Genomic DNA, 54,901 nt, shown 5'->3' on the forward strand with positions numbered 1-54,901 from the left:
CTGGCGCGCGGCACGATGGACGAGGCCAAGCTCGACGCCATCATCGCCAAGCAGACCCCCGACGCGGAAAAGCGCAAGCGTGCTGATTTCGTGGTGGATACGTCGCATGGACTCGAGCCGGTGCGCGCCCAAATCGCGCACATCCTGGCCGAGGTCGTTAAGATGCCGCAGCGGCGCGCCTGATTCGCCGCCTGACACGGCTTCTTGGATCATGCGCGAAATCGTTCTCGACACCGAAACCACCGGCCTCGATCCGCTGCGGGGAGACCGCCTGGTCGAAATCGGCTGCGTCGAGATGCTCAATCGCATGCCGACGGGACAGAGTTTCCACGTCTACATCAATCCCGAAAGGGACATGCCGGCGGAAGCCTTTGCGGTGCACGGGCTGTCGGCCGAGTTTCTGGCGACGAAGCAGCTGTTTCACGAGGTCGTCGACGATTTTCTGGAGTTCATCGGCGACGCGCCGCTGGTGATCCACAATGCCTCGTTCGATATCAGCTTCATCAATGCCGAGCTCGACCGGATCAAGCGCCCGGGAATCCCGCGTGAGCGGCTGGTCGATACGCTGCTGCTGGCACGGCGCAAGCATCCCGGCGTCTCGAACCGGCTCGACGATCTCTGCTCGCGCTATGCGATCGACAATTCACGCCGCACCAAGCACGGCGCATTGCTCGACGCCGAGTTGCTTGCGGAAGTCTATGTGGATCTGGTCGGGGCGCGGCAATCGCAGCTGCTGCTGGCTTCGGAATCCGAGGAAACTCGTGCCAATGGAGCTGCCGATGCGCCGCGGCGGCAGCGGCCGGCGCCGCTCACGCCGCGGATTTCAGACGCCGAGCGCGAGGCCCACCGGGCCTTCATCGCAACGCTCGGCGACAAGGCGATCTGGAACGAGTTCTTGCCCGCTCCAGCCGCCCCTTCGGCTGGTTAAGCCTGGCCGCTCGGCTGAGCGGCCATTTGCCGCTCCATGTTCTGACGATAGAGCCCGACGAAGTCGACCGGGTCGAGCATCAAAGGCGGGAACCCGCCGTCGCGCACGGCAGTGGCGATGATCTCACGGGCGAACGGGAACAGCAGGCGCGGGCATTCGATCATGACCAGCGGATGCAAATTGTCCTTCGGCACGTTGGAGATGCGGAACACGCCGGCATAAGCGAGCTCGAACGAGAACATGATCTTGCCGGCGGTCTCGGCTTTGCCCTCGACCGACAGCGTTACCTCGAACTCCTGTTCGCTGAGGTTGTTGGCGCTGACATTGATCTGGATGTTGATCTGGGGCGGCTGGCTCTGCTGCTGGAGCGAGCTGGGCGCATTCGGATTTTCGAACGAGAGGTCCTTGGTATATTGCGCCAGGACGTTGAGCTGGGGAGCCTGGGCCGCCTCGGGAGGGGTGCCGTTACCGTTGGTCATAGAGTGTCTCCTTACCCGATTGGGGCTGAATTTCGCGGCGGTTGGCTAACATAGGGCTACCTCGTTCCACAAGGACGAACGGTCCCGGATGGGGAATTCCGGTCATGACCACAACTGTGGCGTTCACCCCGCCGATCCAGCGCAACTGCGTCTTAAACGATTGAAGATGCGCGATTTCCGGGCAGGATCGGGTTTCCCCTTAAGCATAAAACGCGCTACACTCGGTGCTGTGCCAAAAGGCGCCATTGGCCGGGCAAGATTTCGTGCCTACATCCCACGGACCTGACGCGCGGACCCAAAATGGTGATGTAGACTTGCCGTTCCGGTATGGAACGGTCTACTGGCCGGATCGATTTTCCCGGCACGACCCCTTCGAGACGGCCCCTTCTACAGACGACCAGAAAGCGAATACGACGTGGACATCTACACCATCATCTTCCTGGCGCTGGCGGTCTTCATTTTTCTGAGGCTGCGCAGCGTGCTGGGGCAGCGCACCGGTAATGAGCGACCGCCGTTCGACCGCAACGCGCTCCAGGGTGCCCAGGACAAGAACGTCGTCACCATGCCGGGCAAGGTTATCGACCAGGCCCCCTTGGCGCCGACGGCCGAGCCGGCCCCGCCCTCCGACCGCTGGAAGGGCCTGACCGAGCCGGGCACCGTGCTCGCCCAGGGTCTCGACGCCATCGTCGAAAAGGATTCCACCTTCGATCCGCGCCATTTCATCTCCGGCGCCCGCGGCGCCTATGAGATGATTGTGCTGGCATTTGCTAATGGCGACCGCCGCGCGCTGCGCGACCTGCTGTCGTCGGAGGTCTATGAAAGCTTCGACGCCGCGATCAAGGAGCGCGAGAAGCACGAGCAGAAGACCGAGACGCGCTTTGTCTCGATCGACAAGGCCGAGCTCGTCGGCGCCGAGCTGCGCGACCGCACCGCCCAGCTCACGATCCGCTTCGTCTCGCAGATGATCTCGGCCACGCGAGACAAGGCCGGCAACATCGTCGATGGCAGCGCCGACACGGTCGCCGACATCACCGACATCTGGACTTTCGCCCGCGACATCACCTCTCGCGATCCGAACTGGAAGCTGGTTGGCACCGGAAGCGCGAATTAAGGCTTTCCTGAAGACCAGCGCGACGGCGCTTTGCGCAGGTGCCGTCGCGCTGTCGTCGTTTTCACTCGGCGCCGAGGCGGCCCGGCGCCACTATCGCAGCCATCACCATCATCTCCCGGAATTGCCGGCCGCGCCGCCGCGCGCCTTGCCATATCCGCAGCTTCCTCTGCCGTTTGAGATTCCCGGCGCGCAATATCTGCCGCTGGCCTGGGCCGATGTGAAGGGCTGGGGCGACGACAATCATCTCGCGGCCTACAAGACCTTTCGCGCAAGCTGCCGTCCGATCAGCGCGCAGACCGGTGCTCCTGAACCCAAGGCTTTAGGCGCCTCGCTGGGCGAACCCTGCCGGGTCGCCAAGTCGCTCGAGCTTACCGACGACGCCAGGGCCAAAACTTTCTTCGAGGAAAATTTTGCGCCGCTGCGGATCTCTCGCCTTGGCGAGCCCGACGGTTTCGTGACCGGCTATTACGAGCCGGTGCTGGAGGGATCGCGCACGCAGACCGAGGTCTACAACGTCCCGGTCTACCGCCGCCCCTCCAACCTGTTCGTGCGCGGCTACAAGCAGGATTCAATCAGCCTGCCCAACAAGGGCCCGGTCTATCGCAAGATCGGCCGCCGCAAGCTCGTGCCCTATTACGACCGCGCCGAGATCGAGGACGGCAAGATCGCCGGCCGCGGGCTCGAGATTGCCTGGCTGAAGGACCCGACCGATCTGCTGTTCGCCCAGATCCAGGGCTCGGCGCGGATCAAGTTCGACGATGGCGGCTCGGTCCGGCTCAACTACGACGCCTATAACGGTTATCCCTATACGGCGGTCGGTCGCATCCTGATCGAGCGCGGCATCATTCCGAAGGAAGAGATGTCGATGCAGAAGATCAGGGAGTGGATGGCGCAGACCCCGGACGGCGCCAAGGAGCTGCGGCGCCAGAACCGCTCCTACATCTTCTTCCGCGAGGTCAATCTGTCCGACAAGGAGGAGGCGGTCGGTGCGCAGGGCATTCCGCTGACGGCCGGCCGCTCGATCGCGGTCGATAAATCGCTTCACGTCTACGGCACGCCGTTTTTCATCGAAGGCGAGCTGCCGATCGATTCCGAACGCGCGAAGACGCCGTTCCATCGCTTGATGATCGCGCAGGATACCGGCTCGGCCATCATCGGGCCCGCGCGCGCCGATCTCTATTTCGGCGCGGGTCAGGAGGCCGGCCGCGTCTCCGGGCGGCTGCGCCATGCCATGCATTTCGTGATGTTGGTGCCGAAGGGCCTCGATCCCACGGCGCGTGCCGCGCGGCTGCCGGTGCCAGACCCGCGGCCTTCGGAGAGAATTGCAAAACTGTTTCCGCAAACCGATCCTGCGAAGGACAAGCCGGCGGCAGCCGTGGCGCAAAGCAAGAGCGAGACGGTCGCTGTCGCCAACCCGATCCCGCTGCCGGCGCCGCGACCGGTGCTAGAGCCCGTTCGCGAGCCGCGGCGGCCGGTGAAAAATCGTTCCCATCGGCAGCAATGAAGCGATCGTCCCGTCCGCCCGTGCTGGAGCCTCGTCCCTCGCCGCGCCGTCGCGCGCTGAGCGAAGAAGAGCGCGCGCTGTGGGATACGATCGCAAAGCAGGTCAAGCCGCTGAGGAAGCATCGTGTCGCCAAGGCACAGGCCGCGCCGCGCACCGAGCCTTCTCCTGCAGCGCCCGCCACGCGGCTTGCGCCGTCGCCACGTCCGATTGCCGCTGCGCCGCCACCGCGTGCGTCGAAGCCGGCGGTGCCACCCCTGGCGCCGCTCGGCAAACGTGAGCGCACAAAGCTGTCGCGCGGGCGCAGCGAGATCGAGGCGCGGCTCGATCTGCACGGCATGACCCAGATGCGCGCCCATCGCGCACTGACCGGATTCCTGCACCGCGCCCATCATGACGGCCTGACCTTCGTGCTCGTCATCACCGGCAAGGGCCGAAGCGGCGGCGAAAGCGGCGTGCTGCGTCGTCAAGTGCCGGAATGGCTGAGCCTGCCGGAATTCCGCGCCTTTGTCGTGGGGTTCGAGGAGGCCGGTATCGGCAATGGCGGCGAGGGCGCGCTTTACGTGCGGATCAGGCGGGCGAGATATTAACCGCGGGCTCGCTGCAACCTCTCCCGCAAGTGGGAGAGGGAGCCAATCTTCTAAAACGGCCGCACGATTCCGACGCGCGGGATCAAGGCGACGATCAGGCCAAAGATATTTGTCTTCTGATCTTCCGCCGGAATCAGCGGCGTCTCGCGAGCGGCGGGCAGCATCTTCACCGCGTGCAGGATCAGGAACATGCAGACCGCCCAGTTCGAGATCCAGCGCGAATAGTCGAATACCATCGCGAACATCACGAGACAGGCGATGCTGATGCCGGCAAGCGCCGCGACCACGAGACGGCGATGCGTGTCGTTGGCGAGCGCGCCGATCAAATTGGCAAAATAGCGCCACAGCGGTGTGTGCAGCCAGATCAGCAGGGCGAACACGGGCACGCCGAGGATGTTGTGCGGCAGGCGGCCCCAGGTGTCGGAGATCTCCTTTGCCAGCGGCTGATACCAGATGTAGGCGAACTGCAGCAGGTCGGTTCGCGACGGATCGGCCATCCGGCTCTTCAGATAGGCAACGAAATCCGCCTCCGGGATCGGCATCGTTCCCCAAAATTGCGCGGCGAAGAACAGGGTGGAGACGGCCAGCAAGGCGATGATGCCGAACGCGACATTGGTGCGCTCGCAGCCGTGCGTCAGATAGTGCCTGATCACGACGATGGTGATGATGGTCGGCACATACATCAGGAGATGGATGTGGTGGATCAGGACGAGAGCGATCGAGAACAGCGCAGCCAGCGCCACGAACAGCAGCGATCCCGCCGGCACCAGCAGCAGGATGATCGCCAGCGCGCAGCCATAGATGTCGAAATGGCCGAGCGTGTGCATGAAATTCTTGAGGAAGAACGGCGAGCCCGCGATGAAGACGAACAGCGGCAATGTCTTCGTCGTGAAGCCGAACGTCGTCTGGAAGAGTCTTGCGTATAGCCCCAGCGTCACCAGCCATGTCGCGCCGCCGAGCGCGAACACCAGCCATACCGGCACCTTGTCGGTGAACAGCGCGACGATCGCTCCGATCAGCGCGCGCTTGATGAAGCCGAAATGATAGTCGACGAGGAGGTGGATGTAGGGGACGTAAGGCGGCAGCTGGATCTTGTGGACGAAGACGCCGACGATGACTGCCGCGTTGACCGCGAGCAGGAGACGCCAGGGGTTTTGCAGGATGCGTGCGGTCACGCCGCATCCATAGCGCGGCCGCCCGGATTTACAAAATGAACCGGCTCAGATCCGCGTTCTTGGCGAGGTCGCCGACGTGCTTCTGCACGAAATCGGCATCGACCCTGACGGTCTCGCCGCTGCGGTCGGGGGCCGTGAAGGAGATCTCGTCCAGCACCCGCTCCATCACGGTCTGCAGCCGCCGCGCGCCGATGTTCTCGACGGTGGAATTCACGGCCACCGCGACGTCGGCGAGCGCGTCGATGGCGTTGTCGGTGATGTCGAGCGTGACGCCCTCGGTCTGCATCAACGCGACATATTGCTTGATCAGCGAGGCCTCGGGCTCGGTCAGGATGCGGCGCATGTCATCGCGGGTCAGCGCCTGCAGCTCGACGCGGATCGGCAGGCGGCCCTGCAGTTCCGGCAAAAGGTCGGACGGTTTTGCGACGTGGAAGGCGCCTGAGGCAATGAACAGGATGTGGTCGGTCTTCACCGCGCCGTGCTTGGTCGAGACGGTGGTGCCCTCGATCAGCGGCAGCAGGTCGCGCTGCACGCCCTCGCGCGAGACGTCGCCGCCGGCGCGGCCTTCGCGGGCGCAGATCTTGTCGATCTCGTCCAGGAAGACGATGCCGTTGTTCTCGACCGCGCTGATCGCCTCCAGCGTCAACTGATCGCTGTCGAGCAGCTTGTCGGATTCCTCGTTGATGAGGATCTCGTGCGAGCTCTCCACCGTCAGTCGCCGCGTCTTGCTGCGGCCGCCGAGCTTGCCGAAGATGTCGCCGATCGAAACCGCGCCCATCTGCGCGCCGGGCATGCCCGGGATCTCGAACATCGGAAAGCCGCTGCCGCCGCCTTGCGTCTCGATCTCGATTTCCTTGTCGTTGAGCTCGCCCGCGCGCAGCTTCTTGCGGAACGAATCCCGCGTCGCCGCGCTGGAATTGGCACCGACCAGGGCGTCGAGCACGCGCTCCTCGGCGGCGAGCTGCGCACGTGCCTGCACGTCCTTGCGCTTGCGCTCGCGGACCTGGGCGATCGCGACCTCGACGAGATCGCGCACGATCTGCTCGACGTCGCGGCCGACATAGCCGACCTCGGTGAATTTCGTCGCCTCGACCTTCAGGAACGGCGCGTTGGCAAGCTTGGCGAGCCGCCGCGCGATCTCGGTCTTGCCGACGCCGGTCGGGCCGATCATCAGGATGTTCTTCGGCAGCACTTCTTCGCGCAAGGAGCCTTCGAGCTGCTGCCGCCGCCAGCGGTTGCGCAGCGCGATCGAGACGGCGCGCTTGGCATCGGCCTGGCCGACGATGAAACGGTCGAGTTCGGAAACGATTTCGCGGGGAGAAAAGTCTGTCATGGGACCTTAGCTAGGATCAGATGCGGGGCGGGACAAGCCGCTTTTTTGCCGTCAGATGATCGGCGGACCCGATTGCCATTGTTTCACGGCCTCGACCGGATGGATCAGCATCAGGATATTGAGCGTCAGATTGTCGCGAATATGGAGCGCCAGCATGATTTCGAAGGCGAGCCCGAGCAGGACTGTCACTGGAACAGGCAGAAGGCGCGCGGCGAGGAAGCCCAGCATCATGGACAGATTGTCAGAGACCGAATTGACGATGCTGTCGCCGAAGTAATCCAGTGAGATCGTGCCTGCGCGGTAGCGTTCGATGATGAAAGGCGAGTTCTCGACGATCTCCCAGGCACCTTCGATCAGCATGGCGATGATCAGCCGCGCGGGCCAGGACAGAGACACGAATGGCAGCCGCGCGAACAGCAGCCAGGTCAGTCCATAGAACAGGAAGCCGTGCAGGATGTGCGAGAAGGTGTACCAGTCGGCGATGTGCTGTGAATTCTCCGAGCTGTTCACCACGCCATGCCATAGCTTGACATAGCCGCAGGTGCAGATCGGCACCCGGCCCATCGCCAGCAGGATCGAGGCCTGCATCGCCAGCAGCAGCAGCGCGATGCCGACCCAGGCGAGCGGTGGAAACGCGGCCCTGCTCCCGCGCACACTTGTCAGCGTCATGCCTCGCGCACCATCAGCAGCGCCGCTCCGTCGGGTGTCTCGACCATGCGTTCCCGGACAAAGCCGGCCTTCTCATAGGCGCGCACGGCGCGCGCGTTGAGCGGATCGGGATCAGTGACGATGCGCGGCAGGCCCTGCCGCAACTGCGCGTCGGCGAATTGGCGGATGAATACCGAACCGTGCCCGCGCCCGATCATGTCGCTTTCGCCGATGAATTGATCGATGCCACGCGTGCCCTCCGGTTGCGGCCCAAGACCCGTATTCCAGGCGGTCAGGCGGTAGCATTGAAGATAGCCGAACGGCTTGTCGTCGGCCAACACGATGAACTGGTCCATTGCCGGCTCACCAAGATCGCCGCTCACGAGCGCGAACTGCTCGTCCGGATCGCCCCACCATTCCCGCACATGTGCTTCGCCCAGCCACCGCCGGATCAGCGGCAGGTCGGCCGCGGTCATCGGGCGGAAGGTGTAGGCGGGGGCCATCTAGCGGCCAAGGCGGTGGTGCACTCCCTCTCCCGCCTGCGGGAGAGGGTTGGGGAGAGGGTGCGTCCGCAATGGGACAACCCCCAAGAGGACAGAACCCTCACCCGCGCCTTCGGCGCGACCTCTCCCGCAAGCGGGAGAGGTTACAGCCAGTCCGGAGGTCCGCTGTCCAGCCACAAGCCCTACCCGGCCGCCAGCGCTTCGACGGTGACATTGCGGTTGGTGTAGACGCAGATGTCGGCGGCGATGTCGAGGGAGCGGCGGACGATGGTCTCGGCGTCCTTGTCGGTGTCGAGCAGGGCGCGGGCGGCCGCCAGCGCGTAATTCCCGCCGGAGCCGATCGCCATGACGCCGGCTTCGGGCTCCAGCACGTCGCCTGTGCCTGTCAGCACCAGGGAGACGTCCTTGTCGGCGACGATCATCATGGCCTCCAGCCGTCGCAAATAACGGTCGGTGCGCCAGTCCTTGGCGAGCTCGACGGCGGCCCGGGTCAATTGCCCCGGATATTGCTCGAGCTTGGCTTCCAAACGCTCGAACAGCGTGAAGGCGTCGGCCGTGGCGCCGGCAAAGCCGCCGATGACGTCGCCCTTGCCGAGTTTCCGGACCTTCCTGGCGTTGTGCTTGATCACGGTCTGACCGATCGAGACCTGGCCGTCGCCGCCGACCACCACCGTGCCGCCCTTCCGGACCGTCAAAATCGTGGTGCCGTGCCAGACCGGCGAGCTGTTTGGGGAGTCCTGCATGAATGATCCTCGTTGTCCGGGCTGATTTAGGCGGTCGGGAGCGGGGGCACAACGGGCCGCTCCGGGACCAATTTCGCTCACCATAGGCAGAAGTAGAGGCCCGGCCAGCCGTTCCCGCAGTAGCGAAGGCGTCATTTGGCTGTTAAAAGACCGGCGTTTTCGGCCCCGAACGAGGATGAAAGCCAGTTTTGATGCGCACCGCGACGATCAAGCGCAAGACCAAGGAAACCGACATCGAGGTCACCGTGAACCTCGATGGCTCCGGCGTGTCCAATATCGCGACCGGCATCGGCTTTTTCGACCATATGCTCGATCTCCTCGCCCGCCATTCCCGCATCGACCTCACGGTCAAGGCGGTTGGCGATTTGCACATTGATCATCACCATACCACCGAAGACACCGGCATCGCGCTCGGCCAGGCCGTCAAGCAGGCGCTCGGCAACATGGCGGGCATCACCCGCTATGCCGGCGTGCACATGCCCATGGACGAGACGCTGTCGCGCGTGGTCATCGACATCTCGGGCCGCCCGGTCCTGGTGTTCAAGGTCGACTTCCCACGCGACAAGATCGGCGAGTTCGACACCGAGCTGGTGCGCGAGTGGTTCCAGGCCTTTGCCATGAACGCCGGCGTGACTCTTCACGTCGAGACCCTATATGGCGATAACAGCCACCATATCGCCGAGTCCTGCTTCAAGGGTCTGGCGCGGGCGCTGCGCACCGCGGTCGCGATCGATCCCAAGGCTGTGGGCGAAATCCCGTCCACCAAGGGCTCGCTCGGCAGCTGACGTCTCGGGCCGGCGGCGCGCGCCGCGGTATCACTGAATTCCTAGGAACGGGGCATCGTCATGTCCGTCTACACAGTTCATGCTCCCTCCCCTGCCGGAGCCGATCTGCGCGCGACCGACAAGTTCGTCTTCGTGCGCGACGGCTTCCATTTCTGGGCGATGATCTTCGGCCCGCTCTGGCTGCTGTGGAACCGGCTATGGCTGGCGCTGATCGGCTGGGTGATCTTCGTTGCCGCGTTCAACGTCGGGCTGTCCAGCCTCGGACTCGGCCGTTCGTCGATCTTCTTCGCCGACGTCATCGTCGCGCTGCTGATGGGATTCGAGGCCTCCAGCCTGCGCCGTTGGACGCTTTCGCGCGGTAAATGGCGGCAGCTCGACGTGGTGATTTCCGACGACGAGGACACCGCCGAGCGCCGCTTCTTCGAGCGCTGGAGCCAGAAACAGCGCGGCATCGTCAACGATCAATGGGCCGTCGATCGCGGCGGCCCGCCGCCGACCCGCAACGTGCCGGGCCAGCAATTCTCCAACCCGCCGCCGATGCCGGCGGGCGGCATCATTGGTTTGTTTCCAGAACCGGGAGGGTCAAGATGAGCGTCGCCATCATCGATTACGGTTCCGGCAATCTGCATTCGGCCGCCAAGGCGTTCGAGCGCGCCGCGCGCAGCATGGATAACCCGCAAAAGGTGTTCGTCACCAGCGATCCGGACCAAGCCTACAGCGCCGATCGTCTGGTGCTGCCGGGCGTCGGCGCCTTCGCCGATTGCCGGCGTGGGCTCGATGCCGTCAACGGCATGGTCGAGGCGATCACCGAAGCGGTGCGCGTCAAGGCGCGGCCGATGTTCGGCATCTGCGTCGGCATGCAGCTGTTCGCCACCCGCGGCAAGGAGCATGTCATCACGCAAGGCCTGAACTGGATCGGCGGCGACGTCGAGAAGATCACGCCGCGCGACGAGAGCCTGAAGATCCCGCACATGGGCTGGAATACGCTCGATGTGCTGCGCGAGCATCCGGTGCTGGACAGGCTGCCGCTCGGCCCCAAGGGCCAGCACGCCTATTTCGTGCACTCCTACCACCTCAACGCCGCCAACGAGGCGGACGTGCTAGCGCGCGCCGACTACGGCGGGCCTGTCACCGCGATCGTCGGCAAGGACACCGCCATCGGGACGCAGTTTCACCCCGAGAAGAGCCAGCGCTTTGGTCTGGCCCTGATCTCGAACTTTTTGCGATGGAAACCGTGATGATTCCCACGGTTTTCACCTCGTCATTGCTCGCAATGACGGAGTGCCTGGCTGACAGCCCCGTTCCCATGAGGGGAACGGGAGAAGGTGCGACATGATTCTCTTTCCCGCGATCGACCTCAAGAACGGCCAATGCGTGCGCCTCGAACAGGGCGACATGGCACGCGCGACCGTTTTCAATCTCAATCCCGCCGCGCAGGCGGCGAGCTTCGTCGCGCAGGGCTTCGAGTATCTCCACGTCGTCGATCTCGACGGCGCGTTTGCCGGCAAGCCGGTGAACGCGCAGGCCGTCGAGGCGATGCTGAAGACGATCACGATTCCGGTGCAGCTCGGTGGCGGCATTCGCGATCTTGCGACTGTCGAAGCCTGGCTCGACAAGGGCATCACCCGTGTCATCATCGGCACCGCCGCGGTGCGTGACCCCGAATTGGTGAAGGCTGCCGCCAAAAACTTCCCCGGTCGCGTCGCGGTCGGGCTCGACGCGCGCGACGGCAAGGTCGCGGTCGAAGGCTGGGCCGAGACCTCGCAGGTGACGGTGCTGGAGATCGCACGGCGTTTCGAGGATGCCGGGGTCGCCGCCATCATCTTCACCGACATTGCGCGCGACGGCCTGCTCAAGGGCCTGAATCTCGATGCGACCATTGCGCTGGCCGACGCCATATCCATCCCCGTCATCGCCTCCGGCGGCCTCGCCTCGATCGAGGACGTCAAGGCGATGCTGACGCCGCGCGCGAAAAAGCTCGCTGGCGCGATCGCCGGCCGCGCGCTTTACGATGGCCGGCTCGATCCCGCAGCCGCCCTCACCCTGATCCGCGCCGCGGCCTAGGAGACATCCGATGTTCAAGGTGCGCGTGATCCCCTGCCTCGACGTCAAGGACGGCCGCGTCGTCAAGGGCGTCAACTTCGTCGATTTGCGCGATGCCGGCGATCCCGTCGAAGCGGCGATCGCCTATGACGCCGCCGGTGCCGACGAGCTCACCTTCCTCGACATCACCGCGACCCATGAGAACCGCGGCATCATGCTGGATGTGGTCCGGCGCACGGCGGAAGCCTGCTTCATGCCCGTGACCGTCGGCGGCGGCGTGCGTGAGGTCAACGACATCAAGACGCTGCTGCGCGCCGGCGCCGACAAGGTCTCGATCAACAGCGCAGCGGTGTCGCGGCGTGAGTTCGTCAAGGAAGCCGCCGAGAAATTCGGCGGGCAGTGCGTGGTGGTCGCGATCGACGCCAAGCGGGTCAAGCGCGCCGGTGGCGGAGAGCGCTGGGAGATCTTCACCCATGGCGGTCGCAACTCGACCGGCATCGACGCCATCGAATATGCCCAGGAGGTGGTCTCGCTCGGCGCCGGTGAAATCCTGCTCACCTCGATGGACCGCGACGGCACGAGGCAGGGTTTCGACATCCCGCTGACCCGGGCGATCGCCGACAGCATTCCCGTTCCCGTGATCGCCTCGGGCGGCGTCGGCAATCTCGACCACCTCGTCGACGGTATTCGCGACGGCCACGCCACCGCCGTACTGGCGGCCTCGATCTTCCATTTCGGGGAATTCACCATCCGCGAAGCCAAGGAGCACATGTCCCGGCGCGGGCTGCCCATGCGCCTCGATGCCTGACGACTCCCGTTCCTAAAAATGCTACATGATCGGCGGGGTCCGTCTTATCCCGCCAGATAACCGGCCAATCCGAGTGTTTTGTATGCCGCGTTTCACGATCCACGATCTGGCTGAGACCATCGACGCCCGCGCTGCAGCGGGTGGCGAGGCGTCCTATACCCGCAAGCTCCTCGACAAGGGCGCCGAACATTGCGCCAAGAAGTTCGGTGAGGAGGCAGTCGAAACCGTAATCGCAGCAGTCGAAAACGATCGCGCGCATCTGATCGCCGAGGGCGCCGACCTGCTCTATCATTTCCTTGTGCTGCTCAAGGCCCGCGGCGTAAAGCTGGAAGAGGTCGAGGCCGCATTGGACAAGCGGACCAATATGTCAGGGTTGGAAGAAAAGGCGTCGCGCAAGGGCGGCAGCTAGCCGAGGTGGAGAGTCGCGTCATGGATATCCGCGCACCCGAGCAGCAATATAATCCGTACCGCGTCTATACGCGCGAGGAGTGGTCGCGACTCCGCGACGACACGCCGATGACGCTGGAGCCGGGCGAATTCGACCGGCTGCGCTCGCTGCACGACCGCCTCGATTTGCAGGAGGTCGAGGACATCTACCTGCCGCTGTCGCGGTTGCTGTCGATCTATGTCGATGCGATGCAGCGGCTTTATTATGCGGAGCGCCAGTTCCTCAACATCCGCGACCGCAAGATGCCCTACATCATCGGCGTCGCCGGTTCGGTCGCGGTTGGAAAATCCACCACGGCCCGCGTGCTTCAGGCGCTGTTGGCGCGCTGGTCGCCGCGTCCCAAGGTCGAGCTGATCACCACCGACGGATTTCTGTATCCCAACGCCGTGCTGGAACGGCAGGGCATCATGCAGAAGAAGGGCTTTCCGGAGAGCTACGACCTACCGCTGCTGCTCAGCTTCCTCTCCGACATCAAGGCCGGCCGCCGCCATGTGCGCGCGCCGGTCTATTCGCATTTGACCTATGACATCGTGCCGAACCAGTGGGCCGAGATCGACCAGCCCGACATCCTGATCGTCGAGGGCGTCAACGTGCTGCAGACCGGCAAGCTGCCGCGCGACGGCAAGGCCGTGCCCGTGGTCTCCGACTTCTTCGATTTCTCGGTCTATATCGACGCCGACGAAGCCGCGCTGCGGCAGTGGTACATCCGGCGTTTCCTCTCGCTGCGCGACACGGCGTTCACCAATCCCAAATCCTACTTCAACCGCTACGCGCTGTTGTCGGACGAGGAGGCCACCGCCACCGCGATCGCGATCTGGGAACGCACCAACCTCGCCAATCTCGAGGACAACATCCTGCCGACCCGCCCCCGCGCGACCCTGATCCTGAAGAAGGGCGCCGACCACACGGTGGCAAGCGTGGCGCTCAGGCGGCTGTAACAGCCTTGATGAACGCAGCCCTTGTTAAATTTCGGGCTGAGTATCTTTTGTTGCAGACCGGCGAGGGGCATTTGGCTATGGCTTTCGGAAACGCACACGGGCACCATGGTTGATCGTCTCAGAAGCGCTGCCGAGCATCTCGAAGCACCGATATGCCCGGACTGCCTTATCGAGATGAAGTGGTTCCGTTCCGAGCTGCTGGCGGACGAGCCGACCCCGATCATCGCGCATCTTTTCGTGTGTCCGCATTGCAAGCGCGCGGCCCAGGCGGATTCCATTTTCAAGGGCAAGCAAGTGCTGCCGGACAAGCTCTCCGCACCGCGTTTTCTGGCTTATGCCGCCTACCGCTCGGCGTCGGCCGGATTCGGCGCTCGGCTGACCGCCGGGTCGTGACTCGACAGGGCGGTCATTTCCGGACCTCCTGTCGCGCTTTTGAACCGATGAAGATGTGCCACGCCGTGAGAAACATCGCGGCTATGAGCGGGCCGATGACGAATCCGTTCGCTCCGAAAGCCGCAAGGCCGCCCAAGGTGGCGAGCAGCACGACATAGCTCGGCATTTGGATCGACTGGCCGACCAGGATCGGGCGGAGAAAATTGTCCGCAAGACCGATCACGAAGGTCCCGAAAGCGAGCAGGATTATCCCTTTCGTGACCGAGCCTGCCACCAGCAAATAGAGTGCGACCGGAACCCAAACCAGGGCGGAGCCGAGCACGGGCAGGAGCGAGAGCAGCGCCATCAGGGCGCCCGCCAGCAGCGGCGCAGTCAAGCCGAGCAGCCAGAAAATCAACCCGCCAAGCGCACCCTGAATCAAGGCAACGAGAACGATCCCCTTGATCGTCCCACGAACCGCGAGGGTGAACGCATTTAGAATCTCGGTGGTGTGGCTCGGCCGCAGCGGGAGCGCGTCGCGGATCCGTGCGCTGAGCTCGTCACCATCGCGGAGCAGGAAGAACAGCAGGTACAACATCACAAGCAAGCTTGCGACGAACTCCAGCGTCAACTGACCGATGTTGATGGCGTGCCCCGCCAGTTGTTGGCCGGCAGGGACGACCAGACTCGACAGACGTTCCTTCAGGGCCGAAAAATCGATACCGGCCAAGCGATCCGACAGGGAAGCGGCCCAGGCGGGCAGCGCGGATTTCAGCTGCTGCAGGGGATGGGCGAAACTGATCTCCCCGCTCTGAGCGCGCTGGTACAGCTCCCCACCCTGGTCGACGAGCGAGGCGATGACGACCGCCACGGGAATGAGGACCATGACGATCACGACGACGACTGTGAACGATGCGGCAAGGTTGCGCTTTCCCGGAAGGGCCTCCAGGGCGCGTCGATAGAGTGGTGCGAAGATGATCGCCAGAAGCGTGGCCCACAACAACGCGCCGGAGAATGGCCAAAGCACCCACCCGAACGCAAGCGAGATCGCGGCAAGCAAGATGAGGAATGAGCGGTCTTCCGATGTTCTCACGTGTTCGCCAACCCTTCTGTTGCCAGAGCATGATCCGGACCTGAAGTCCGGGCCGTCACTTGTCTGCTTTCGCGGTCCAGTCGGCGAGCTTGATGCGTCCTGCAAAGGTTGCGGGACCCGAGCTGCCGGCCTTGTAGACGAAAGCTTCGCCTTCCTGAACGTCCCCGGCATCCTTCCCGAAGGCATCGGCGATGTTGGTCTTGTGGGTGACCAGGAAGGTGTTGGTGCCGGCCTTGGGCGGCGCATCGACGAGCTGCCGCACGGCCTGGCCCGCCTTTGCATTGGCACCCGTCGGATTTGCCATGCCCGACGCGCTCGCGTTGCTGCTGTCCGTCAATGCATCGACCGGCTTGACCTCGCGGCCGGAGATGAGCTTGCCCGCCTCGATCGCGCGGTTCAGCCTGCTGGTGTAGACGTCGCCGATCGGGATCGCGAGCCCCTTGATGGCCGTCCCGATCTGGCCCGCCATGTCGCGGCCCTTTTCACTGAGCTGACGCTGGGCGCTCATGTCGTCGAACTTGAAAGGGTAGACATCCTTTTGGCTGTCGTCGGTGGCGGTGTGGCGAAACACCAGCACATAACCGCCTTGCTTGAGCGAGGCGATCAGTTGCGAGCTATCGGCCGCGGTGGCCTGAATGGAACCGCAGAGAAGGATCACGAAGGCGAGGCGGTAAAGCACGTTCATGCGAAATCCTCTGCTTAAATGCCCCAGAGGATGGTGACGCGCGACGCGGTCGATTTCAATTGTCGATCGCCGGCCGAGATCGGGTTCCTATGAAATCCGGATCAAACCGCCAGCTGCCGCGCCGCCGCCAGTCCGGCCAGCGCCTCTTGCAGCTTCTCGCGATCGAGCGGCTTGATCAGAAACCCGTTCATGCCCGCTTCAAAGCAGGCGTAGCGATCTTCCACCAGCGTATTGGCGGTGAGCGCGAGGATCGGCGTGTGGTGGCCGGCTCTAGCTGCCTCATGCGCACGGATTCGTTTGGTCGTTTCGATGCCGTCGAGCTGCGGCATCTGGATGTCCATCAGCACAAGATCATAGGGCGTGCCGGCCGATGCCGCGCCGAGCCAGGATTCCAGCGCGGCCTCGCCATGGACAGCGATGACGACGCGGTGGCCGAGTTTCGTCAGCAGCGAGCGCATCAACAGCGCGTTGATCTCGTTGTCCTCGGCGACGAGAATTGACAGGCCTTTCGCCGGTACCGCGGCGGTGGATGGAGCCGATGGCTCCGGCGCAAGATCGGGTGAGGCGACCTCCGGGGGCAGCGAGAGGCGCGCGGCGAGTGAGGCCGCGCGCAACGGCTTCACCAGGAAGCCGGTGAAGGCCGGCGAGAGTTTCTCGTGGCGCGAGCCGGACGTCAGCAGCACGAGGCGTTGCGTTGCATGGCTGCGTGCGGCTTCGCCGAGGCGGTCGGCGATGGCAGCGCCGAGCGCGCGATCGATCAGCACCGAATGCCATGAGCGTTCCGGCAGCAGCGCTTCCGCCACCGCCGCGTCCGTCACCATGCAGGTTTGGCCACCCCAGCGCTCCAGCCGCCGCGCGATCAGCGAGGCCTCGATGCCGTCGGCAATCAGCAGGATCGACTTGCCGGTGAGATCGGGACTCGGGAATGCCGTCTGTTCCGCATCGACGGCGGATGACGCCAACGGGATCGCGACCTCGAAGGTCGAACCCTTGCCCGGCTCGCTCGCGAGCGTGATGCGGCCGCCCATGCGCTTGACGATGCGCTCGCTGATGGCGAGACCGAGGCCGGTGCCGCCATAGCTGCGGGCGACGCGCTCGTCGGCCTGCTCGAATTCGCGGAAAATGCGCTGTTGCGCGTCGGCTGCGATGCCGATGCCGGTGTCGCGCACCAGAAAACTGATCTCGTTCGGCCAGATGCCGGGCTCGACGATCAGCGCGACGCCGCCGCTCGCAGTGAATTTGATGGCGTTGCCGGCGAGGTTGAGCAGCACCTGGCGCAGCCGCGCGGCATCGCCGACCACTTCGAGCGGCAGCCGCTCGTCGACATAGGCGGCGATCTCGAGCTGCTTCGCCTGCGCGCGGGGCGCGAGCAGCTCGGTGATGTCCTCGATCAGGCCTGAGAGGGCGAAGGGACGCTGCTCGAGATCGAGCTTGCCGGCTTCGATCTTGGAATAGTCGAGCAACTCCTCGATCAGCGCCATCAGCGCTTCGCCGGAGGTCTTCACGGCCTTGGCGTAGGTCGACTGTTCCGGCGTCAGCGTGGTGTCGAGCAGCAGCCCGCCCATGCCGATGATGCCGTTGAGCGGCGTGCGGATCTCGTGCGAGGCCATCGCCAGGAAGCGCGATTTGGCCCGGTTGGCGGCGTCGGCCTGATCGCGGGCGTCGGACAGCGCACGCTCGGTCTCGGTGCGGTCGGTGACGTCGCGTCCAACGCTCTGCAATTCGGCGGGTTGGCCGGCATCGAGGCGGACATAGCCTTCGCGCCAGGCGATCCAGCGCGCGCCGAGCGGGGTTGCGATCCTCTGGTCGTGAATGCGCGTGCCGTTGCTCTCGCGGGCGCTGTCGCCCTGCTCCAGCACGTCGAAATCAAAGGGCGTACCGACCAGCGCGCCGCGCGCCTGTCCGGCAAGCGCGCAATAGGCGTCGTTGGCGAAGGTGATGCGGCCGCTTGTGTCGCGCAGCACGATCAGATCGCCCTGCTGTTCGAACAGGCTGCGAGCGCGCTCCTCGGCCTCCTTCAGCTCCCAATTGCGGTCGATCAGCGTTTCGTTGTGGGCGGCCAGCGCACGCATCCGCTTGTTGACGAAGCGCAGGCGCATGCTGAGCGTGGCGAGGCCAAGGCAGGCGAGCGCGAACAGGAAGCTGACGCCGATCGCAAACGCATTGGGATCGTAGCCGGACGTCTCGGACCGGCTGCCGGAGACAAATCCATAGGCGCCGCCGAAGGTCGCCGAGAAGATCATGATGGAGCGGATCGCAAAGGCGATTCGGGGGTACTGTCGCCTGAAGCGGCGCATGCGCACCTTGATCCGGAACGTCCGATCCATCGCCACCGACCCGACTCTTTATCTTAAATCGCTGTGCTCGCTGGAACGACGATGTGCCGCCGACCTTGCGAACAGTTTGAGGTGTCGCGACCGCTTCCAAACAGGGTTGACGAGGTGTTAACGGCGCAAAGCGAGGCGACTCAAAGAGAGGCTGCTTGGAGATGACGGTGGCCGCCGCGGGCGCCGACGATCAGTGCCGCCGCCTCGCGCTGCGAGAAGGTCTTCGAGCGCACATAGACGCGGTAGTCCGCCGGCCCCTCGCTGGAGAGATAGATCACCTGACCGCCGTCGACGGGCTGCGCGGCAATCGAGATCAGGCGAGTCGAGGGGTTGGCCTGGCAGGATTCCGATTCCGAACCGGGGCCGTCGTCGACGACGGGGAAGTCGGCAGCGTCCGCATCCTCGGTGATCTGAACCCGCACCGTGGCGCGCGCGGGATCATCGGTGAAGGCGACATGCACGCCGGCGGTCCAGAACAGCGACGTCAGCTCGACCGAGGTGTCGCCGAGGGCGATGCAGGGATGCGAAACCGATCCGATCTCGCTGCGCGCGAACACCGCGGCCGCCAACAGGGGAATAACCGAGGCCAGGATCTTGAAACGCAACATGACACGCTACTCGCCGGGCCCTGGGGAAACTCGTGGCGCGAACTGATGGGCCTTATGGTTTGCAGAGCGTAAAGGAAACTCGTTACCGCCGGGTTGATGCGCTGGATGATCAGGCGATCTGCCGCACATCCTCCGCGAGTGCGCGATAGGACAGCGCCTCGGCGAGATGCAGCCGGCCGATCCTGTCGGCGTGGTCGAGATCGGCCAGCGTGCGCGCCACCCGCAGCACGCGGTGATAGCCGCGCGCCGACAGCCGCATGGTCTCGGCGGCGTCGCGCAGCAGCTTCTGGCCTTGGGCGTCGGGCTTCGCGATCTCCTCCAGCACCGAGGCCGGTGCTTCGGCATTGGTGCGAACCTTCGGCAGGCCGATATCCGCGTAACGCGCGAGCTGGATGTCGCGCGCAGCGGCCACGCGAGCGGCGACTTCAGCCGAGCCCTCTGCCGGCGGCGGCAGGATCAAATCGGCCGCGGTCACCGCGGGAACTTCGATGCGCAAATCGATGCGGTCCATCAGCGGCCCCGAGATGCGGGCCTGGTAGTCGCCGGTGCAGCGATCGATGCGGCCGCGCTTGCAGGCATAGCCGGGCTCGAACGCATTGCCGCAGCGGCAGGGATTCATCGCCGCGATCAGCATGAACCGTGCTGGATAGGTGACGCGGTGATTGGCGCGGGACACCGAGACCTCGCCGTTCTCCAGCGGCTGGCGCAGCGAATCCAGCACGCGCGGATCGAATTCCGGGAGCTCGTCGAGGAACAGCACGCCCTGATGCGCGAGCGAGATCTCGCCGGGCCGTGCGCGCATGCCGCCGCCGGTGAGCGCGGCCATGCTGGCGGAATGATGCGGGGAGCGAAACGGCCGCCGCGCCGTCAGCGCCCCGCCCTCGATCTCGCCGGCGACAGAGGCGATCATCGAGACCTCGAGCAACTCGCCCGGCGACAGCGGTGGCAGGATCGAGGGCAGGCGTGCCGCCAGCATCGATTTGCCGGCGCCGGGCGCGCCGATCATCAGCAGGTGATGACCGCCGGCGGCCGCGATCTCCAGCGCCCGCTTGGCGCTCTCCTGTCCCTTGATGTCGCGCAGGTCGAGCGGCGAGGCCGCGGCCTCGTGCACCTTCGGCACGGGCCGCGACAGCACCTGCGTTCCCTTGAAATGGTTGGCGATCTGGATCAGCGAACTTGCGGCGATGATCTGGATGTCCGGACTCGCCCACGCCGCTTCCGAGCCGCAAGCCGCCGGACAGATCAGCCCCTCCTCGCGCACATTGGCGCCGATCGCGGCGGGCAGAACACCGGCCACCGGCGCGATCGATCCGTCGAGGCCAAGCTCGCCCAGGACGGTGAAGCCGGTCAGCGCATCCGGGGGGATCGCGCCGATCGCCCCCATCAGCCCAAGCGCGATCGGCAGGTCATAATGGCTGCCCTCCTTGGGCAGATCGGCGGGCGCAAGATTGACGGTGATCCGCCGCGCCGGCAGCGCCAACCCTGAGGCGATCAGCGCCGAGCGGACCCGCTCGCGCGCCTCCGACACCGCCTTGTCCGGGAGACCGACGATCGCGAAGGCCGGCAGACCCGGCGCGACCTGCACCTGCACGTCGACCGCGCGGGCCTCGATCCCCTCAAAGGCGACGGTAGAAACCCGCTGAACCATGCCCGAACCAGCCTGCCCTCTTGCACAATTAGGGGTAGCAGAGCGGGCCAGTTCTGGCAAGAACAATACGGGAACGTGTCGAGGGGGCTAGCCTGGCCCTAACCGATCGTAAACACGACGAAGACACTACGCTTCGAATGCAAGCTGCTCCGCTCAGCACATCCCAACGAATGTCCGCTACTCCTAGGGCTGCGGGATGGGCCGTGGTCTAACGGGTGAACAATTCAAATGCTTGCAAATCGCCGGAGAAGCGAACGACGGATGTGCACGCGGCTCGCCAAGATTCATTTTGGCGCGGGTTCGCTGCCGCGGGACTGCACGATCACGGATATTTCGGATGGCGGCGTGAAAGTCGTGGCGGAATTTCTGGAAGTGCCGCCGCAATTCACCATCATCTTCGCGCCCGACTATTCCCGCCAGTGCCGGCTGCGCTGGCGCATCGGCTGCGAGTTCGGCGCCGAATTCACCGACTAAGCTTTCGGAAGCGCCCCGCCTTAACCGGACTTTAGCGTTAATCGGTAAGCATCTCTGATCAGTCGCCGAGTGATCAGAGTATGTCCAAGCGTTTGTCCGTCGCCTCTCTTCCGGCGAGATATCTGTTTTCCGCGCTTCTGATCCTGGCCCTCGGCGGCTGTCAGACCACCGGCATCGAGGACATCACCGGCGCGCTCGGCGGAAAGTCGGACACGGCTGGCAGGGCCGACGCCAAGCCGGACGTGAAGCCGGACATGGACGCGCTGCGCGAGCGCTATCGCGCCAAGCCTGGCGATCCCAACATCGCGCTCGAATACGGCAAGGCGTTGCGCCAGACCGGCCAGCGCGCGCAGGCGCTCGCGGTGCTGGAGCAGGCCGTGCTCGCCCATTCCAACAACAAGGCGCTGCTCGCCGGCTATGGCCGCGCGCTCGCCGACAGCGGCAGTTTCCAGCAGGCGTTCGACGTCCTCGGTCGCGCGCATTCGCCCGAGGATCCCGACTGGCATATCCTGTCGGCGCAGGGCGCCGCGCTCGATCAGCTCGGCCGCAACGAGGAAGCGCAGCAATACTACGCCGCCGCGCTGAAGATCGTGCCGGACGAGCCGTCGGTGCTGTCCAATCTCGGACTGTCCTACATGCTGCAGAACAATCTGCCGCGAGCAGAGGAAACGATGCGCCGGGCGCACGAGCGCAATCCCGCCGATTTTCGCGTACGCGCCAATCTCGCGCTCGTGCTGGGACTGGAAGGAAAGCAGGCCGAGGCCGAAACCATCGTGAAGGCGGATCTGCCGCCGGATCAGGCGGCGGCAAAGGTCACGGCGCTGCGGCAATTGCTGGTGAAGAAGCAGCAGCGGGCGGAGAAGTAACCCGCCGCCCGCGCGGTCAGGACGCCTTGGTCAGGATACCTTGCGATGTGGGGCTGAGCCGCGCCCCGATCGGCCCTTCAGCCTCTTCAGCAGCGGCCCGAGCAGCGAGTGCTTCGGCTTCTTCACCTCGCCACGCCCGGCGAGGCGATTCGCCATGTTCTGGAACAGCTCGGTGGTGCGGTGGCTCTTGGAGACCTCCGCGATCATCTGGCCGTTGTTGGCCGCGGTCGAGAACAGCTTCGAATCGAACGGGATCACCGCGATCGGCTGGCTCTCCATGGTCTTGGCGAATGCCTTGACCTCGATCTCCGCCCGCTTGGGCATGCCGACCTGGTTGATGCAGTAGAGCGGTGGACGGTCGTTCGGCCGCGCCGCCTTCAACACGTTCAGCATGTTCTTGGTGTTGCGCAGGTTCGCAAGATCAGGCTCGGCCACGATCACGATGTCGTCCGCGTTGACCAGCGCGCGCCGCGTCCAGCCCGACCATTGATGGGGAACGTCGAGCACGATGCAGGGCGTGGTCATGCGCAGGGTGTCGAACACCGCATCGAAGGCCTCCGCGCCGAAATCGTAGACGCGGTCAAGGGTGGCAGGCGCAGCAAGCAGGCTGAGACGCTCGGTGCATTTGGAGAGCAGACGCTCCATCAGGGCCGTGTCCGGCCGATCCTGCGACAGCACCGCGTTGGCGATGCCCTGCACCGGGTCCTGGTTGTAGTCCAGACCCGCGGTGCCGAAGGCGAGGTCGAGATCGATCACGACGGAATCGAGCGCGAGGTCGCGGGCGATGGTCCAGGCCACGTTGTGCGCGACGGTGGAGGCGCCGACACCGCCCTTGGCGCCGACCACCGCGATGACGCGGCCGGTGATGATGGCTTCGGACGCCGAGAACAGGCTGCAGATCGAGCGGACGACGTCGAGCGTTTCGACCGGTCCCACCACATAATCGTTGACGCCGCGGCGGACCAGCTCGCGATAGGGCGCGGTGTCGTTGGGATTGCCGATCACGACCACACGGGTGCCGGGATCGCAGACGCCGGCGAGGTCGTCGAGACCCTCGAGGATGTCGCGGGTGCCGTCGGATTCGATCACGATGACGTTCGGCGTCGGCATCGTTTCATAGACTTCGATTGCCGCAGCTAAGCCACCGTCCTTGGCGGTGAGATGCGCCTTGGCGAGACGGCGATCCTGCCCGGCCGCGGTCACCGCGGCGAGCGTCTGCTCGGTCTCGCAAAAGGCCTGCACGGAGATGCGAGGAACCGGCGCAATGTGTTCCTCGGGGTGCTGCGGATCGTCCGCTTCTTCGTCGTGGACGCGTGTCATCTGCCTGTGTCGCTGAGTTTCGCCTTGTCGGCGTCTGGATTGCTGGTCGCGATCGGCGTGCCCTTGCGATAGCGCTCGAATGCCATGTCACGCCGTGCGTTATAGACCGGCGTCTCGGACCGCGGCTGCTCCAGGTCGGCCGGATTGTCGATCATGGCCGCGAGGTTGCGCTGGCTTGCGCAGCCCAGGTTGAAGTAGGGCCGGTTCTCGTTGTAGCCGGGGTCGAGGATGGAGGGGCCGATATCTTCCGGCCACAGCCCGCAGGGGCCGGCGACCGCGGCGATCCGGGAATAGCTCAGGCGAATGGTGGGCAGCAGTCCGGGATCCTCGGGCCTATAGGGATGCTGGACGATGGCACGCGAGGGCACGCCGACGGATGCGAGCACGGAACGGATCTCGTGATAGGTCGCTGCCGCCGCGCGCGAATTCGCGGCGTTGACGGGGACGTCGACGACGACCGAGCCGGTGCCTTCGCGCACCCAGTCCCGGGCAATGCCGGCGACGTCCGCGTGCTGCGCGGCCGAGAGGCCGCCGCGAGCCTTGCCGACGAAGATCACGATCGACTTCTTGGCTTCCTCGACCGCGATCGGGTGACGCTGGCGATAATCGGTCGGCACCGTCTGGGTGACGATCTCGCCGGTGGTGTTGCAGGCGCCCAGCATGACGGAGAGCCCCGTCAGTGCCAGCGCGACGCTCAACGTGCGACGTCGATCGGTCATGGTCTTCGTCATCGCTTCATCCTCGTGCCCCGTCTCTTGCCCGTCTCTTGCCCCATTCCCCAAGCCGCCTGTTCGTCGTCAGTCGATGATGAAGCCGAAATCACCGGGCGTGCCCGCGATCGGATCGACGCGGCGTGCGATGCCATAGAGGCGGTTCATGCGGCCGAGCAGCGCCGTCTGGGCGTCAGAGGCCGGCGCGAAGCCGTCGTCGGGCCGGGACAGTTCCTTCTGAGCCACCGCGCGCACCACATAGGGCGTCACGATCACCATCAGCTCGGTCTCGTTGTTGACGAAGTCCTGGCTGCGGAACAGCGCGCCGATGATCGGCACCTGGTCGACGCCGGGCAGGCCGTTGATCGCCTGTTTGGTCTGCTGCTGGATCAGGCCGGCCATGGCCATCGAGCCGCCCGAGGGAATTTCCAGCGTCGTTTCGGCGCGGCGGGTCTGGATCGAGGGGATGGTGATCGAGTTCGTCGAGTTCGACGACAGCGCCTGGGTCACCGTGATGGCGCTCTGGTTCGACAGCTCGGACACCTCGGTCATCACGCGCAGGCTGATGCGGCCCTCGCTCAGCACGACCGGGGTGAAGTTCAGGGAGATGCCGAACTTCTTGTAGGTGATCTGGGTGGTGCAAACGTGGGTGACGGGATCGCAGGCATAGCCCGAGGGAATGGGGAATTCGCCGCCGGCGATGAAGGTGGCGGATTCGCCGGAGATCGCGGTCAGGCTCGGCTCGGCGAGCGTGCGCATGACACCGGCGCTTTCCATCGCGCGCATCGTGGCGCTGACGGTCGCGAAGCCCTTGGTCAGACCGGCGACACCTAATCCGTTGTTGCTGACGATCGGTCCGCCGCTGACCGAGAACGGGTTGGAATTGTTGAAGTTCACCACCGCGGTGCCGGCGTTCAGGCTGGCGCTGAGATCGACGCCCAGTTGCTTGACGATATCGCGGCGCACTTCGCCGACCACGACCTTGAGCATCACCTGGTCGCGGCCGCGCACGACGATGTTGTTGACCACCTTCTCGGAGCCGCCGACCAGTTTCGCGGCGACGTCGCCGGCCTGCTGGGCCTCGACCGGGCTCGACACCGAGCCGGTCAGCATCACGCTGTCGCCGACGCCTTCGATCTGCACGCCCGGCAGCGCTTGACGCAGCGCCGTGCGCATGCCGTTGAGATCGCGCTTCACCGCGATGTCGTAGGCGGCCACCTGCTGGCCGTCGGCCGCGAAGAACACGACGTTGGTCTGGCCGACCTGTCCGCCGATGATATAGGCGCGTTGGGCCGAGCGGATCACGGCATTGGCGATCTTGGGATCGGCAACCAGCACGTCCTTGACGTCGCGCGGCAGGTCGATCACGGCGGACTTGCCGACGCCGAGCGACAGGAAGCGCGTCTTCGCCGGCGCGATCGTCCCGACCGGCGACACATCGAGATCGGCTGCCTGCATCGGCGCCTGGTCGCCCACAGGCGCATCTGCGGCGCTGACGACATCGGGGACTGCGAGGAGCCCCAGGATCAGCATCGTCCCCGTCCAGAACGAGCGCGCGCGCTTCCCCCGAATGCGCATGCCGGTCCGATCATCCCCGTAGTTCATCATATCCCCATCACTTCTGTGACGTCAGTTGCCGCGCCTGTACGCCGTAGCGGATCACGTTGACCCCGCCGGACCGCTTGCTCGTCTGGTCCTCGGGCGTGCTGTCGACCGAGTTGGCATCGACGATGCTGCGCAGCGCGAGTGTCAGCGTGCCGCCCTGGCGCGCTGCCGATAGCGCGGCGACCTGGTCGGGCTTGAGTTCGAGCGTGACGGTCCTGCCGACGACGGCGTTCTGGCCGTCCTTTTCCTTCGGCGCCTGGTCGATCGCGAGCACGCGGATATTGGTCAGGATCGCTTCGGACAGGATGAGGTCGTTACCGCCGGCCCCGTCAGGATTCTTCAGGCGGCGGGTCAGCATGATATCGACGCGGTCATTCGGCAGGATGAAGCCGCCGGCGGCAGTCTCGGCTGAAATCTCGGTGGAGACGGCGCGCATGCCCGACGGCAGGATCGCGGCCATGAAGCCGGAGCCGTCGGCCTTGACCAGCTTCTGCTCGCGGATCGGCTCGCCCTGCATCAACGGCACGCGTGCGATCGAGCCTGCGATCTGGATCAGCGCCTCGGGCCTGTTGTCGCGGCGGATGAACGCGCTGCTCGCGGTCGCCGCAGGCCAGACCTGCCATTGCAGGTCATCGGGCTTCACGGCCTGACCGAGCTGGATGTCGTTCTTGGCAACCAGGACCTCGACCGTCGGCAGCTTTTCGGCGACGGGGAGAACGGGCGCGGGCTTGTTGTCATAGCCGCTCGCCAGATAGGCGGCGACGCCGCCGGCGCCCAGCGCGATGACGAGAACGACAATGCGTGCGGTGTTCATACGCTTCTACTCTTACGCGGGGCACTCGAACCGCACCTGGCGGGTCCCCCATGTCGATGAGTAGGCAGTAAAAGTATAAGGGGTGTTGCGAGGCCGAATGTGAGCGCTGGCCACGCTGTGGTCTTTCGGCAGATGGTGAACGTCGCGTTAGCCGGTCGGCCACTGGCCCCGTAGTTTCACGCAGTCGCGGCCCGTGCGTTCGAACGATGCGCGCCGTGTCATGGTGAATGGGTCGTTAGTGATGGGTGCGGTGATGCCGTGCATGCATTGGGTAGCCCGGATGGAGCGAAGCGCAATCCGGGGCCGCTGAAGATGGTGTGGCATCCCGGATTTCGCTGCGCTCCATCCGGGCTACAAGCCGGCGGCTACTTCGCCCGCTTCTGCTCGATCACGTCCCAGAGCTTTGCGGCCACGTCCGGTCCGCCGAGCCGCGCGATGGCGCGGATGCCGGTCGGCGAGGTCACGTTGATCTCGGTGAGGTTGCCGTTGATGACGTCGATGCCGACGAACAACAGCCCGCGCTCGCGCAACGCCGGGCCGACGGTGGCGCAGATCTCGCGCTCGCGCGGCGTGAGCTCGGTCTCCTGCGCTGCGCCGCCGCGCACCATGTTGGAGCGGAGGTCGTCGGCGGCCGGCACGCGATTCACCGCGCCGGCGAACTCGCCGTTGATCAGGATGATGCGCTTGTCGCCGTGCTTCACCTCGGGAATGAACTGCTGGATCACCCAGGCTTCCTTGAACGTCACCGAGAACATGTCGAACAGCGAGCCGAAATTCATGTCCTGCGGCATCACGCGGAACACCGCCGCGCCGCCATGGCCGTGCAAGGGCTTCATCACGACGGCGCCATGCTTGTCGCGAAACGCGTTGATCTCGTCGAGGTCGCGCGAGATCAGCGTCGGCGGCATCAGCTGCGGGAAGTTCATCACGAACAGCTTTTCCGGCGCGTTGCGCACGGAGGCGGGATCGTTGACGACGAGTGTCTTTGGATGGATGCGTTCGAGCAGGTGCGTCGAGGTGATATAGGCGAGGTCGAACGGCGGGTCCTGGCGGAGCAGCACCACGTCGAAGCCGTTGAGCGCTTCGCGCCTGGGCTCGCCCAGGGTGAAATGATTGCCGGGCTCGTCGCGCACGGTGAGCAGCTGAACGGGAGCGACGATTTCCTCGCCGACCATCGAGAGCTTGTCGGGCGTGTAATAGGACAGGCCGTGGCCGCGCTTCTGCGCCTCCAGGAGCAGCGCAAAGGTGGAATCACCCTTGATGTTGATGCGGGCGATGGGGTCCATCTGGACGGCGACGTTCAGTTTCATGGTCTGCCTTTCAGGTCGAGGCGTCGAATGCCGCCAACACATGGCGTGGAAGTGACCGCGGCGCAATCAGCATGGCATCGAATCGCATTTCAAATTCCGCATGCTCGGGATGCGCGACGAGCCAGCCTTGCGCGGCGTCGATGATGCGCTGCTGCTGGCGCGGCGTCACGGCGAAGGCGGCGTCGTCCAGCGTCGCGCGCGCCTTGACCTCGACGAAGGCGATCAAATTGCGGCGGCGCGCCACGATGTCGATCTCGCCATGCGGCGTGCGGAAGCGTTTGGCGAGGATGCGATACCCCTTGGCCATGAGATAGGCTGCGGCGCGGCTTTCCGCGGAGATGCCGGTGCGAAACGCGGCGACGCGCTCGAGCGAGGCGATTTTCGGTTCCGCCGGGGCCTCATTCTTCGCCATCGCCGCCCCGCAATTCCTTGGCAAGTTCGAGCGCGCGGGCATAGACCTCGCGGCGCGGCCGGCCCGAGAGCGCGACCGCATGCGCCACCGCATCCTTGACGCTATTCGCGGCGAGCTGCTCGCGCAGGACGTCGTCGAGTGCTTTCGATGTCAGCATCTCGGCATCCGGCGCAGGCGGAGCGATCACCAGCACGAATTCGCCGCGCGTCTCCAGCGTGTCGGCACCGCGCGCCAGCTCACGCAACGTCGCGCGCGAAATCTGCTCGTGCAGTTTCGTCAGCTCGCGGCAGATCGCGGCTTCGCGGGTCCCCATGATCTCGGCGAGCTCGGCCAGCGTGTCCTGCACGCGGTTGCCGGAATCGAACATCACCAGCGTCGCATCGATGCGCGCAAGCTCGGCCAGGCGCGACCGCCGCGCCGCCGATTTCGCCGGCAGAAAGCCTTCGAAGAAGAAGCGGTCGGTCGGCAGCGCTGCGACTGACAGCGCCGCCAGCACCGAGGACGGGCCGGGCAGCGCGTAGGCCGCGTGGCCGGCGGCGCAGACCTCGCGCACCAGCTTGTAGCCGGGATCGGAGATCAGCGGCGTACCGGCGTCCGACACCAGCGCGATCGAGCCGCCCTGCGAAAGCGCCTCCAGGATCTTTGGGCGGGCCGCTTCCGCGTTGTGTTCGTGATATTGCTTGAGCTGCGCGGAGATGTCGTAGCGCTCGGTCAGACGCCGCGTGATGCGGGTGTCCTCGCAGGCGATGACATCGACCCCCGCGAGGGTCTGCAGCGCTCGCAGCGTGATGTCGCCGAGATTGCCGATGGGGGTCGCGACCAGGTGCAGGCCCGGCGCGGCCTTCGGCGCGACAAGCCGATGGGCATCGATGGAGAAACCGCGCGAGGCGGGCTCCGTCGTCTCAGGTGTATTTATCGGGGACGGCTTTGCGCGCATAATCAGACGAACTTAGGCATGATCCCCGGGGCTGGGAACCGGTCCCCGGAAAAAGATCGTGCCTGGGCGAGAGGCGAGGCAAGGGAAGACTGGAATGTGATCCATTCGGCATCACATTCCCGAGGGAATGAAGCGTCAGCGCCTTATTCGCGGCGGAAACGCCGCCTTGATGCGGGGGTGACGGACGGCGGACAGCTAGCCAGAACTTGAGAGGAAGCCGCGTTAAGCGGGCATTATCCTTTTGTTTGAGTTAACTATTTGCCGACAATATGCCTGAATCCATGGCCGGTGTCGTGGAAAGAATGTCGTGAGCGGCTGGCGACGGTCGGTCAGAAGAGAAACTGCCATGCTCGGCCCGCGTGATCCCAGATCTTCCTTTTCGGAGGAGTCTCCCGTTCAGGGGCCCCTGATGTCAGGGGCGACCCGGCGAAGCGCGCTCGGCCTCTTGCTCGGCGCGCCGCTGCTGTCGGCCTGCGCCGGCGTGCAGCAGAGCCTGAGCCAGTTCTCCAGTCCGTTCAGCAGTTCCTCTCCGCCTCCGGCCCAGCCGGCCGGCCCGCCGCAACAGGCGACAACCGCCGGCACCGGCGGGGTGAAGGTTGCCCTGATCCTGCCGCTCTCGGCATCCGGCAATGCCGGCCTCGCCGCGCAGTCGATGCGCAACGCCGCCGAGATGGCGCTGGCCGAGTTCCAGAATCCCAACATCCAGCTCCTGATCAAGGACGACAATGGCAGCCCGCAGGGCGCGCAGGCGAGTGCGCAGCAGGCGGTCGACGAGGGCGCCGAGATCATCCTGGGGCCGCTGTTCGCGCAATCGGTGCCTGCGGTGGCGCAGATCGCGCGCACGCGCGGCATCCCGGTGATGGCGTTCTCGACCGATTCCAGCATCGCCGGGCGCGGTGTCTATCTGCTGAGCTTCCTGCCGGAGTCGGACGTCAACCGCATCGTCGAATATTCCGCCGGCATCGGAAAGCGCTCCGTCGCCGTGCTGGTGCCCGACAATGCCTACGGCAATGTGGTCGAGGCCGCCGTGAAGGCGGCGGTGCCGCGCCGTGGCGGGCGCATTGTCGCGTTCGAGAAATACGGCGCCGATCGCGCTACGCCGGCGCGGACCGTGGCGCAGCAGCTCGGCAGCGCCGATGCGCTGTTCATCGCCGATGATGGCGACGCCGTCGTCTCGGTGGCCGACGCGTTGAGCGCGGCCGGTGCGAATCTGCGCAATATCCAGCTGCTCGGCACCGGCCTGTGGGACAGTCCGCGCGTCTATGCGAGCTCCAGCTTGCAAGGCGGCCTCTACGCCGCGCCGGACCCGGCCGGCTTCCGCGCCTTCTCCGGCCGCTATCGCACCAAATACGGCGCCGAGCCGGTGCGCACCGCAACGCTCGCCTATGACGCGGTCGCCCTGGTCGCCGCGCTCGCGCGCACGCAGGGCACCACGCGCTTCTCCTCCGACGTTCTCACCAACCCCTCCGGCTTCGCCGGCATCGACGGCCTGTTCCGCTTCCGCGCCGACGGCACCAACGAGCGCGGCCTCGCGGTGATGAAGGTGACGACCGGTGGCGGTGTAGCCGTGGCGGGCTCGCCGAAGAGTTTTGGGGCGTAGCTATTTCCTCGACGTCGTCCTGGCGAAAGCCAGGACCCATAACCACAGGAAGTGGTTTTGCGGAGACTCGTGGTTGGCAGCTTTACGCTAACTGCTCTTTGGGGCAATGGGTCCTGGCTTTCGCCAGGACGACGATAGAGAGACCTTACGCCGCCAGATCCGCGACCACTGCGTCCAGCACCGGAAAACCGCTGCTCGTCACGCGCAGCCGACCCGTTGCGTCCACCGTGATCGCGCCTTCTTCGCGCAGCAGCGTGATGCGCTTGGGATCGAGCGAGCGGCCTGACAGCGCGCGGTAGCGCTCGGGGTCGATGCCCTCGGCAAGGCGCAACCCCATCAGCAAAAATTCGTCGGCGCGCTCCTCGCTGTTGAGGAGATCGTCGGTGACGATGCCGTGGTCATTGGTCTCGACCCGCATCAGCCAGGCTTCGGGACGCTTCTCGGTGGCGGTCGCATGCCTGATACCGTCGATGTCGAGCCGGCCATGGGCACCGGGGCCGATGCCGGCATATTCCTCGCCGCGCCAGTAGACCAGATTGTGCCGGCACTCGGCGCCCCGCCGCGCGTGATTTGAAATCTCGTAGGCGGGCAGGCCGAGCCTGTCGCAGGTCTCCTGCGTGATGTCGTAGAGCGCGCGTGCGACGGCTTCATCCGGCGTCTTCAGCTTGCCGGCCTGATACAGGCCGAAGAACGGCGTGCCTTCTTCGATCGTCAATTGATAGAGCGACAGATGCTCGGCCGCCTCGCCGATCGCGAGACGCAATTCATCGGCCCACATCGCCGGCGTCTGGTCGGGACGGGCGTAGATCAGGTCGAACGAATAACGATCGAACGAGCGGCGCGCGATGGCGACGGCATCGAGGGCCTCGCGCGCGCTGTGCATGCGGCCCAGCGCTTTCAGCGAGGCATCGTCGAGCGCCTGCACGCCGAGCGAGACGCGGTTGACGCCGGCGGTGCGATAACCGGCAAAGCGCGTGGCTTCGACGCTGGTCGGGTTTGCCTCCAGCGTGACTTCGACGTCTTTGGCCACGGTCCAGTGCTTGCCGATGGCGTCGAGCACGGCGCCGACGGTTGCAGGCTGCATGAGCGAGGGCGTGCCGCCGCCGAGAAAGATCGAGGTGACTTCGCGGCCGGGCGCGCGCTCGGCGGTCGCAGCGATCTCACGCGCGAAAGCCGACGCAAAGCGCGGCTCGTCGATCGCGGCGTGGCGGACATGGCTGTTGAAGTCGCAATAGGGGCACTTCGACAGGCAGAACGGCCAGTGCACGTAGACGCCGAAGGCTTCCTTAGCGCGGCTCAAGGCAGATCTCCGCCAGTTTCACGAAGGCGCGGGCGCGGTGCGACAGGCCGAGACCGAGCGGCGGCAGGCCGTGCTTCTCGATGCTCTCCATCTCGCCGAAGGTGCGGCTATGGCCGTCGGGCAAAAACATCGGGTCGTAGCCGAAGCCGGCGGTGCCGCGCGGTGGCCACACCAGCGTGCCGTCGACGCGCGCCTCGACCTCTTCGCAATGATCGTCGGGCCATGCAACGCAGAGCGCGGAAACGAAATGCGCCTTGCGTTTGGCGGGCGTGGTCGCGCCGCGCTCCTGCAACAGGCGCTCGATCTGCGCCATCGCCGCGGCAAAATCCTTGTTCGGACCGGCCCAGCGCGCCGAATAGATGCCGGGCGCGCCGTCGAGCGCGTCGACCACGATGCCGGAATCATCGGCGAAGGACGGCAGCTTCGTCGCCTGCGCTGCCGCGATCGCCTTGATCGCGGCGTTGCTGCGGAAATCGTTTCCGGTCTCTTCCGGTTCGGCAAGACCTAGCTCGCCGGCCGAGACCGCATCGATGCCGTAAGGCGCGAGCAGCTCCTTCATCTCGGCGAGCTTGCCGGGATTATGGGTCGCGATGACCAGCTTTCCGGTGATTCGGCGATGCATCGGGCTATTGACTACGCTACCGCCAGTTTCTGCAAGTCCACGAGACGCGCGACGCCCTTGCGTGCCAGCGCCATCAACGCCAGGAACTCGGCTTCCGTGAACGGCTCGCGTTCCGCGGTGCCCTGGACTTCGATGATGCGGCCATCGCCCGTCATGACGAAATTGGCGTCGGTATCGGCTTCGGAGTCCTCGGCATAGTCGAGGTCGAGCACGGGCGTGCCCTTGTAGATGCCGCAGGAGATCGCGGCGACGTTGTCGCGCAACACATTGGCCTTCACCATGTTGCGCGCCTTCATCCAGCTGACGCAATCGGCGAGCGCGACCCAGGCACCGGTGATCGAGGCCGTGCGGGTGCCGCCGTCGGCCTGGAGCACGTCGCAGTCGACCGTGATCTGGCGTTCGCCAAGCGCTTCGAGATTGATGATGGTGCGCAGCGAGCGGCCGATCAGGCGCTGAATTTCGACGGTGCGGCCGCTCTGCTTTCCGGCGGAGGCCTCGCGGCGGGTGCGTTCCGAGGTCGCGCGCGGCAGCATGCCGTATTCGGCGGTGACCCAGCCGCGGCCCTGGCCCTTCAGCCATGGCGGCAGGCGGTCTTCCAGCGTGGCGGTGACCAGCACGTGAGTGTCGCCGAATTTCACCAGGCACGAACCTTCCGCATATTTGACCACGCCGCGCTCCAGCGTCACGGGGCGCAGTTCGTCGGGCGCACGGCGGCTTGGCCGCATGGGAAATCCTCCAAAACTCTCGGAAAAGGGCTGTTGGCGGTGCTTGTAGGGGGGGTGAGGGTGGGCGGCAAGGGGGAAGATCGAGGCCTTCTTCACCTGCGATTTTCAATCCGCCAACGCCACGCTTGTCAGAAGCGTCCGGGATAGACAAATTACCTGTATCTTAGAGGAGTTACGGTCTGTGGCCCATCACGATCCGATCCATCTGATCGCGCCGCGCGCGGGCCTTGCCCAGCTCAACGAGCGTTCCCGCGACATCTTTCGTCAAATCGTCGAAAGCTATCTGGCGACCGGGGAGCCGGTGGGCTCGCGCAATATTTCGCGCTTGATCGCCATGCCGCTGTCGCCCGCCTCGGTCCGCAACGTCATGGCCGACCTGGAACAGCTCGGCCTGATCTATGCCCCGCACACTTCCGCCGGCCGGTTGCCGACGGAACTCGGCCTGCGCTTCTTCGTCGATGCCCTGATGCAGGTCGGCGACCTCAATGACGGTGAACGGCAGGCGATCCAGAGCCAGTTGACCTCCGTCGGCCACGCGCAATCGGTCGAGGCCGCCCTCGAGGAGGCATTGACGCGGCTCTCCGGCCTGACCCGCGCAGCCGCCGTCGTGCTGACGCCGAAATCCAATGCGCGGCTGAAACATATCGAATTCGTCCGGTTGGAACCGGAAAAGGCATTGGTGATCCTGGTCGGCGAGGACGGGCAGGTCGAAAACCGCGTGTTGACGCTGCCGCCGGGGGTTCCATCCTCGGCGTTGACCGAAGCCGGCAACTTCCTCAATGCGCGGATCCGGGGCCGGACCCTGGCCGAGGCCCGGCTGGAGCTCGAGACCGCGCTCGGAGAGGCGCGCACCGAGCTCGATCAGCTGACCCACAAGGTGATCTCGGCCGGCATCGCCAGCTGGTCGGGCGGCGAGAACGAGGACCGGCAGCTCATCGTCCGCGGTCACGCCAATCTGCTCGAGGATTTGCATGCGCTGGAGGATCTCGAGCGCGTTCGCCTGCTGTTCGACGATCTCGAGACCAAGCGCGGCGTGATCGACCTGCTCGGCCGCGCCGAAACCGCGGAAGGCGTGCGGATCTTCATCGGCAGTGAGAACAAGCTGTTTTCGCTGTCGGGCTCGTCCACCATCATCTCGCCCTATCGGGATGCCGCCGGCCATATCGTCGGCGTTTTGGGCGTGATCGGGCCGACGCGGCTGAATTATGCCCGCGTGATCCCGACCGTGGACTACGCTGCCCGCATCGTCAGCCGGCTCCTGGGGGGCTGACCGGCGTCTCCCCCGATCACGGGCGCTTGATTTTCGGCGCCCGAAGCACGATATCCGGGCCAGAAACCCCCTGAGACGAATGCGAAAAGAGAGCCGATGACCGATCGAGACCGGCAACCCGAAGACACGAGTGCTGCGGCCGGCGAGCCCGTGGTGTCAAAACCCTACATCATGCCCGACGATCCCGAGCCCGGCTCGGTCGAGCTTTTGCAGAAGGAAGTCGCTGAGGCGCGCGACCGCATGCTGCGGACGCTGGCCGAGATGGAGAATTTGCGCAAGCGCACCGCCAAGGAGGTCGCTGACGCCAAGCTCTACGGCGTCACGGGCTTTGCCCGCGACGTGCTCGACATCGCCGACAACCTCCAGCGCGCGCTCGATGCCGTTCCGGCCGAAGCCCGTGCGACGGCCGATGCAGGCCTCGCCTCGCTGATCGAGGGCGTCGAGTTGACCGAGCGCTCGCTGCTCAGCGCGCTGGAAAAACACGGCGTGAAGAAGTTCGATCCTCTGGGCCAGAAGTTCGACCCGAACTTCCAGCAGGCGATGTTCGAGGTGCCCGATGCATCGGTACCCGCGGGCACCGTCGTGCAGGTCATGCAGGCCGGCTACACCATCGGCGAGCGCGTGCTGCGTCCCGCCTTGGTCGGTGTCGCCAAGGGCGGCGCCAAGGCCGCGCCCGCTGCCAACAGCAACGAGCCGAACGGCGCGGGCAACTGATCCTCATGGCGAGAAGGCGCGTCAGCGCCGTCTCGAACCATGCGGCCGAGCAGCAGCAACAGGGCCTTCACCCTTCGAGACGCGCGCGAAGAAGCGCGCTCCTCAGGACGAGGGTCTTGCAGTTCGATCGCGCCTCTTACGCGCTCGCCGCGATATCCGCAGACTGGATCCGCTTCACGCCAGCCTTGGCCATGTCGGCCCAGGCTTTTGCGAGCGAACCCTGATTGTCGATGCCGCGGCACGCGTCTTCCACCACATAGACCTCGAAGCCCGCCTTGCGCGCGTCCAGCGCGGTCCAGGCGACGCAGAAATCCGTCGCCAGCCCCGCGACGAAGACGCGCTTGATCTTGCGCGCCTTCAGATAGCCGGCAAGGCCGGTCGAGGTCTTGCCGTCGGCTTCGAGAAAGGCCGAATAGCTGTCGACGTCCTTGTGAAAACCCTTGCGGATGATGAGCTCGGCGTGCGGGATCGCAAGGTCCTTCGAGAGCGCGGCGCCGTCGGTGCCCTGCACGCAATGGTCGGGCCACAGCACCTGCTTGCCGTAGGGAAGATCGACGGTCTCGAACGGCTTCTTGCCGGCGTGGACTGACGCAAAGGAAACATGGCCTTGCGTGTGCCAGTCCTGCGTCATCACCACGTTCGAAAACGCTTTCGAGATCTTGTTGATGACGGGCACCACCTGCTCGCCTTCCTTCACGGCAAGACTGCCGCCGGGCAGGAAGCAGTTCTGCACGTCGATCACGAGCAGCGCGGATGCATCGTCCGGCTTGATCGATGCCGCTGCCAGAATTGCGGTTGGCGCGAGCGCCACGAGAGCGCTCGTCCCGAGCGCCGCCAAGATTTGTCGCCGATCCAGCATCATTCGCCTCCCTCCAGGATGAACTCAACGGAAGGGGAGCCTAGTTCCGTTCGTATACGAACAGAAGCCCGAAAATGCGGCCGACTTTGGTGAGTCGTTGGGCTGCTGACCGGATATCAGCGTCGTCCCGGCGAAGGATGTCGGGCTAGCCCTTCGGCTGGATGCCGTCGCGGACCGCGCGGAAGCGGGGGAAGGCGGCCGGCCATTGCTCGCGCGGGGCGCTGGCGATGATGCGCAGCGAGGCGCCGCTGCTGAAGCGGATCCACTGCACCACGGTCACCGGCGTCTTGTCCTTGCCGCTGATGCCGTCGATCCGGGTCTCGAAACCCTGTTGGCCGCTGATGCGGATCGGCTCGGACATGGTGACGCGCGACTCCCGCACGCCGGGAATCTGGAGTGCAGCCTCCTGGGCGAAGCGGGCGCGGTCGTCGGCGGCTTGCGGAGTGGCGCCGATCACGCCGAGGATGATGAACGGCTTCGATTCATAGCCGGAGCTCTCGTCGCCGTCGGCCAGGATGATGCTCGAGCCCGGCGCCAGCGTGCGAACGTCCTTGAAGTCGGCAAGATCGGTGATCTTGAAAGGCATCAGCGCGATCTGCTCGTCGGCCGGGACCTGCTTGCGGGTGACGACGCTCGCGAACATCTGCCGCACCGCCTCGTCGGTGTAGATCTTGATCGCATTCTCCGGAATCTGCACCGCGACATAGCCGGAGAAGCCGGCGCCCGGCACGATCATCGAATAGCGCCGCACCGGGGTATCGCCGGCCTTGCCACTCTCCGTGGTGAAATAGGCAAGACCCCCGGGCGTCTCGATCTTGTCCTGCTTGACGCCGTTGGTGCCGGCCGGATTGGAGTTGAAGGCGCTCACGACCTCGCCATAGGCCGCCGGCGGCAGCTCTGTGATCAGCACCTTGACGTTGCCGTCCTCGCTCTCGAAGCCGGGAAAGGTCTTGGCCGTGCTGAGGCCGACCAATGGCACCATGCCGAGGCGCAAGCCGGGTGGGAAAACGGCGTCGGCAGCCAGAGCCGGAAGCGCAGAGGCGACGAGGAGGGCGAGCGCGGCGAGGGGGCGGATCAGCTTCATGGGCACTCTGATTGGTTCACATTGAGGCCGTTCGATGGTGGCCAGCCGGCCGCTTTGTCGCGCAAGGCAGCCCGATGACGAGCCCGGCCGGCTGCCCGCCTTTTAGCGGGTTTGGACTCGCCGCAACAGGGCGGGGCGGAATGCGGTAGCGGATGCCGGCCGATCGCGGGACCTGTTAATAATTCCTCACCCGCAAGGGCGGTGCAGCCCGGATATGTTCTTCCAAAACCCAATGTTTTCACGGCCGAAACTTGCGTTCGGTCCTTGCGGGCACCTCCCCCCCTCCTATATGACCCCCAACCATCGCAATATCGCGAATGTTTGATCTTAGGGGGTTTCGGTTCGGGTGCCTTCTGGGCCCAGCCAGCCTGCCGCAAAAACAAGGATACAGGACCATGGGAAAGGTCATCGGGATCGACCTCGGCACCACGAATTCGTGCGTCGCCGTAATGGATGGCAAGAACGCCAAAGTCATCGAGAATTCCGAAGGCATGCGCACGACGCCTTCGATCGTCGCCGTGACGGACGACGGTGAGCGCCTCGTCGGCCAACCGGCCAAGCGCCAGGCCGTCACCAATCCCGAGCGCACGTTCTTCGCAGTGAAGCGCCTGATCGGCCGCCGCTACGACGACCCGATGGTCGAGAAGGACAAGAAGCTCGTTCCGTACAAGATCGTGAAGGCTTCCAACGGCGACGCCTGGGTCGAGGCCGACGGCCAGACCTACTCGCCCTCGCAGGTCTCGGCGTTCATCTTGCAGAAGATGAAGGAGACCGCGGAAGCCCATCTGGGCCAGAAGGTCGACCAGGCCGTCATCACCGTGCCCGCCTACTTCAACGACGCCCAGCGCCAGGCGACCAAGGACGCCGGCAAGATCGCGGGCCTTGAAGTGCTGCGCATCATCAACGAGCCGACCGCGGCCGCGCTCGCTTATGGCCTCGACAAGACCAAGGCCGGCACGATCGCCGTGTACGATCTCGGCGGCGGCACGTTCGATATCTCGATTCTCGAAATCGGCGACGGCGTGTTCGAGGTGAAGTCGACCAACGGCGACACCTTCCTCGGCGGCGAAGACTTCGACATGCGCCTGGTCGGCTATCTCGCCGACGAATTCCAGAAGGAGCAGGGCATCAACCTGCGCAACGACAAGCTCGCGTTGCAGCGCCTGAAGGAAGCCGCTGAAAAGGCCAAGATCGAGCTGTCGTCGACGACGCAGACCGAGATCAACCTGCCCTTCATCACCGCGGACCAGACCGGCCCGAAGCATCTGACGATGAAGCTCACCCGCGCCAAGTTCGAGGCGCTGGTCGATGACCTCGTTCAGAAGACCGTCGAGCCCTGCCGCAAGGCGCTGAAGGATGCCGGCCTCACCGCCGCCGAGATCGGCGAAGTGGTGCTGGTCGGCGGCATGTCGCGCATGCCGAAGGTCCAGGAAGTCGTGAAGCAGCTGTTCGGCAAGGAGCCGCACAAGGGCGTCAACCCGGACGAAGTCGTGGCGATCGGCGCCGCGATCCAGGCCGGCGTGCTTCAGGGCGACGTCAAGGACGTGCTGCTGCTCGACGTGACCCCGCTGTCGCTGGGCATCGAGACGCTGGGCGGCGTGTTCACCCGCATCATCGACCGCAACACCACGATCCCGACCAAGAAGAGCCAGGTGTTCTCGACCGCCGAGGACAGCCAGAACGCGGTGACCATCCGCGTCTTCCAGGGCGAGCGTGAAATGGCGGCCGACAACAAGATGCTCGGCCAGTTCGACCTGATGGGCATTCCCCCGGCTCCGCGCGGCATGCCGCAGATCGAGGTGACCTTCGACATCGACGCCAACGGCATCGTCAACGTCTCGGCCAAGGACAAGGCCACGTCCAAGGAGCAGCAGATCCGCATCCAGGCCTCCGGCGGTCTGTCGGAAGCCGACATCGAGAAGATGGTCAAGGACGCCGAGGCCAATGCCGAGGCGGACAAGAAGCGCCGCGAGGCCGTGACCGCCAAGAACGACGCGGACGGACTGGTGCATTCGACCGAGAAGGCACTGGCCGAGCACGGTTCGAAGGTCGCAGAGACCGAGCGCCGCGCCATCGAGGATGCCGTCAGCGACCTCAAGGAAGCGCTGAAGGGCGACGATGCCGAAGCGATCAAGGCCAAGACCCAAACGCTGGCCCAGGCGTCGATGAAGCTCGGCGAGGCCATGTACAAGCAGCAGGCCGAGGCCGACGCCAAGAAGGATGCGGCCAAGGACGACGTCGTCGACGCGGAATTTACCGAAGTCGACGACGACAAGAACAACAAGAAGTCCGCCTGAACCCTGCGAGGGTGATGATGCGGACGGCTTGGACCCCACACGCGCCAACGGCCTCCTCCCTCGCGGGGGAGGCCATCGTGTCGGGCTCGATGGGGCAACGCTCTGTTAAAATCGGCTCTGTTAAAGCCGGCCCCGTTACGATCGATCAATTCCCAGCCGTTATTCTGAACACTGCCGTGCAATCCTCTGCCGCGAGGCGGAAGGGTGCCTATATCGCTGCATGGCGACGTTGCTTCGCTCCGACTTGAATCGCGATCGGATAGACCGAGCTCATCATGTCCACGTCCACCAAGCGCTGCTACTACGAAACCCTCGAAGTCGAACGCGATGCCGACGATTCCGTCCTGAAATCGTCGTTCCGCAAGCTGGCGATGAAGTTTCACCCCGACCGCAATCCCGGGGACGACACCAGCGAAGTCAAGTTCAAGGAAATCAACGAGGCCTACGAGGTCCTGAAAGACAAGGACAAGCGCGCCGCCTATGACCGTTACGGCCATGCCGCCTTCGAGCAGGGCGGCGGTGGCGGCGCCGGTTTCGGCGCGGGCTTCGCCTCTTCCTTTTCCGACATTTTCGAAGATTTGTTCGGCATGGCCGGACAGCGCGGCGGCCGCGGCGGCCGCGAGCGCGGCGCCGACCTGCGCTACAACATGGAAATCACGCTCGAGGAAGCTTTTGGTGGCAAGACCGCGCAGATCGAGATCCCGGTCTCGGTCACTTGCGAGGCCTGTTCGGGCATCGGGGCCAAGGCCGGCACCAAGCCGAAGACCTGCTCGACCTGCGGCGGCGCCGGACGCGTACGGCAGTCGCAGGGCTTCTTCACGCTGGAGCGCACCTGTCCGGGCTGCCAGGGTCGCGGCCAAATGATCGAGGACGCCTGCCCGTCCTGCTCGGGTCAGGGGCGCGTCACCCGCGAGCGGAATCTGTCGGTCAACATTCCCCCTGGAGTCGAGGACGGCACCAGGATCAGGCTCGCCGGCGAGGGCGAGGCCGGGGTCCGCGGCGGCCCGCCCGGCGACCTCTACATCTTCCTGTCGCTGGCCCAGCACCAGTTCTTCCAGCGCGACGGCGCCGATCTGCATTGTCGTGTGCCGATCTCGATGGTGACGGCGGCGCTTGGCGGCGAATTCGAGGTCCCGACCATCGAGAAGGGCAAGACCAAGGTGAAGGTCCCCGCAGGGACACAGTCCAGCCGCCGATTCCGCATCGCATCAAAAGGCATGCCGGTGCTGCGCTCGCGCCAGATGGGCGACATGTACGTTCAGGTCGTAGTCGAGACCCCGCAGAACCTCACCAAGAAGCAGCAGGAATTGCTGGCCGAGTTCGACAAGCTCTCCTCCGGAAACACCCAGCCGGAATCCGAGGGCTTCTTCACCAAGGTCAAGGATTTCTTCGGTAATCGGGCGAGTTGACGCGTCTTGACCGTGCCGTCTTCGGCCTATACGTCTTTATGACCATTTTCTGACACGCCGCGGTCACGCGGTCCCGGCCGGTCCCGACATGCCATTGCCATCGTCCGCGCGTGCGTTGAAGAAGCCCCGTCTCGATGACGAGGTGCGTTTTCTCCGGTCATGGATCGAAAAGCCCCTCCACATGGGCGCGGTGATGCCGTCGGGCAAGCTGCTGGCCCGGACCATGGCCCATTACGTCGATGTCAATTCGGACGCACCGGTGGTCGAGCTCGGGCCCGGCACCGGCGCCATCACCTCGGCCCTGGTCGAGCGCGGCGTCGACCAGAAGCGTCTCGTCCTCGTCGAATACAATCCAGGCTTCTGCGCCCTGCTGCGCGACCGCTATCCGCAGGCCAAGGTGGTGCAGGGTGATGCCTATCGTCTGCGCGACACGCTCTGGAACGTGCTGAGCGCGCCGGCCTCCGCGGTCGTCTCGGGCCTGCCGCTGGTCACAAAACCGATGCTGACGCGGCTGCGGCTCATCCGCGACGCCTTCACGGCGCTGGCGCCCGGTGCGCCCTTCGTCCAGTTCACCTATGCGGTGGTGCCGCCGATTCCGAAATCGCTGCCCGGCGTGTCCACAGAGGCCTCGGAACGGATCTGGATGAACCTTCCGCCGGCCCGCGTCTGGGTGTATCGCAAGGACTAATTCCGCCGGCATTCCTGTTTGCGTGGCGGGCTCGTTTCGCCGAATGCATGGAAGCGGATGTCCGCACCGAAAATCCTGATCATTCCCGGCTCTCTGCGCACCGGCTCGCACAATGCGAAGCTGGCAGCGGTCGCCGCCTATGCATTCGACCAGGCCGGTGTCGACGTCACCCGGATCTCGCTCGCCGATTTTCCGCTGCCGATTTATGACGGCGACCTGCAGGCCAAGTCCGGAGTGCCCAAGCACGCGATCAATCTCAAGCGCATGATCGGCGCGCATCATGGCGTGCTGATCGTCTCGCCCGAATACAACGCCTCGGTGCCGCCGCTGCTGAAGAACGCGATCGATTGGGTCAGTCGCGTACATGAGCTGCACGAGCCGCGCGGCGAGGTGTTCCGCAACCGCGTCTTCGCGCTCGCCGGCGCCTCGCAGAGCCGGCTTGGCGCGGCTCGCGCGCTGCAGGCGTTGCGGCTGATCCTGACCTCCTGCCACGCCAATGTGATTGCCAGCCAGCTCACGCTCGCCTTTGCCGACCAGGCCTATGACGATATGGACAGGCTGAAGCACGAGGGCGATATCGCCGCGTTGAAGGAACTGGTGCGGCAGTTGATCGACATTTCCCAACGGATGATGTGAGGTGACATGACGCCAGCCGAGATTGCCCCGAAAGACCGCCTGATCGTCGCGCTCGATCTGCCCGGCGTTGATGCCGCGGAAGCGATGGTCAACCGGCTCGGCGACAGCGTCACCTTCTACAAGATCGGCTATCGGCTGGCTTATGCCGGCGGCTTGCCGCTGGTCGGCAAGCTCGCGGACAAGGGCAAGAAGGTCTTTCTCGATCTCAAGCTGCACGACATCGGCAACACCGTGGCGCAAGGCGTCGACAGCATCACCCGGCTCGGCGCGACCTTCCTCACCGTGCACGCTTATCCGCAGACCATGAAGGGTGCCGTCGAAGGTCGCGGCAGCTCGAAGCTGAAGATCCTCGCCGTCACTGTTCTGACCTCCTACAACGAGGACGATCTGCACGCAGCGGGCTTCCGGCTCGGCGTCTCCGAGCTCGTCGAAGCGCGCGCGCAGCAGGCGCAGGTGCTCGGCATCGACGGGCTGGTGTCGTCGCCCGAGGAAGTCGGAGCCTTGCGCAAGATCGTCGGCCACCAGATGAGCCTCGTCACCCCCGGCATCCGGCCGGCGGGCGCGGCGAGCGGCGACCAGAAACGCATCATGACGCCGGGCCGCGCGATTGCGGCCGGCGCGGACTATCTCGTCGTCGGTCGACCGGTGGTGGAAGCCGCGGACCCCAAGGCAATTGCCGAGGCCATCCAGGCCGAGATCGCGCAAGCGCTCGGCTAACCAACAACACAGGGAGAAGAACAATGGCAAAAGGCTACTGGATCGGACGCGTCGACGTGAGTAATGACGAGGGCTACAAGCCCTATGCCGTCGCCAATGGTCCGATCTTCAAGAAATGGGGTGGCCGTTTCGTCGTCCGCGCCGGCAAGTTCACCACCGTCGAACGCAGTAGCCGCACCCGCAACGTCGTGATCGAATTCCCGGACTACGAGACCGCGATCGCCTGCTACAATTCGCCGGAATACCAGGCCAACATCAAGGTGCGCCAGCCGCACTCCGTTGCCGACCTCATCATCATCGAGGGCTATGACGGCCCTCAGCCGTCAGACGGCTGAGGCTGGGTCTGCGCGCGCGCCTCGTCCTTCGAGACGACCGCTCCGCGGTCTCCTCAGGATGAGGCTAAGCAGAAGCGGCGCCCGTCGAATTTGTTGCCAGGGATTCCGACCTCATCCTGAGGGCCCGCCGTAGGCGAGCGTCTCGAAGGATGGCCGCAAGCGACCGGCGCTCCAGAGGAAGGTGGAAGCCCGCCTGCCCCCAATCCCCCTCGGTTGCCGGAACTGCCTCCCCCCGCTACAACGGCCGTGAGAGGATTACACCATGTCCGACATGCGCTTGATTGTTGCTGGAGCCGGCGGCCGGATGGGCCGGGCGCTGACGCGGGCGATTGCCGAGACCAAAGGCGCGGTGCTGGCCGGCGCGCTGGAGGCGCCGGGCTCGGAGCTGCTCGGCAAAGATGCCGGCGTGCTCGCAGGCCTGCCGGCCAATGGCATCAAACTCTCCGGCGATCTCTGGGCATTGTCAAAGGACGCCGACGGCATTCTGGATTTCACCGTGCCCGCGGCGACCTTGGCCAACGTCGCGATCGCTGCCGAACGCGGCCTCGTGCACGTGGTCGGAACGACGGGCCTGTCGGGCTCCGACAACGCCGTGATCAAGAGCGTCACCAACCGCGCCGTCGTGGTGCAGTCCGGCAATATGAGCCTGGGTGTCAATCTGCTCGCCGCCGTGGTCAAGCGCGTCGCCAAGGCGCTCGACGAGAGCTTCGACATCGAGATCGTCGAAACCCATCACCGCATGAAGATCGACGCGCCCTCGGGTACGGCACTGATGCTGGGCCAGGCGGCAGCTAGCGGCCGCGGCATCGCGCTCGACGAGCATGCAGACCGCGGCCGCGACGGCATCACCGGCGCGCGCAAGCCCGGCGACATCGGCTTTGCGTCGTTGCGCGGCGGCACCGCGGCCGGCGATCACAGCGTGAGCTTCCTCGGCCCGTTCGAGCGCCTGACGCTGTCGCATCACGCGGAGGATCGCATGCTGTTCGCCCACGGCGCGCTGAAGGCCGCGCTCTGGGCGCATGGCAAGAAGCCGGGACACTACTCGATGGCCGACGTGCTCGGCCTGTCTGACATCTAAACCAAACGGAAAGCAGTCAATGAGCGAACGTCTTCTCGTGCTGGTGCGGCACGGCCAGAGCGAATGGAATCTGAAGAACCTGTTCACGGGCTGGAAGGATCCTGACCTCACCGAACTCGGGGTGAAGGAAGCCTCGGAAGCGGGCCGCAAGCTGAAGGCGCAGGGCCTCGTGTTCGACGTCGCCTACACCTCGGTGTTGACGCGCGCACAGCACACGCTCGATCTCATTCTCGGCGAGCTCGGCCAGAAGGGCCTGCCGACGGAAAAGAACCTCGCGTTGAACGAGCGCGACTATGGCGATCTCTCCGGCCTCAACAAGGACGACGCCCGCAAGAAATGGGGCGAGGACCAGGTGCTGATCTGGCGCCGCTCCTACGACGTGCCGCCGCCCGGTGGTGAAAGCCTGAAAGACACGCTCGCGCGAGCACTGCCGTATTACGTTCAGGAGATTTTGCCGGGCGTGCTCAACGGCAAGCGCACGCTCGTTGCTGCCCACGGCAACTCGCTGCGCGCGCTGATCATGGTGCTGGAAAAGCTCTCCCCCGAAGGCATTTTGAAGCGCGAGCTCGCGACGGGTGTACCGATCATCTACCGGCTCAATGCGGATTCGACGGTGGCCTCGAAGCTTGATCTGGCGGGCTAAAGACGTCCGCGCGCGACGGAGCCGGCCAAATAATCAGCGTCGTCCTGGCGAAAGCCAGGACCCATAACCACCGTCGTTGGTTTTGCGATGATTGGTGGTTGGCAGTCGGCGCCAAAACATCTCCCTGGGGTGATGGGTCCTGGCTTTCGCCAGGACGACCATTTGGAGACAGTTTTGCAAAAGACCTACTGCAGCCCCAGCTGCCCGGCCTCCCAGCCCAGCATCGCCTGCTTGCGGGTGATGCCCCAGTGATAGCCGGTGAGTGTGCCGCTCTTGCCGAGCGCGCGGTGGCAGGGCACGACAAAGGACACCGGGTTCTTGCCGACGGCGGCGCCGACGGCACGTGAGGCTTTCGGGCTGTTGATGTTACAGGCGATGTCCGAATAGGACACCGCGCGGCCCATCGGGATCTTCAGCAGCGTCTCCCACACCCGGACCTCAAAATCGGTGCCGATCATCACCACGCGCAGCGGCTGGTCAGGCCGCCACAGTTTTGTGTCGAAGATGCGCTGCGCCAGCGGTGCGGTACCTTCGTGATCCTCGACGTAAATTGCGTTCCGCCATCGCCGCGTCATGTCGGCAAGCGCCACCTGTTCCTCACCGGGATCGGCGAAAGCGAGGCCCGACAATCCGCGATCGGTCGCGATCACGATCGCGGTGCCGAACGGCGAGTGATGAAAGCCATAGCGCAAGATGAGCCCCGCGCCGCCGTTCTTCCATTCGCCCGGCGACATCGCCTCGTGGGTGACGAAGAGATCATGCAGCCGGCCCGGACCCGAAAGGCCCGAGTCGAGCGCCGCATCGAGGATGCTCGCGGAATCCCTGAGCAAGCCCTTGGCGTGATCGAGGGTGAGCGCCTGCATGAAAGCCTTCGGCGTGATCGAGGCCCAGCGGCGGAACAAATGGTGCAGCTCATCCGGGGTGACGCCGGCCGCATCCGCCATCGCCTCGATCGTCGGCTGGGCGCGCCACTTTTCCGAAATGAAGGCGATCGCCCGGCGCACGGAATCATAGTCGCGCATCGCGGCGTTCTGGGAGCCCGGCCCGGCCAAGCGCTGGTCATGTATCGCGAGTGTCATCATGACCACAAATGTAGGAGAGGGCAGGGTGCGAAACCACCCGATTTCCGATCCGCAATCAGGTGACCGGATTGTAGGTCGGACCGCGCCTGGCGGCATTCAATGCCTCAACCAAGCCTTTGTAGAAGCTGGATTTTTCGTCCGGTCCCAGAAAGCGGGCGATCTGGATCTGGTGACCTCGCGAGATCAGATAGAGGTGCTCGATGCCAAAATCCTCGTCGATTTCCATGTCGAGCCGGACCCAGAGCGGATTGAAGGTCCATTCGACGATTTGGCCGTGCTGGCTGACGCGCCGCACGCGCAATTCAGATGGCGTGACCACGATCTCCTCGCTGGCCCGCGCCGCGCGGAAATTGGCTTTGAAGGCCCACCAGATCACCAGCACATCGAGGCCGAAGAAGCCGAACACCGGCCACGCGCCCATCATCAGGAAGACGAGGCCGGTGACGAAGCTGACGGCGCTCAGGAACAGCATCACGGCGAGGAAGCCGGTGCGGTTCAGCGAGCGGTGCGGCGTCAGGCGCGCGGAAAAGATCTGAGGCTCGGCCTCGCTTCCAGATCGTTCGCGCTCAATTTCGTTGCCTGTGCTCATCGTCCCTCAGTATATCCCGATCATGGCGAAAATCACCCGCAAGCCGGCCCCGCGCAAGACGTCGGTGCCGAAGAAAAAGGCAAGGCCGGCTGCGGCCAAACCGAAGGGGCCCGCGAAGAAATCGCTTAAGGCCATGAAGCCCTGGACGCCGCCCGAAGTCCGCGAGGCCTTCAGCCGTTTCCGCAAGGCCAATCCGGAACCGAAAGGCGAGCTCGAGCACGTCAATCCGTTCACGCTGCTGGTTGCGGTGGTGCTGTCGGCGCAGGCGACCGACGCCGGCGTCAACAAGGCAACGCGCGCGCTGTTCGCGATCGCCGACACACCGCAGAAGATGCTCGACCTCGGCGAGGAGCGCCTGCGCGAATACATCAAGACCATCGGCCTCTACCGCACCAAGGCGAAAAACGTGATCGCGCTGTCGGCGAAGCTGCTCAGCGAGTTCGGCGGTGAGGTGCCGCGCACGCGCGCCGGGCTCGAGTCGTTGCCCGGCGCCGGTCGCAAGACCGCCAACGTCGTGCTCAACATGGCCTTCGGCGAGCACACCATGGCGGTCGACACGCATGTCTTCCGCGTCGGCAACCGGACCGGCCTCGCGCCCGGCAAGACGCCGCTGGAGGTCGAGCTCGGTCTCGAAAAGGTGATCCCGGCCGAGTTCATGCTGCATGCCCATCATTGGCTGATCCTGCATGGCCGCTATACTTGCCTCGCGCGCAAGCCGCGCTGCGAGGTTTGCCTGATCAACGATCTCTGCCGGTGGCCGGAGAAGACGGTCTGATGGCAATGTCCGTCATTCCGGGACGGTCCGTAGGACCGGACCCGGAATCTCGAGATTCCGGGTTCGATGCGGCGCATCGCCCCGGAATGACGAGGATGAGAGAGCGCGCTTTGGAGTGATGTCGTGAGTCCACAAGAGCAAGTTCCGTCATCGCCTCCCACCGCAGCGCCTGCTCCGCAACCCAAGCCCTCGCAGCGACCGGCGAGTTCGCTGTGGAGCCGGCTTGCGATTCCGCTGTTCGCGGTGATCGTCGCGCTCGGCTTCGTCGCGGTGGCAACGCAGCGCTTCGACGAATGGGTCGGCAATTCGGTGGTCCAGACCACCAACGACGCCTATGTGCGCGCCGAGCTGACGCGGCTTGCCAGTCGCGTCTCCGGCGAAGTGCTGACCGTCGGGGTTACCGATTTCCAGCGCGTCAAGGCCGGCGATCTCCTGATCCAGATCGACCCTGCCGACTATCAGGCGCAAGTCGCGCAGTCCGAAGCGGCGGTCGCCGCTGCACAAGCTGTGCTCGACAATCTGGCCAATCAGATCGAGCTGCAATATGCGACGATCGCGCAGGCGCAAGCTGCGCGGCTCTCGGCCGAAGCCGTGGAGGTCGAGGCGCGGCAGGAGCAGGAGCGCCAGCAATCGCTGTCGCAGACCGAATCCGGCACACGGCAGCGCTTCGAACAGGCGGTCGCAGGCTATGCCAAGGCGCAGGCCGATGTGCGCGCGAGCCGCGCCGTGATCGCGGCCCAGCAGCACCAACTCGAGGTGCTGCAAGGCACCAGGAAGCAGCGCGCCGCCGATCTCGAAGCGACCAAGGCGACACTGGCGAGTGCGAAGCTCAAGCTCGGCTACACCAAGATATCGGCGCCGTTCGACGGCGTCGTCGGCGAGCGGCAGGTCCAGCCCGGCGACTACGTCAACATCGGCACTAACCTCATCAACGTCGTGCCGTTGCCGAAGGTCTATGTGATCGCGAATTACAAGGAGACCCAGCTGACCCACGTCGCACCGGGCCAGCCGGTCGAGATCACCGTCGACAGTTTCCCGCGTGAGAAGCTGCGCGGGCGGGTCGAGCGCATTGCGCCCGCGACCGGCGCGCAGGTCGCGCTGCTGCCGCCGGACAACGCAACCGGTAACTTCACCAAAGTCGTGCAGCGCATTCCTGTGCGCATCCAGTTCGACGACAACCAGCCGCTGCTGGCGCGGCTGGTGCCGGGGATGTCGGTCGTCACCAGCATCGACACCAAGGCCGGCAATGGCGGAAAATGACGATTCCAGTCGCGGGCCGCTCTCGCGCGGCGGCGTCGCGCCGCAGCCGCTGTTTGCGGTGGCAGCGGTGCTGCTCGGCTCGTTCCTCGCCAATTTCGACAGCCGGCTGACCACAATAGGCCTGCCGGACCTGCGCGGCGCGTTCTCGCTCTCGTTCGACGAGGGCGCGTGGCTCTCCACCGCAGGCATCGGCTCACAGATCTTCATCGCACCCGCGGTGGCCTGGCTTGCCACCGTATTCGGCCTGCGCCGCGTTCTCGGCATCCCTAGCCTCGTCTATGCCGCGGTCTCGCTGATCATCCCGTTCGTGCACGACTATCCGACATTGCTCGCGCTCAGCGTCGTGCATGGCCTCTTGCTCGGCACCTTCGTGCCGGCGACGCTGATGATCGTGTTCCGCAATCTGCCGATCCGCTGGTGGCTCCCGGCGATCTCGATCTATTCGATTCGCGTCGGCTTCGCGCTGGATACCTCGAGCTCGCTGGTCGGCTTCTATGTCGACCATCTCGGCTGGCAATGGCTGTACTGGCAGAGCGTCGTGATCGCGCCCCTGATGGGCCTGATGGTCTATTGGGGCACGCCGAACGAGCCGGTGAATCGCGCTTTGCTCCGCGACGCCGATTGGGGCGGCATGCTGCTGCTCGGCGCCGGCGTCTCGATGATCTATGCCGGGCTCGACCAGGGCAACCGACTGGACTGGCTGGGGTCGGGGACGGTGATGGCGTTGATCACCGCCGGCGCGGTGCTGGTCGCGGGCTTCCTCGTCAACGAGTCCCTGGTGCGGCAGCCCTGGGCACATGTGAACGTCTTGTTCTCGCGCAATATCGGCCTAGGGTTGGTCTTGATCCTGCTCTACACGCTGACCAGCCTGTCCAACGCGTCGCTCGTGCCGAACTTCCTCGCCACCATCGCCCTGCTCAGGCCGGAGCAGAGCGGCCTCTTGCTGCTCATCTACGGCGCGTTGCCGATGTTCGTGCTGGTGCCGCTCTCGATCTGGCTGCTGCGGCATTTCGATACGCGGACGGTGGTGGTCGTGGGATTTGCCTGCTTCGCCGCCGCCAATCTCTGGGGCACGCAGCTCAGCCATGATTGGGCGCGCGAGGATTTCGCCGGCATCGTGCTGCTCCAGGCGATCGGGCAGTCGCTGACCTTGTTGCCGCTGATCATCACGCTGCTGTCCAATTCCGATCCGAGCCGTGCCACCTCGTTCGCCGCCTATATCCAGATCATGCGGCTCGGTGGTGCCGAGATCGGCGTGGCGTTGATGGGAACGTGGCTGCGCGTCCGCGAGCAGATCCATTCCTTCTATCTCGGCCAGAATCTCGGCGTCGGTGACGTCGACGTGGTCCGCATGCTGAAACAGCTCGCCGACCATTTTGCGGCCCATGGTGCGGGCTCGGCCCAGGCCCGCGCGGTCGGTACGCTCGCGGGCTTGGTCCAGCGCGAGGCCAATGTGCTCGCCTATATCGACGGCTTCTGGCTGTGCTTCTGGGTCGCAATGGCCGCGCTCGGCGTCGTCGCGCTGGTCACCCGTGCCCCGCCTGGCCCGTTCACGCCGGCGCCGTTCGGCTTCGCCAGGTCGCTGTTGCGGAAGTGCGGGATGAAGGTCGCCTGAATGCGATGATGGTTGTTCTTCCGATCGCGCGACGGGGTTGTCACCTCTCCCGCTTGCGGGAGAGGTCGGCACGAAGTGCCGGGTTCTCTCATCTGGGGGATTGCCCCATTGCGGAGACACCGTCTCCCCGACCCTCTCCCGCAAGCGGGAGAGGGAGCGTCCGTCACCGCATCTGCCGCGCCGGCTCGATCAGCTCGGGCCGCGGGCCTGAGAGCCGCTTGTGCATGTGGACCATGAAGGCCATGGCGAAGATCGGCGTCGCCAGATTGACGATCGGGATCGAGACGAAGGCTGCGATGAACAGGCCCGCGGTGAAGATGGTCGCGGCATTGTCGCGCCGCATCGCCTTGGCTTCCTCCGGCGAGCGAAACCGCATCGCCGCGAGCTCGAAATATTCGCGGCCGAGCAGCCAGGCCGTGGCGAGGAAGAAGACCAGGAAACCGGCGCCGGCGAAAAGCACCAGCGGCAACGCGACCAGATAAACCAGGATCGTCAGCAGCGCGGTCTTGACGCCCTCGTAGATCGCCTGGCTGAACGGCAGCGCGACGCCTGGCCGCTCGGCCGGATAGTGCTCGCGCTCGACGATGTCGGCGACGTCGTCGACGAACAGGCTCGCGACGAGCGAGGTGATCGCCGGCATCAGGAACACAGCCCCGAACACGACGCCGAGTCCCGCGGCGATCGAAATGATCCAGGACAATACCTCGAGCGATGAGTGCCAGCCCGGACCGAGCAGGCCCTCCAGCCAGGCCTCACCATAGGTCGCAAACCAGCTCAGGAGCCGCTGCAAGCCGATCGCCAGCACGATGATCAGCACCAGGGCGACGCCGATCGACCGCCACAGGATCGAGCGCATCGGCGGCGAGATCATTTGCGACAGCGCCTTGACGGCGGCATCCAGCATGGGAGTTCCTCTCACGAAATCACCCGCGAGAGGTAGACACCCCGGGCCACTTCGGCAAGGGAGATCGGCGGCACCGCTCATGGCCGGATTGACCGCTCGCATCAACGAAGCCACGATGAATTCGGCAAGACTGTTGCTTCACCAACCCGCTAGACAACAAGCGGAACCAGCCGGGCAAAGGAACAGGCTCATATGGCGATGGAAGAATCGGCGGCCGGATTGCCGCTTGCAGGCGTGCGCGTCGTCGAGATGACCCACATGGTCATGGGCCCGACCTGCGGCATGATCCTGGCACAACTCGGAGCCGACGTGATCAAGGTCGAGCCGCCCGCGGGCGACAAGACCCGGAGCCTGGGGGGCATGGGCACGGCCTTCTTCCCGTTGTTCAACCGCGGCAAGCGCAGCGTCGTGCTGGATTTCGAGAAGCCTGAGGATCGCGAGATCATGCACCGGCTGCTGGCGACGGCCGACGTGTTCCTGGAGAATTTTCGCGACGGCCAACTCGCGAAGCAGGGGCTCGGCGCCGACGAATTGCGCCGCCGGCATCCGAATCTGATCATCGCCGGCCACAAGGGTTTCCTCTCCGGTCCCTACGAGCACCGCCCCGCGCTCGACGAGGTCGTGCAGATGATGGCGGGCCTTGCTGCCATGACCGGCACCAGCGAAAAGCCCCAGCGTGTCGGCTCGTCCGCCAACGACATCATGGGCGGCATGTTCGGCGTGATCGCGATCCTCGCGGCGCTGTATCAGAAGCGCGGAGGAAAACGTGACGGCGCCGATATCCGCATCGGCCTGTTCGAGAACTGCCTGTTCCTGGTCGCCCAGCACATGGTCGAATACGAGATGACCGGCAACAAGCCGCGCTCGATGCCGGAGCGCGAGCATGCCTGGCCGATCTATGACATCTTCGAGACCGCCGGCGGCGAGCGAATCTTCATCGGCGTCGTCACCGAAGGCCATTGGCAGAGCTTTTGCCGCGAGTTCGGCCTGGCTGAATTCCTCGATGATCCCGCCTTGCGCACCACGACCGATCGCATCCTGGCGCGAGGCCGGATCATTCCGCGCGCAGCCGACATCATCAGGCAATGGGACGTGGCAAAACTGTCGCAGAGGCTCGATGCACTCAACATCTGCTTCTCGCCGATCAACCGGCCCGAGGATCTCTTCGCCGATCCGCATGTGCTGCGCCCGGGCGGGCTCGTCAACAATGTCACCGCCGACGGCAAGCCGTTCCGGGTGCCGGCGCTGCCGATCGAATGGAACGGCAGCCATATCGGCGAAGGCCTCAGGGTCGCGCCGCTCGGGGCCGACACCGCGGCCGTTCGCGCCGAGATCGACAATGAAAATGAAGACGTGACGTCAAAAACAACAGGGAGGCGCGCATGAGCCGGATCCAGGAGATTTACCCCGCGGAGCGCGTCAGCCTGCGCGAAGTCGGCCTGCGCGACGGGCTCCAGCTCGTGAAGAAAATTCCGTCGACCGACGCCAAGCAACGCTGGGTGCGCGAGGAATATGCCGCCGGCGTGCGGCATTTCGAGGTCGGCTCGTTCCTGCCGGCAAAGACCTTTCCGCAATTCGTCGATGTTCGCGACGTTGTTGCGACCGTCGCTTCATTGCCCGGCGCGCATGGCATCGCGCTTGCGCTCAACGAACGCGGCGTGAACGAGGCGCTGGAATCCGGCGTCGGCGAAATCGCCTCGGTGGTCTCGGCAACGGAAGAGCACAGCCAGGCCAATGCGCACCGCTCGCGCGAATCCGCGATCGCCAATCTGAAACGCCTGTGCGAACTGCGCGATGCCACCAGCCACAAGCCGCTCGTCAACGCGGCGATCTCGATGGCGCTGGGCTGCTCGATCACCGGGGCGGTTGACCCTGCAGAAGTGCTGCGGCTGGTCGACAAATGCCTCGAGGCTGGCGTCGATTTCGTCGGCATCGCCGACACCGTCGGCTATGCCGGGCCAAAGCAGGTGGCGGATCTGACGCGCGCCGCGGTGAAGCTCGCAGGGTCAAAGCCCATTTGCATCCATCTCCACGACACCCGCGGCATGGGCATCGCGAACGCGGCCTCAGCGCTCGACGAAGGCGCGCGGATCCTCGACGGCTCGCTCGGCGGCCTCGGTGGCTGCCCCTTCGCGCCCGGTGCGACCGGCAATGTCGTGTTCGAGGATCTCGTCTTCCTGTGCGAGAGCAAGGGCTTTGCGACCGGCATCGATTTGGAGAAGCTGATCACGGTGCGCAGGATCCTGCGCGAGGAGATGCCGAACGAAACGCTGTATGGCGGCATCGCGCGGGCCGGGTTGCCGGGCGGGAGCGCAGCGAAGGCGGCGTAGGAGCCGCGGGCGCGCTGCTCTTCCCTTCTCCCCTTGCGGGAGAAGGTGGCGCGAAGCGCCGGATGAGGGGTTTGCCTCCGCGCACTCAGAACGCGAGATTCTTCTGCGCGGAGAGATACCCCTCACCCGTCTCGCCGCTTCGCGGCGATCCACCCTCTCCCGCAAGGGGGAGAGGGAAACGCACCGTCTATGCGGCGAATCTACTCATGCCGGTGCCCGTGCTTGCGCGCCTTCGCCTGCTTGCTGTCCCCCGTCGGAATCATCACCACACGCCCATAGCGCACGCCACGTTCGGCGATGATATGATCAGCGAAATGCCTGACCTCGCCGGCATCGCCGCGCAGCGCCGTCATCTCCATGCAATTGCTATCGTCGAGATGGACATGCAGCGTCGCCAGCGCGAGGTCGTGGTGGCCATGGAATTCCTGCACCAGGCGTTTTGAGAGATCGCGGGCGGCATGGTCGTAGACATAGACGAGGCCGGCGACGCAGGGCCCGGTCTGCGCGGTGTCCTCGCTGCTCTGCTGCAAGCCGGCACGTGCGAGGTCGCGAATGATCTCGGAGCGGTTCTGATAGCCGCGCGCTTCCGCCGCCGCGTCGATCTCCGCCAAGAGATCATCCTCGATGGTTATCGTGATTCGCTGCATCAAGTCCTCTCCGTGCGTACCGCTTGGTGCGTAGTCGGTAGCCCGGATGGAGCGAAGCGCAATCCGGGACAGTTTCGATGCGTGGACAGACCCCGGATTGCGCTTCGCTTCATCCGGGCTACGCGTATCTTACCGCGTTTCGTGAACGGTGCGAGAGAGAAGGCGCTCGCTCACAGCCGCGTTGCCCGCAGCCGCAGCGCATTCCCGACCACGCTGACCGAGGACAGCGCCATCGCGGCGGCTCCGATGATCGGCGACAGCAGCACGCCGAAGGTCGGATAGAGGATGCCGGCCGCGATCGGAATCCCTGCGGCGTTGTAGATGAAGGCGAAGAACAGGTTCTGCCGGATGTTGCTCATCGTCGCTTGCGACAGTTTTCGCGCACGCACGATGCCGGTGAGATCGCCCTTCAGCAGGGTGACGCCGGCGCTCTCCATCGCCACGTCCGTGCCGGTGCCCATGGCGATGCCGACTTCGGCCGCGGCCAGCGCCGGCGCGTCGTTGACGC

At 65.1% G+C, this 54,901-nt stretch carries 59 protein-coding genes (2 of these 59 running past the window's edge); 31 read left to right on the forward strand and 28 right to left on the reverse strand.

From position 1 onward, the window contains the following. Both coaE and dnaQ read left to right on the forward strand, forming a co-directional pair. On the forward strand, positions 1-183 hold the 3' end of the coding sequence (coaE, locus tag AC0L2F_RS14915; RefSeq protein ID WP_007604069.1) for a dephospho-CoA kinase. 417 nt of this gene lie to the left of the window's left edge; only the last 183 of its 600 coding nucleotides appear in the window; its start codon lies beyond the left edge, outside the window; its stop codon occupies positions 181-183. A 28-nt stretch (positions 184-211) separates the two neighbouring features. Beyond that, the gene (gene dnaQ, locus AC0L2F_RS14920; protein WP_007604068.1) at positions 212-928 is read left to right on the forward strand and encodes a DNA polymerase III subunit epsilon; all 717 of its coding nucleotides are present in this window, start codon (positions 212-214) and stop codon (positions 926-928) included. Here dnaQ and secB read toward each other — a convergent pair. Next, complete coding sequence (gene secB, locus AC0L2F_RS14925; RefSeq protein WP_007598595.1) at positions 925-1,407, reverse strand: protein-export chaperone SecB; 483 nt, start codon at positions 1,405-1,407, stop codon at positions 925-927. The genes dnaQ and secB overlap by 4 nt on opposite strands. 415 nt (positions 1,408-1,822) lie before the next feature. Here secB and AC0L2F_RS14930 point away from each other — a divergent pair, with 415 nt between their 5' ends. From AC0L2F_RS14930 to AC0L2F_RS14940, 3 genes are read left to right on the forward strand one after another with little or no spacing between them, the layout of a single operon-like run. Further along, positions 1,823-2,518, forward strand: a complete 696-nt coding sequence (locus tag AC0L2F_RS14930) for a Tim44/TimA family putative adaptor protein (RefSeq protein ID WP_473248864.1) — start codon at positions 1,823-1,825, stop codon at positions 2,516-2,518. Then, complete coding sequence (mltA, locus tag AC0L2F_RS14935; protein WP_473248865.1) at positions 2,496-4,022, forward strand: murein transglycosylase A; 1,527 nt, start codon at positions 2,496-2,498, stop codon at positions 4,020-4,022. Before AC0L2F_RS14930 ends, mltA begins: the two co-directional genes overlap by 23 nt. After that, positions 4,019-4,609, forward strand: a complete 591-nt coding sequence (locus AC0L2F_RS14940; RefSeq protein WP_473248866.1) for a Smr/MutS family protein — start codon at positions 4,019-4,021, stop codon at positions 4,607-4,609. Before mltA ends, AC0L2F_RS14940 begins: the two co-directional genes overlap by 4 nt. Before the next feature lie 50 nt (positions 4,610-4,659). On the opposite strand, the gene AC0L2F_RS14945 is transcribed toward AC0L2F_RS14940, so the two are convergent. The 5 genes from AC0L2F_RS14945 to hslV all read right to left on the reverse strand — a co-directional run bounded on the left by AC0L2F_RS14945 (position 4,660) and on the right by hslV (position 9,011). After that, positions 4,660-5,784 (reverse strand): hypothetical protein, encoded by a 1,125-nt coding sequence (locus AC0L2F_RS14945; protein ID WP_473248867.1) that lies wholly within the window; start codon positions 5,782-5,784, stop codon positions 4,660-4,662. A gap of 28 nt (positions 5,785-5,812) precedes the next feature. Beyond that, positions 5,813-7,117, reverse strand: coding sequence for an ATP-dependent protease ATPase subunit HslU (gene hslU, locus AC0L2F_RS14950; RefSeq protein ID WP_027566241.1), 1,305 nt, complete (start codon positions 7,115-7,117; stop codon positions 5,813-5,815). 51 nt (positions 7,118-7,168) lie between these two features. Continuing rightward, positions 7,169-7,786, reverse strand: coding sequence for a DUF2585 domain-containing protein (locus AC0L2F_RS14955; protein WP_473248868.1), 618 nt, complete (start codon positions 7,784-7,786; stop codon positions 7,169-7,171). Next, entirely contained in the window at positions 7,783-8,268 is a 486-nt protein-coding gene (locus AC0L2F_RS14960) for a GNAT family N-acetyltransferase (RefSeq protein ID WP_473248869.1), read from the reverse strand. Before AC0L2F_RS14960 ends, AC0L2F_RS14955 begins: the two co-directional genes overlap by 4 nt. A gap of 182 nt (positions 8,269-8,450) precedes the next feature. After that, positions 8,451-9,011 carry an ATP-dependent protease subunit HslV gene (gene hslV / locus AC0L2F_RS14965; RefSeq protein WP_007604060.1) on the reverse strand — a complete coding sequence of 187 codons (561 nt, stop codon included), beginning with the start codon at positions 9,009-9,011 and terminating at the stop codon, positions 8,451-8,453. 191 nt (positions 9,012-9,202) lie between these two features. On the opposite strand from hslV, the gene hisB reads away from it, so the two are divergent. The 8 genes from hisB (at position 9,203) to AC0L2F_RS15005 (ending at position 14,426) form a co-directional block, all read left to right on the forward strand. Continuing rightward, entirely contained in the window at positions 9,203-9,796 is a 594-nt protein-coding gene (hisB, locus tag AC0L2F_RS14970) for an imidazoleglycerol-phosphate dehydratase HisB (protein WP_473248870.1), read from the forward strand. Between the two features lie 60 nt (positions 9,797-9,856). Beyond that, entirely contained in the window at positions 9,857-10,387 is a 531-nt protein-coding gene (locus AC0L2F_RS14975; protein WP_473248871.1) for a DUF2628 domain-containing protein, read from the forward strand. Continuing rightward, positions 10,384-11,034 (forward strand): imidazole glycerol phosphate synthase subunit HisH, encoded by a 651-nt coding sequence (hisH, locus tag AC0L2F_RS14980; protein WP_354064986.1) that lies wholly within the window; start codon positions 10,384-10,386, stop codon positions 11,032-11,034. The genes AC0L2F_RS14975 and hisH overlap by 4 nt, the downstream gene beginning before the upstream one ends. 94 nt (positions 11,035-11,128) lie before the next feature. Continuing rightward, a complete protein-coding gene (gene hisA / locus AC0L2F_RS14985; RefSeq protein ID WP_473248872.1) occupies positions 11,129-11,860 on the forward strand; it encodes a 1-(5-phosphoribosyl)-5-[(5-phosphoribosylamino)methylideneamino]imidazole-4-carboxamide isomerase in 732 nt (243 codons plus the stop codon). A 10-nt stretch (positions 11,861-11,870) separates the two neighbouring features. Next, on the forward strand, positions 11,871-12,647 hold the full coding sequence (gene hisF, locus AC0L2F_RS14990; protein ID WP_007604055.1) for an imidazole glycerol phosphate synthase subunit HisF: 777 nt from the start codon (positions 11,871-11,873) through the stop codon (positions 12,645-12,647). 82 nt (positions 12,648-12,729) lie between these two features. Further along, complete coding sequence (locus AC0L2F_RS14995) at positions 12,730-13,056, forward strand: phosphoribosyl-ATP diphosphatase (protein ID WP_007598445.1); 327 nt, start codon at positions 12,730-12,732, stop codon at positions 13,054-13,056. A 20-nt stretch (positions 13,057-13,076) separates the two neighbouring features. Further along, entirely contained in the window at positions 13,077-14,033 is a 957-nt protein-coding gene (gene coaA, locus AC0L2F_RS15000) for a type I pantothenate kinase (RefSeq protein WP_007598451.1), read from the forward strand. 105 nt (positions 14,034-14,138) lie between these two features. Continuing rightward, positions 14,139-14,426 carry a hypothetical protein gene (locus AC0L2F_RS15005; RefSeq protein ID WP_473248873.1) on the forward strand — a complete coding sequence of 96 codons (288 nt, stop codon included), beginning with the start codon at positions 14,139-14,141 and terminating at the stop codon, positions 14,424-14,426. Between the two features lie 13 nt (positions 14,427-14,439). Here the strand turns inward: AC0L2F_RS15005 and AC0L2F_RS15010 are convergent, their stop codons facing one another. The 5 genes from AC0L2F_RS15010 to AC0L2F_RS15030 form a co-directional block, all read right to left on the reverse strand. Then, complete coding sequence (locus AC0L2F_RS15010) at positions 14,440-15,498, reverse strand: AI-2E family transporter (protein WP_473248874.1); 1,059 nt, start codon at positions 15,496-15,498, stop codon at positions 14,440-14,442. 55 nt (positions 15,499-15,553) lie between these two features. After that, positions 15,554-16,183, reverse strand: coding sequence for a histidine phosphatase family protein (locus tag AC0L2F_RS15015; protein WP_473248875.1), 630 nt, complete (start codon positions 16,181-16,183; stop codon positions 15,554-15,556). A 101-nt stretch (positions 16,184-16,284) separates the two neighbouring features. Next, positions 16,285-18,510: a PAS domain-containing hybrid sensor histidine kinase/response regulator gene (locus AC0L2F_RS15020; RefSeq protein WP_473248935.1), complete on the reverse strand. Its 2,226-nt coding sequence runs from the start codon at positions 18,508-18,510 to the stop codon at positions 16,285-16,287. Between the two features lie 140 nt (positions 18,511-18,650). Further along, positions 18,651-19,118, reverse strand: coding sequence for a hypothetical protein (locus AC0L2F_RS15025; RefSeq protein WP_473248876.1), 468 nt, complete (start codon positions 19,116-19,118; stop codon positions 18,651-18,653). Between the two features lie 109 nt (positions 19,119-19,227). Then, on the reverse strand, positions 19,228-20,766 hold the full coding sequence (locus AC0L2F_RS15030) for a YifB family Mg chelatase-like AAA ATPase (RefSeq protein WP_473248877.1): 1,539 nt from the start codon (positions 20,764-20,766) through the stop codon (positions 19,228-19,230). Between the two features lie 228 nt (positions 20,767-20,994). Here AC0L2F_RS15030 and AC0L2F_RS15035 point away from each other — a divergent pair, with 228 nt between their 5' ends. Together AC0L2F_RS15035 and AC0L2F_RS15040 are read left to right on the forward strand one after the other, a co-directional pair. Then, positions 20,995-21,240 (forward strand): PilZ domain-containing protein, encoded by a 246-nt coding sequence (locus tag AC0L2F_RS15035; RefSeq protein ID WP_007598461.1) that lies wholly within the window; start codon positions 20,995-20,997, stop codon positions 21,238-21,240. An 80-nt stretch (positions 21,241-21,320) separates the two neighbouring features. After that, positions 21,321-22,106 carry a tetratricopeptide repeat protein gene (locus AC0L2F_RS15040; protein WP_473248878.1) on the forward strand — a complete coding sequence of 262 codons (786 nt, stop codon included), beginning with the start codon at positions 21,321-21,323 and terminating at the stop codon, positions 22,104-22,106. A gap of 30 nt (positions 22,107-22,136) precedes the next feature. Here AC0L2F_RS15040 and AC0L2F_RS15045 read toward each other — a convergent pair whose 3' ends face one another. The 7 genes from AC0L2F_RS15045 to rsmI form a co-directional block, all read right to left on the reverse strand. Continuing rightward, on the reverse strand, positions 22,137-23,426 hold the full coding sequence (locus AC0L2F_RS15045; protein ID WP_473248879.1) for a CpaE/TadZ family protein: 1,290 nt from the start codon (positions 23,424-23,426) through the stop codon (positions 22,137-22,139). Further along, positions 23,423-24,157: a CpaD family pilus assembly protein gene (locus AC0L2F_RS15050; protein WP_473248880.1), complete on the reverse strand. Its 735-nt coding sequence runs from the start codon at positions 24,155-24,157 to the stop codon at positions 23,423-23,425. Before AC0L2F_RS15050 ends, AC0L2F_RS15045 begins: the two co-directional genes overlap by 4 nt. A 66-nt stretch (positions 24,158-24,223) precedes the next feature. Next, entirely contained in the window at positions 24,224-25,741 is a 1,518-nt protein-coding gene (locus AC0L2F_RS15055) for a type II and III secretion system protein family protein (protein WP_473248936.1), read from the reverse strand. 10 nt (positions 25,742-25,751) lie between these two features. After that, positions 25,752-26,555 carry a Flp pilus assembly protein CpaB gene (cpaB, locus tag AC0L2F_RS15060; RefSeq protein WP_473248881.1) on the reverse strand — a complete coding sequence of 268 codons (804 nt, stop codon included), beginning with the start codon at positions 26,553-26,555 and terminating at the stop codon, positions 25,752-25,754. Between the two features lie 365 nt (positions 26,556-26,920). Next, a complete protein-coding gene (gene gshB, locus AC0L2F_RS15065; RefSeq protein ID WP_211395035.1) occupies positions 26,921-27,865 on the reverse strand; it encodes a glutathione synthase in 945 nt (314 codons plus the stop codon). 10 nt (positions 27,866-27,875) lie between these two features. After that, entirely contained in the window at positions 27,876-28,277 is a 402-nt protein-coding gene (locus tag AC0L2F_RS15070; protein ID WP_473248882.1) for a YraN family protein, read from the reverse strand. Continuing rightward, positions 28,264-29,214 (reverse strand): 16S rRNA (cytidine(1402)-2'-O)-methyltransferase, encoded by a 951-nt coding sequence (rsmI, locus tag AC0L2F_RS15075; protein WP_473248883.1) that lies wholly within the window; start codon positions 29,212-29,214, stop codon positions 28,264-28,266. Before rsmI ends, AC0L2F_RS15070 begins: the two co-directional genes overlap by 14 nt. Positions 29,215-29,560: 346 nt before the next feature. Between rsmI and AC0L2F_RS15080 the strand changes: the two genes are divergently transcribed. Continuing rightward, a complete protein-coding gene (locus AC0L2F_RS15080) occupies positions 29,561-30,814 on the forward strand; it encodes a penicillin-binding protein activator (protein WP_473248884.1) in 1,254 nt (417 codons plus the stop codon). Between the two features lie 145 nt (positions 30,815-30,959). On the opposite strand, the gene hemW is transcribed toward AC0L2F_RS15080, so the two are convergent. Genes hemW through rph form a run of 3 tightly spaced genes read right to left on the reverse strand, consistent with a single transcriptional unit; the run spans position 30,960 to position 33,461 of the window. Next, positions 30,960-32,114: a radical SAM family heme chaperone HemW gene (hemW, locus tag AC0L2F_RS15085; protein WP_473248885.1), complete on the reverse strand. Its 1,155-nt coding sequence runs from the start codon at positions 32,112-32,114 to the stop codon at positions 30,960-30,962. Beyond that, positions 32,101-32,736 (reverse strand): RdgB/HAM1 family non-canonical purine NTP pyrophosphatase, encoded by a 636-nt coding sequence (gene rdgB / locus AC0L2F_RS15090; RefSeq protein ID WP_007604029.1) that lies wholly within the window; start codon positions 32,734-32,736, stop codon positions 32,101-32,103. Before rdgB ends, hemW begins: the two co-directional genes overlap by 14 nt. Positions 32,737-32,747: 11 nt before the next feature. Beyond that, positions 32,748-33,461 (reverse strand): ribonuclease PH, encoded by a 714-nt coding sequence (gene rph, locus AC0L2F_RS15095; protein WP_007598482.1) that lies wholly within the window; start codon positions 33,459-33,461, stop codon positions 32,748-32,750. Between the two features lie 181 nt (positions 33,462-33,642). On the opposite strand from rph, the gene hrcA reads away from it, so the two are divergent. Both hrcA and grpE read left to right on the forward strand, forming a co-directional pair. Next, positions 33,643-34,731, forward strand: a complete 1,089-nt coding sequence (hrcA, locus tag AC0L2F_RS15100) for a heat-inducible transcriptional repressor HrcA (RefSeq protein WP_007604027.1) — start codon at positions 33,643-33,645, stop codon at positions 34,729-34,731. 96 nt (positions 34,732-34,827) lie between these two features. Further along, a complete protein-coding gene (gene grpE / locus AC0L2F_RS15105) occupies positions 34,828-35,445 on the forward strand; it encodes a nucleotide exchange factor GrpE (protein ID WP_473248886.1) in 618 nt (205 codons plus the stop codon). 136 nt (positions 35,446-35,581) lie between these two features. On the opposite strand, the gene pncA is transcribed toward grpE, so the two are convergent. Together pncA and AC0L2F_RS15115 are read right to left on the reverse strand one after the other, a co-directional pair. Then, positions 35,582-36,304: a bifunctional nicotinamidase/pyrazinamidase gene (gene pncA, locus AC0L2F_RS15110; protein ID WP_088931292.1), complete on the reverse strand. Its 723-nt coding sequence runs from the start codon at positions 36,302-36,304 to the stop codon at positions 35,582-35,584. 145 nt (positions 36,305-36,449) lie between these two features. Then, the gene (locus tag AC0L2F_RS15115) at positions 36,450-37,388 is read right to left on the reverse strand and encodes a hypothetical protein (protein WP_473248887.1); all 939 of its coding nucleotides are present in this window, start codon (positions 37,386-37,388) and stop codon (positions 36,450-36,452) included. A 395-nt stretch (positions 37,389-37,783) separates the two neighbouring features. Between AC0L2F_RS15115 and dnaK the strand changes: the two genes are divergently transcribed. The 8 genes from dnaK to AC0L2F_RS15155 all read left to right on the forward strand — a co-directional run bounded on the left by dnaK (position 37,784) and on the right by AC0L2F_RS15155 (position 45,191). Next, positions 37,784-39,685 (forward strand): molecular chaperone DnaK, encoded by a 1,902-nt coding sequence (gene dnaK / locus AC0L2F_RS15120; RefSeq protein ID WP_007604023.1) that lies wholly within the window; start codon positions 37,784-37,786, stop codon positions 39,683-39,685. A gap of 275 nt (positions 39,686-39,960) precedes the next feature. Then, positions 39,961-41,094 (forward strand): molecular chaperone DnaJ, encoded by a 1,134-nt coding sequence (dnaJ, locus tag AC0L2F_RS15125; protein ID WP_007604022.1) that lies wholly within the window; start codon positions 39,961-39,963, stop codon positions 41,092-41,094. An 88-nt stretch (positions 41,095-41,182) separates the two neighbouring features. Further along, on the forward strand, positions 41,183-41,782 hold the full coding sequence (locus AC0L2F_RS15130; RefSeq protein ID WP_007598495.1) for a class I SAM-dependent methyltransferase: 600 nt from the start codon (positions 41,183-41,185) through the stop codon (positions 41,780-41,782). Between the two features lie 57 nt (positions 41,783-41,839). Continuing rightward, a complete protein-coding gene (locus tag AC0L2F_RS15135) occupies positions 41,840-42,418 on the forward strand; it encodes an NADPH-dependent FMN reductase (protein WP_007604013.1) in 579 nt (192 codons plus the stop codon). A 6-nt stretch (positions 42,419-42,424) separates the two neighbouring features. Next, the gene (pyrF, locus tag AC0L2F_RS15140; protein ID WP_063992216.1) at positions 42,425-43,135 is read left to right on the forward strand and encodes an orotidine-5'-phosphate decarboxylase; all 711 of its coding nucleotides are present in this window, start codon (positions 42,425-42,427) and stop codon (positions 43,133-43,135) included. A gap of 23 nt (positions 43,136-43,158) precedes the next feature. After that, positions 43,159-43,470, forward strand: a complete 312-nt coding sequence (locus tag AC0L2F_RS15145; RefSeq protein WP_473248888.1) for a DUF1330 domain-containing protein — start codon at positions 43,159-43,161, stop codon at positions 43,468-43,470. Between the two features lie 262 nt (positions 43,471-43,732). Next, positions 43,733-44,548: a 4-hydroxy-tetrahydrodipicolinate reductase gene (gene dapB / locus AC0L2F_RS15150; protein ID WP_007604007.1), complete on the forward strand. Its 816-nt coding sequence runs from the start codon at positions 43,733-43,735 to the stop codon at positions 44,546-44,548. Positions 44,549-44,567: 19 nt separating this feature from the next. Continuing rightward, positions 44,568-45,191 (forward strand): 2,3-bisphosphoglycerate-dependent phosphoglycerate mutase, encoded by a 624-nt coding sequence (locus AC0L2F_RS15155; protein ID WP_473248889.1) that lies wholly within the window; start codon positions 44,568-44,570, stop codon positions 45,189-45,191. Between the two features lie 185 nt (positions 45,192-45,376). Here the strand turns inward: AC0L2F_RS15155 and AC0L2F_RS15160 are convergent, their stop codons facing one another. After that, the gene (locus AC0L2F_RS15160; protein ID WP_473248890.1) at positions 45,377-46,273 is read right to left on the reverse strand and encodes a methylated-DNA--[protein]-cysteine S-methyltransferase; all 897 of its coding nucleotides are present in this window, start codon (positions 46,271-46,273) and stop codon (positions 45,377-45,379) included. A 55-nt stretch (positions 46,274-46,328) separates the two neighbouring features. Beyond that, positions 46,329-46,862, reverse strand: coding sequence for a DUF2244 domain-containing protein (locus AC0L2F_RS15165; RefSeq protein WP_007604003.1), 534 nt, complete (start codon positions 46,860-46,862; stop codon positions 46,329-46,331). A gap of 22 nt (positions 46,863-46,884) precedes the next feature. On the opposite strand from AC0L2F_RS15165, the gene nth reads away from it, so the two are divergent. The 3 genes from nth to AC0L2F_RS15180 all read left to right on the forward strand — a co-directional run bounded on the left by nth (position 46,885) and on the right by AC0L2F_RS15180 (position 50,512). Beyond that, on the forward strand, positions 46,885-47,637 hold the full coding sequence (gene nth, locus AC0L2F_RS15170) for an endonuclease III (protein WP_473248891.1): 753 nt from the start codon (positions 46,885-46,887) through the stop codon (positions 47,635-47,637). Between the two features lie 123 nt (positions 47,638-47,760). Beyond that, positions 47,761-48,897 (forward strand): HlyD family secretion protein, encoded by a 1,137-nt coding sequence (locus tag AC0L2F_RS15175; RefSeq protein ID WP_473248892.1) that lies wholly within the window; start codon positions 47,761-47,763, stop codon positions 48,895-48,897. Next, positions 48,884-50,512 carry an MFS transporter gene (locus AC0L2F_RS15180; RefSeq protein WP_473248893.1) on the forward strand — a complete coding sequence of 543 codons (1,629 nt, stop codon included), beginning with the start codon at positions 48,884-48,886 and terminating at the stop codon, positions 50,510-50,512. The genes AC0L2F_RS15175 and AC0L2F_RS15180 overlap by 14 nt, the downstream gene beginning before the upstream one ends. Before the next feature lie 163 nt (positions 50,513-50,675). Here the strand turns inward: AC0L2F_RS15180 and AC0L2F_RS15185 are convergent, their stop codons facing one another. After that, positions 50,676-51,416 (reverse strand): sulfate transporter family protein, encoded by a 741-nt coding sequence (locus tag AC0L2F_RS15185; protein ID WP_211395058.1) that lies wholly within the window; start codon positions 51,414-51,416, stop codon positions 50,676-50,678. A 192-nt stretch (positions 51,417-51,608) separates the two neighbouring features. Here AC0L2F_RS15185 and AC0L2F_RS15190 point away from each other — a divergent pair, with 192 nt between their 5' ends. Next, the gene (locus tag AC0L2F_RS15190) at positions 51,609-52,802 is read left to right on the forward strand and encodes a CaiB/BaiF CoA transferase family protein (protein ID WP_473248894.1); all 1,194 of its coding nucleotides are present in this window, start codon (positions 51,609-51,611) and stop codon (positions 52,800-52,802) included. Beyond that, positions 52,799-53,746 (forward strand): hydroxymethylglutaryl-CoA lyase, encoded by a 948-nt coding sequence (locus tag AC0L2F_RS15195; RefSeq protein ID WP_473248895.1) that lies wholly within the window; start codon positions 52,799-52,801, stop codon positions 53,744-53,746. The genes AC0L2F_RS15190 and AC0L2F_RS15195 overlap by 4 nt, the downstream gene beginning before the upstream one ends. A 200-nt stretch (positions 53,747-53,946) precedes the next feature. On the opposite strand, the gene nikR is transcribed toward AC0L2F_RS15195, so the two are convergent. Beyond that, a complete protein-coding gene (nikR, locus tag AC0L2F_RS15200) occupies positions 53,947-54,393 on the reverse strand; it encodes a nickel-responsive transcriptional regulator NikR (RefSeq protein ID WP_473248896.1) in 447 nt (148 codons plus the stop codon). Between the two features lie 170 nt (positions 54,394-54,563). After that, positions 54,564-54,901 carry the final stretch of a heavy metal translocating P-type ATPase gene (locus AC0L2F_RS15205; protein ID WP_473248897.1) on the reverse strand. It continues 2,092 nt past the right edge of the window, so 338 of the gene's 2,430 nt are visible here — the last part of the coding sequence; the start codon falls outside the window, past its right edge; it ends in the stop codon at positions 54,564-54,566.

The organism is Bradyrhizobium sp. Ken64 (assembly GCF_055807555.1).

Excerpts from the sequence above, each read along its gene's own strand:
- dnaQ (WP_007604068.1), top strand. The coding sequence starts at position 212 with ATGCGCGAAATCGTTCTCGACACCGAAACCACCGGCCTCGATCCGCTG.
- secB (WP_007598595.1), bottom strand. The coding sequence starts at position 1,407 with ATGACCAACGGTAACGGCACCCCTCCCGAGGCGGCCCAGGCTCCCCAG.
- AC0L2F_RS14940 (WP_473248866.1), top strand. The coding sequence starts at position 4,019 with ATGAAGCGATCGTCCCGTCCGCCCGTGCTGGAGCCTCGTCCCTCGCCG.
- hslU (WP_027566241.1), bottom strand. The coding sequence starts at position 7,117 with ATGACAGACTTTTCTCCCCGCGAAATCGTTTCCGAACTCGACCGTTTC.
- AC0L2F_RS14955 (WP_473248868.1), bottom strand. The coding sequence starts at position 7,786 with ATGACGCTGACAAGTGTGCGCGGGAGCAGGGCCGCGTTTCCACCGCTC.
- AC0L2F_RS14960 (WP_473248869.1), bottom strand. The coding sequence starts at position 8,268 with ATGGCCCCCGCCTACACCTTCCGCCCGATGACCGCGGCCGACCTGCCG.
- hslV (WP_007604060.1), bottom strand. The coding sequence starts at position 9,011 with ATGCAGGACTCCCCAAACAGCTCGCCGGTCTGGCACGGCACCACGATT.
- hisB (WP_473248870.1), top strand. The coding sequence starts at position 9,203 with ATGCGCACCGCGACGATCAAGCGCAAGACCAAGGAAACCGACATCGAG.
- AC0L2F_RS14975 (WP_473248871.1), top strand. The coding sequence starts at position 9,857 with ATGTCCGTCTACACAGTTCATGCTCCCTCCCCTGCCGGAGCCGATCTG.
- hisH (WP_354064986.1), top strand. The coding sequence starts at position 10,384 with ATGAGCGTCGCCATCATCGATTACGGTTCCGGCAATCTGCATTCGGCC.
- hisA (WP_473248872.1), top strand. The coding sequence starts at position 11,129 with ATGATTCTCTTTCCCGCGATCGACCTCAAGAACGGCCAATGCGTGCGC.
- hisF (WP_007604055.1), top strand. The coding sequence starts at position 11,871 with ATGTTCAAGGTGCGCGTGATCCCCTGCCTCGACGTCAAGGACGGCCGC.
- AC0L2F_RS14995 (WP_007598445.1), top strand. The coding sequence starts at position 12,730 with ATGCCGCGTTTCACGATCCACGATCTGGCTGAGACCATCGACGCCCGC.
- coaA (WP_007598451.1), top strand. The coding sequence starts at position 13,077 with ATGGATATCCGCGCACCCGAGCAGCAATATAATCCGTACCGCGTCTAT.
- AC0L2F_RS15005 (WP_473248873.1), top strand. The coding sequence starts at position 14,139 with ATGGTTGATCGTCTCAGAAGCGCTGCCGAGCATCTCGAAGCACCGATA.
- AC0L2F_RS15015 (WP_473248875.1), bottom strand. The coding sequence starts at position 16,183 with ATGAACGTGCTTTACCGCCTCGCCTTCGTGATCCTTCTCTGCGGTTCC.
- AC0L2F_RS15020 (WP_473248935.1), bottom strand. The coding sequence starts at position 18,510 with ATGGATCGGACGTTCCGGATCAAGGTGCGCATGCGCCGCTTCAGGCGA.
- AC0L2F_RS15025 (WP_473248876.1), bottom strand. The coding sequence starts at position 19,118 with ATGTTGCGTTTCAAGATCCTGGCCTCGGTTATTCCCCTGTTGGCGGCC.
- AC0L2F_RS15030 (WP_473248877.1), bottom strand. The coding sequence starts at position 20,766 with ATGGTTCAGCGGGTTTCTACCGTCGCCTTTGAGGGGATCGAGGCCCGC.
- AC0L2F_RS15035 (WP_007598461.1), top strand. The coding sequence starts at position 20,995 with ATGCTTGCAAATCGCCGGAGAAGCGAACGACGGATGTGCACGCGGCTC.
- AC0L2F_RS15040 (WP_473248878.1), top strand. The coding sequence starts at position 21,321 with ATGTCCAAGCGTTTGTCCGTCGCCTCTCTTCCGGCGAGATATCTGTTT.
- AC0L2F_RS15045 (WP_473248879.1), bottom strand. The coding sequence starts at position 23,426 with ATGACACGCGTCCACGACGAAGAAGCGGACGATCCGCAGCACCCCGAG.
- AC0L2F_RS15050 (WP_473248880.1), bottom strand. The coding sequence starts at position 24,157 with ATGACGAAGACCATGACCGATCGACGTCGCACGTTGAGCGTCGCGCTG.
- AC0L2F_RS15055 (WP_473248936.1), bottom strand. The coding sequence starts at position 25,741 with ATGAACTACGGGGATGATCGGACCGGCATGCGCATTCGGGGGAAGCGC.
- cpaB (WP_473248881.1), bottom strand. The coding sequence starts at position 26,555 with ATGAACACCGCACGCATTGTCGTTCTCGTCATCGCGCTGGGCGCCGGC.
- gshB (WP_211395035.1), bottom strand. The coding sequence starts at position 27,865 with ATGAAACTGAACGTCGCCGTCCAGATGGACCCCATCGCCCGCATCAAC.
- AC0L2F_RS15070 (WP_473248882.1), bottom strand. The coding sequence starts at position 28,277 with ATGGCGAAGAATGAGGCCCCGGCGGAACCGAAAATCGCCTCGCTCGAG.
- rsmI (WP_473248883.1), bottom strand. The coding sequence starts at position 29,214 with ATGCGCGCAAAGCCGTCCCCGATAAATACACCTGAGACGACGGAGCCC.
- AC0L2F_RS15080 (WP_473248884.1), top strand. The coding sequence starts at position 29,561 with ATGCTCGGCCCGCGTGATCCCAGATCTTCCTTTTCGGAGGAGTCTCCC.
- rdgB (WP_007604029.1), bottom strand. The coding sequence starts at position 32,736 with ATGCATCGCCGAATCACCGGAAAGCTGGTCATCGCGACCCATAATCCC.
- rph (WP_007598482.1), bottom strand. The coding sequence starts at position 33,461 with ATGCGGCCAAGCCGCCGTGCGCCCGACGAACTGCGCCCCGTGACGCTG.
- grpE (WP_473248886.1), top strand. The coding sequence starts at position 34,828 with ATGACCGATCGAGACCGGCAACCCGAAGACACGAGTGCTGCGGCCGGC.
- pncA (WP_088931292.1), bottom strand. The coding sequence starts at position 36,304 with ATGCTGGATCGGCGACAAATCTTGGCGGCGCTCGGGACGAGCGCTCTC.
- AC0L2F_RS15115 (WP_473248887.1), bottom strand. The coding sequence starts at position 37,388 with ATGAAGCTGATCCGCCCCCTCGCCGCGCTCGCCCTCCTCGTCGCCTCT.
- dnaK (WP_007604023.1), top strand. The coding sequence starts at position 37,784 with ATGGGAAAGGTCATCGGGATCGACCTCGGCACCACGAATTCGTGCGTC.
- dnaJ (WP_007604022.1), top strand. The coding sequence starts at position 39,961 with ATGTCCACGTCCACCAAGCGCTGCTACTACGAAACCCTCGAAGTCGAA.
- AC0L2F_RS15130 (WP_007598495.1), top strand. The coding sequence starts at position 41,183 with ATGCCATTGCCATCGTCCGCGCGTGCGTTGAAGAAGCCCCGTCTCGAT.
- AC0L2F_RS15135 (WP_007604013.1), top strand. The coding sequence starts at position 41,840 with ATGTCCGCACCGAAAATCCTGATCATTCCCGGCTCTCTGCGCACCGGC.
- pyrF (WP_063992216.1), top strand. The coding sequence starts at position 42,425 with ATGACGCCAGCCGAGATTGCCCCGAAAGACCGCCTGATCGTCGCGCTC.
- AC0L2F_RS15145 (WP_473248888.1), top strand. The coding sequence starts at position 43,159 with ATGGCAAAAGGCTACTGGATCGGACGCGTCGACGTGAGTAATGACGAG.
- dapB (WP_007604007.1), top strand. The coding sequence starts at position 43,733 with ATGTCCGACATGCGCTTGATTGTTGCTGGAGCCGGCGGCCGGATGGGC.
- AC0L2F_RS15155 (WP_473248889.1), top strand. The coding sequence starts at position 44,568 with ATGAGCGAACGTCTTCTCGTGCTGGTGCGGCACGGCCAGAGCGAATGG.
- AC0L2F_RS15160 (WP_473248890.1), bottom strand. The coding sequence starts at position 46,273 with ATGATGACACTCGCGATACATGACCAGCGCTTGGCCGGGCCGGGCTCC.
- AC0L2F_RS15165 (WP_007604003.1), bottom strand. The coding sequence starts at position 46,862 with ATGAGCACAGGCAACGAAATTGAGCGCGAACGATCTGGAAGCGAGGCC.
- nth (WP_473248891.1), top strand. The coding sequence starts at position 46,885 with ATGGCGAAAATCACCCGCAAGCCGGCCCCGCGCAAGACGTCGGTGCCG.
- AC0L2F_RS15180 (WP_473248893.1), top strand. The coding sequence starts at position 48,884 with ATGGCGGAAAATGACGATTCCAGTCGCGGGCCGCTCTCGCGCGGCGGC.
- AC0L2F_RS15185 (WP_211395058.1), bottom strand. The coding sequence starts at position 51,416 with ATGCTGGATGCCGCCGTCAAGGCGCTGTCGCAAATGATCTCGCCGCCG.
- AC0L2F_RS15190 (WP_473248894.1), top strand. The coding sequence starts at position 51,609 with ATGGCGATGGAAGAATCGGCGGCCGGATTGCCGCTTGCAGGCGTGCGC.
- AC0L2F_RS15195 (WP_473248895.1), top strand. The coding sequence starts at position 52,799 with ATGAGCCGGATCCAGGAGATTTACCCCGCGGAGCGCGTCAGCCTGCGC.
- nikR (WP_473248896.1), bottom strand. The coding sequence starts at position 54,393 with ATGCAGCGAATCACGATAACCATCGAGGATGATCTCTTGGCGGAGATC.